This is a genomic window from Leptospira ilyithenensis, from assembly GCF_004771005.1.
GTDB lineage: Bacteria > Spirochaetota > Leptospiria > Leptospirales > Leptospiraceae > Leptospira_A > Leptospira_A ilyithenensis.
Genome location: NZ_RQHV01000032.1, coordinates 57672 through 114197, shown reverse-complemented (window position 1 = coordinate 114197; position 56526 = coordinate 57672). Strand labels below are relative to the sequence as shown.

Genomic DNA, 56526 nt, shown 5'->3' with positions numbered 1-56526 from the left:
GGAGAAAAAGCAATCAAATTGATTCAATCCGGACAAGAGGTTGATTTGATTTTAATGGATATGGATTTGGGCGCCGGATTGGATGGAACGGAAACTTCCCGGGAGATTCTGAAAATGGTAGAAGTTCCCATCGTCTTTCTTACATCGCATGCAGAAAAAGAGATGGTGGAAAAAGTAAGAGGCATCACGAGATACGGTTATGTGATCAAAAACTCCGGCAATTTTGTATTACAATCTTCTATTGATATGGCGTTCGATCTTTTTTATGCAAATCAGAAAGTCAAAAAGAAAGAAGAAAGTCTTCGTGTTACTCTGAACTCCATCGGAGATGCTGTGATTGCTTCCGACAACCAAGGAAGAATCACAAGAATGAATCCTGTCGCAGAGAAATTGACTGGCTGGCTCGCATACGAAGCAATCGGTGCTCCTGTTAGAAATGTATTTCATATCGTAAATGCAAAAACCAGAGTGCCTGCCAAAAACCCGATTGATGAGGTTTTAAAAACAGGACAGATCGTCGGCCTTGCCAATCATACCGCCTTACTTGCCAAAAATGGAGTAGAGTATCAAATTGCGGACAGCGGAGCACCGATTCAAAACGAAAAAGGCGATGTTTTGGGAGTCGTACTTGTTTTTCGGGATGTAACGGCAGACTATAAAATGCAGGAAGAATTGCGGGGATCAGAAGAAAGATTCGCGGCTATTTTTAAGGCAAGTCCCATGGGAATGGCTGTTACGCGTTATACGGACGGAGTCTATGTAAGCGTAAATAAAGCATTCTGCCAGTTGTTTGAATATAGAAGAGATGAAATTATCGGAAAAAGTACAAAGCAAACGCAGCACTGGTGGATTTCCGAAGAAAGAGATCGTCTTCTTGAAATTTTAAGAGATACAGGCAGGATCGAAGGCGAAGAGATGAAGATTCGCAAAAAATCGGGAGATGTCGCCGATATACTGGTGTTCGTCGAGCAGATTGTCATCTCCGGTGAAAAGTACCTACTCAGCATCAATCATGACATCACTGCGAAAAAACATGTGGAAGCGGAACTCCAAAAATCTTTGGATGAGAAAGAAATCCTTCTTAAAGAATTGCAACATAGAGTTAAAAACAGTTTGAATGTTGTTTCCAACTTACTTGGTTTTGAATTGAACCATATAAAAGACGAAGATACAAAACGTATCTTTCTAAATGCACAGTCTCGTATACATTCCATGTCTAAAATCTATGAAAGATTGTACCGATCGTCCGCGATAGATAGGTTGGATTTGCATTTGTACATTAAGGATTTAATCGATTCCTTTTCGGAAATGTATGCGATCAATTCAAAAAAGATTCAATTTTCGGTTAAACTGGAAAAGATTCAATTGGATTTGAAACGTGCCTTGCCAGTGGGATTGATCTTAAACGAATTAATCACAAATGCCTTGAAATACGCTTATCCCAATGATCATAAAGGAGAAATTCGCGTTCATTTGAATCAAGTCAGTGATCATGTGAATTTGGTTGTATCTGATGACGGTTGCGGGCTTTCCAAAACCACAAATCCGAGCGAAGCTAATACGCTCGGATTTATGTTAGTAAAGAATCTGACGGAGCAGATTGATGGTGTAGTCAGTACGATTTCAAATCCAAACGAAGGTTTAACGGTCATCCTTAGTTTGAAGTTGTAATTTATTTTCTGCCGTATTTTGCGTTCAGTTTTCCTTCTGCCAGTTTTAGGCTATTGATATAAAATCCTACCAAGGCGCCCGGAGCGTCCGCGTCCAAAGGAATTTTGTCTTTTAAAGCGTACACTTTGAAGATGTAACGGTGAGGTTTGTCTCCCGCAGGAGGACAAGCTCCGCCAAATCCTGGTTTGCCGAAATCGGTTCTGCTTTGGATGGAGCCTTGTGGAAGAGTTCCTTTTTCGTTTCCTGCTTTGGAAGCAAGCCCTGTCGCATCGGCGGGAATATTAAAAACAACCCAGTGCCAGAATCCGCTCCCGGTAGGAGCATCAGGATCATATACAGTGACTGCAAATGCCTTTGTTTCTTTCGGAACTCCCGTCCAATTCAGATCGGGAGAAATGTTTTCTCCACTGCAACCGAATCCGTTGAAAACTTGCGCATTTGTAAGAACAGAACCTTCTTTGATGGCGTTACTGGTGAGTTTGATATCGGCCGCGGATAAGCCACTCACGATAGAAATGGTTGTAAGTAAAAGATTGGTTTTTAAAAAAGAAAATCGCATAACAAACCTCCGAGTTCAAATGCTAAGATAAGATTAATTTCTCTTTTGAAAAACTGCATCTCTAATTTTAAAAAAACTCCGACTTCATTTTCTTTCGGTCGGAAAGAGACGGTAAGTTGCCTGTGCCGGCTGTCATATTTTCTTTAAGGTGCCCCAGTTTGTTTGTCGCAGGTATTACAAATTGAATTTTTTCGGAAGCCAGAATGAATTTCAGAAAATATTCCGCCCAACTGCTGATTCCTATTTCTTTTGCCCAGCCAGGTAAATCTTTACCTTTGGTGCTGGAAAACAATCGACCACGGGCAAACGGTTCGTTTGCGATAACACTCACTCCGTGATCAAACGCAGCGGGAATCAATCTTTCATCTCCGGTTGTTTCCGCGATGGAATAGGGGATTTGCAAAAAATCTATTTGTTCCGATCGAATGATCTTTTCCAACTCGGGAAAAGCGCTCGTCGTATAATGTGTGATTCCTATATAACGAATGATTCCTTTTTCTTTCCAATCCTTAAGAGTTATTAAATGAGTCTTCCAATCTACAAGGTTATGGATTTGCATCAATTCCAGATGTTTTCGTTTCATTTTGGAGAGAGAGGATAACATTTGTTTTTCGCCGGCTTCTTTTCCGCTGATCCATACCTTGGTGGCAAAAAACAACTTTTCATTCAAATTTGTTTTCAAAGAAACGTCTCCGACAACTTCTTCGGAAGTTCCGTACATAGGAGAAGAATCGATCATACTTCCGCCCGAGGAGTAAAAGTATTCCAATAATAGGGACAGTTCTTTTTGTTTTGACGAATCTTTCCCTACGTCAAATGTCTGATAGGTGCCAAGTCCGACCCGTGGAAGAAACTCTCCGCTGGATAGAATCTTAGCTTTTAGAACTTTTGTATTTTTCAAAGATGGATTTGATTGTGCTTCCATGGAAGGATTCCTCGAATTCGGTTCGGATTTTAATTTTTTCAGAGAGGATGTTATCAACAAACTGCCAAGGATGAATTTTTTTCTACTAAACATACTTTCTTCCTAAAGATGATCTTTTTTTAGACTGGATCTTTGTTCGATTTTTAAAACCAATTCCTTTTCTTTTTTGCCCAACCAAATACCATTCCACAACCAAAGCAGGGAAGCTCCTATTCCTAACATGGAAATCTGGATCGGGTTCATACCTACGAATGAGAAAAAAGCGTGAATCCATGCTCCGGATTGATCACCTAATCTATAGACTGCGGTATCCATGAAATTTTTAGCTTTGAATTTATCTTCTTTGGAAACGAGCGTGAATAAAACTTCTCTCGTGGGTTTTGCCAGTGCAAATTGTCCCACTCTTCTTGTGATCTGAATGATCAAAACAAGTGTTATGGAAGGAAAAACACTCAAAAATCCAAAACCTAAAATTCCAATAATAGGAAGCATTGCCAAAGCTCCGCTCACTCCTAGAAATCGAATGATCCTGCTTGTAAATAAAATTTGAATGATCAATGTGGAAACATTCACGGCCAAATCCATTTTTGCCAATAGGGAAGTCCTTTCTCCCGCAGAAGAAAATCCGGTTTCAAAGATATGAACCTGTTGGAAGTAGATTAAAGAAGAAGTCGCTGTATAAATGAATACGTAAAGTGCCGCATTAGCAAGATAAGGTGAATGGAACATGCCCAATAGTCCCCAGAAGAGAGAGCTGTTTTCTACGATGGGCCTGGTCGAATCGATTTCTTTCTTTTGCAACTTTGCACGAACAGTGTACATTCGCATTCCTGCTTGGGCTGCAAGTTCCAGAAGGATCGCCGATACGATGAGCAGATTTGTTTTGGAAGTATGTTCTACAAGGCTTGCTGTAAAAAGAGACCCTGCAATCGCTCCTATGGAACCTCCCGCAGATATGATTCCGAAAAGTCGTTTTCCTTCTTCTTCCTGAAAAAGATCTACAATTAACACCCAGAATACGGAGACAACGAAAAGATTGAATACTGAGACCCAAACAAAGAAAATACGACCGATCCAGATATTATGAGGATTGGTTGAAAAGAGAAATGCAAAGATTAACAACTGTAAAAGAAAGAAACGGAATAGGAAATTGAGTAAGTGCTTTCGATTGAGTTTATGAGTGAGCCAGGCAAAAGGGAAATTGAGTAAAATGATGGAAATCAAAGTGGCGGAAAAAAGCCAGGGAAGTGCTTTGGTCCCTGTTTCGATCCCCAATTCGTCACGGATAGGGCGAAGTATATAATAGGAAGATAGAATGCAAAAAAAACATAAACTTGAATAAATGAGAATGGGAATTTCGTGAGGCTGAACTTTCAAAACCAGATTGATCCTAATAAAAAAGGTCTTTAATCGTTTGTCCATATCTGCCCTTCATTCACAATTTAAATTCCATTCGATTCTTTCCAAGTAAAACTGAAACCGGATACTTTACCTTTGAATTAATTATTCTCGACTGATTTTCATTCCTCTTCACCCTGAGGCATAGGTAAAATATATGGACTTGATCTTTGGATGGAAAAATCGTTTGAGGTTGGGTTCCGGCCTTGTTCTTTTTACCTATGTTTTCACACATCTTCTCAATCATAGCTTGGGAATTTTTTCTTTGGATTTATTAGAATCCTCACGAAAACTTTTCATCGGGTTTTGGCGTTTTCCCGTCATTCACCCCGTTCTTTTCTTTGCTACATCCATTCACATCATCCTCACGCTGAGCAGCATCTTATCCAGAAAGACTCTGAAAATGTCAAAAGGAGAATTTCTGCAATTTTTCAGCGGACTGGTGATTCCTCAGCTTTTGATCGGCCATATCGCAGTCACTCTAGGCATGAATGAACTGTTAGGTGTTGAGGACAGTTACACTCATCTGTTTTTAGTATACGGATCCTTTTTCACTGCCATTGACATCACTTTGCTCTTGGTTGTATGGGCGCATGGTTGTTTCGGACTTTATTTTTGGTTGAGATACAAACCTTGGTTTGTAAGTTATTCCAACTTGTTTTTAGTGATCGTATCGATCTTTCCCGTTCTTTCGATCATGGGAATCATCAGTGCACAGAAAGAAGTGTTTTTACTTTCCCAAGATCCTGAATGGTTGGAAGATTTTTTTTTGAATCTACCTGAGAAAGCGGAATGGATCAAAGAGTATTCCTTGCAAGTCGGTACTCTCGCCAATTTGGCATTTAATTTTGTTATTTTTTCATTGTTTGTTTTCCGGCTGTTTTTTCTAAGATCACAAAACAAGAAAAAGACGATCAAAGTGCATTATCCGAACGGAAAGATTTCCATCGTATCTCCCGGCACGACTATCCTTGAGGCAAGCAAACTGGCAAAGCTGCCTCATGCAAATGTATGCGGAGGAAGAGGGCGCTGTTCTACTTGCAGAGTTCATATTGAATCCGGCTTGGAGGAACTGGACTCTCCTTCGGAAGAAGAGATAGTCGTACTCGCAAGAATCTCCGCTCCCAAGTCCGTTCGGCTAGCTTGTCAAACCATTCCTAAATCGGATATTTATATTGAACCGCTTTTACCTACAAATGCCACGGCAATTGATGCGATCCGTCAAAGCAGATATATTTACGGAACGGAAAAGGAAATAGTGATTCTATTTGCAGATTTGCGGGGATTCACAACTTTCACCGAACAGTTATTACCCTATGACGTGGTTTTTATTTTGAATTCCTATTTTCAGCAAGTAGGCTCTGAAATCGAAAAAGCTGGCGGCAAAATTGATAAACTGATGGGCGACGGCTTAATGGCAATCTTCGGATTGGATTCCAACCTAACAGAAGCTAGTAACCAAGCCGTCCTTGCCATACAGAACATGAGCGAACAACTGGTCCATCTGAACGAACGTTTGCAAAAAGAGCTTCCCCAACCATTGCGGATGGGAATTGGAATTCATAGTGGTGTAGTCATTCTCGGAACTTTTGGAAATTCTACCACACCCACAGCGATTGGAGACGCAGTGAATACTGCAAGTCGTTTGGAATCCGCTACAAAAGAATATTCCTGCGAGGTAATCATTTCCGAAGATGTCGCAAAACATTCATTAATCGATTTTTCCAAGTTTGAGAAACATACCATTTCCGTCCGAGGCAAAACGGAATCTGTCAATGTCTACTTGATTCCTTTCGGAAGGGATTTGAAGATCTCGAAGGTTGAAACTGCATTAAATTAATGTTAGGGCGCCTCCCTCTCCGAGGGATCCGGCTTTCCGCTCCAATCCGTGGCGGGTAGAATATGGATGTGACATAGTTTTATTTGGGGATCGATCGAGCCCCCTCCCTTTTTAGGGTTGGGGGGTGAGGGTCGTGGGCTTGCCGGAAACCACCTAACATAAAAACACCGATCTGCCTATCGCTTTCACAAAACCTTAAAAAATTTTAAAACTAAGTTCGCCTTTTCTACTACTCAGTTCCGGTTTTTTGATACATCTACATCAAGCTTTCCTCGACGAAGGGAACGAAAGTATGAATCGTTCCTATTTAAATATGAAGTGTTGAGATGTATTTTATTATTTAAATTCCAACTGAGTTCTGTAATTACAAAATAGTAAATAAATTATTTCTAACCTAATAAAATCACCGAAACACTTACAATTCTTCGTCTACTCATGGTATGATTTTTAAATTTCTTTTAATTCTTTTAATGATAGTTTTTAATTTTTGTAGTGCACCTAACAAAGATGAAAATGCAAATAATCTCTTAGTAATGGCAATTGTAGGAACTCCCGGACTAAGTTCGCCTACAAATCTAGCAGTAAGCTCAACATCTGCACGTTCTGCAACTCTCACTTGGGATAAGATACCAAATGCGATTGTTTACAGAGTATATTATACCTCCTCAATCTCCACACCCTCAATTGATTCATCTGGCAATTTGACTCAGATTTTATCGGCAACCGATCCTTCGGTAGTTCCTGAGTCGACATCGGAGATTACACGTTTAAATAATGTCGATACTCCTTTGGTTCTTTCAAATTTAAAATTGGGGATTCCCTATAAATTTATAGTAACAGCCGTTTCAGGAACCGGTGAGTCCCTTGCATCTTCTATTGTTTCCATAGCAGAAGTGATACCAACCCAAGTTCAGAGACAAAGAGGGATATGGACTGTCGGAGGATTGCAGGATAGTTACACTTCTGCTGTTTCTGCCGTGGATTTATATGACCCTGATACGAGTACTTGGTTTTCCGGACTTACTAGCTTGCCCACACCTGTAAGTTTTGCAGGAATCGCCGGTGTGAGAAATTCTCTCATAATAGCCGGAGGATTTACCTCAAGTGGTTCTGTATCCGGTTTAACGCAAGTTTATGATGTTCTTGCAGATAAATGGAGTAATAAACTTCAGGGACCGGCGAGCTTACGAGCTAATATGTCGGCCTCTGCGGTAAATGGTAAAGTATTCTTTCTCGGTGGTACAACGACTTCTAACACTTCCGCTTGGGCCGGATCTACTGCCACTGATATTTATGACGTTGCGAATAACACTTGGAGTACCGGACTTGCATTTGGTGCGACTGGATCCGGAAGGGCAAGTACGATAGTCGGGAATGTTGTCTATAATAATGGTGGTCGAACTGCTGCTGCGGTTGTTGGAACGACTCATGATGGTTATATGATAGCATCAAATGCTCTCACTACTGGAAATATAGAAGTAGTCCTTAGCACAGGTCGAACCGGGCACTCTCTTGTTTCTTATACAAATTCAGTATTATCCGAAATGTGGTCAATAGGTGGTGTAACTGCAATTACCGGTGTCTTGAGCTCTGGCATTGCCTCCGGAACCATTACTGCTTATACGCCTACTACTCTTGTCCAAGCACTTTCAAACCCGTTTTCTGCAGGAGCAACTTGGACAACAAATCCACCACAATTAACATCTGCTATGGGATTTGGATCGGCAGTTGTAGATCCTAGAAATGGAAACGTATATTATTCCGGAGGGAATTCTAATTCCGCCTTACCAACATCTCCGGCAGGAAATACTATGTTTATAAAATCAAACTTTGTCACAAAGGAACCTTGGGTAAGTCTTACAAACCTGCCGACCAAACGATGGGGTCATCAGATTCTAATATTACAGTAAAAAATCGTCAGGTTTCATATATTCATTCGCTTGCTTAACTATTATTCTTCGTAGATAAAGATAAGCAGGCTCCAGTTCCTAAATATTATTTCCTATTCTCCACAAAACTCCCGAAGGATCGGCTACTATAAAATCCACCATTCTCCAGGGTTGCGTTTCCGGATTGGTAATTCTTATCTTGTATTTTTCCGCCAAACCTTTGTTTGTTAATTCTTGAAACCAGGCATTTGCATCTTCTACCAACAAATGAATCATCAAGTTTTCCGCAAGTTCCTGATTGTAAAAATCTTGCAAAAGAAAACTTGTATTTCCTACTTGAAGGTATGCGACTCCGCCTCCATCCGACTTTAGATTGAATCCCATATCTTGGTAAAATTGTTTGGACAGTTCAAAGTCCTTTGCAGGCACAAACGCTTTAATTTCTACTACACCCAATCGACTCATACCTTCTCTCCTATCGTTTCCATTGAAATCCGCTTGTTTCAAAAAAATATTCTTCTTCGGGCCCACTTTAAAAGGGATAGAAGTTTATTTTTTTCCCAAACTCATCATTAAAAAACCACTGAATGCCGCATTGGAGGGAGAAAGCGAAGAATCTGCATGGGTTTTCATTTTATTGATCCAAGTTCTGTATTTTTTATAAAATTCATAACTGGGTGTCGGTTTGTATTCCAGATCCGGAATTTGGAAATAAGCTAATATATCTTTGGTGGTAGTCGGTTTTACAAAAATCTCTTTTTTCGGACGAAAGTATGTCGGGCAAACTGTCATGATCGACCATTTCGCCAATTTGCCTTTGTGCAAAACATCCAGTTGCAGATTGAATCCCAGTTCTTCTTTTCCGTAAAAAAATTCATACAAACCGTTCGAAAGAGTTTCTTTGTCTTTTTTGGAAAGTGATTCCACATAATCTCTTAACTTAGGTTTTTCAAATAGGGAAATCAAAGGAGAGCGAGTGATTATTTTCACCATTGCTTTTACGAGTTCCGAAGGTTCCTCGAACTTTTCTTTGGTAAAAGATTCTTCGGCGAGAAGAAACATTTGTTCCGATTTCATTTTTTTTCCAATCTCTTTCAACTGAGGATGTTGGAATCCATCGGGATAAATGGAGAGAAAAGAAGACTCGAGCTGTTTCAGTTTTTTAATATCTAAGTCCATTTATAAAGTATCCAATCCTTTCGAGATAAGTTTCCTCCAACGATGTTGTCTCCATCTATAGAATATATTTCCAAAGATCCAAATCAACGGAGTCAGTAAGCCCGCTTTGATTTCAATTCGATCCGTATATGAAATTAAGTTTTCATTTTTTGTTCTGCGGACAAAAATCCAATGATCCCATTTTCGAATCAATTCACCATGACCATTATCTCTTAATATAAATTCATCCGTAGTATCGTGAAACCTTTGGATTCCAATGTATTGTTTTCCGAAAGGAATGATTCCGAATAATTTCATACTTACCAAGTATTCTCCGTCCTTCCAGATCATCGGGAAATAATTCGGATCTAAGGGAGTGAATTTGATCAATGGAGTAGTTACGTAAATAAGCAATTTCGGTAAGAGCACGGACCGTTTTACCGTTTCAAAATCGGATTTTAATTCAGTGGATACATTTACGATCATGTCGTTTTTTCCTAATGAGATGCATTCAGTTCTTTGATGGTTATTACTTGGTTCAATTTATAATTTTTCGTAAGTCTTCTTTTTTAATTGTCATTGTGTCTTCCTCGGAGCAAACTTCCATTCGTAGCCAAATTGAATCATTCTTAAATTTTGTCAGCAGTTAACAGAATATATCTTATAGCTATGAATCGTACTTGCTTTGTCTTTTGTAAAGTATAGTATTGAATCATTCATAAGCGTCATGTATAAAGAATGGATTCCCGGAAATGAGCTTCAATCTTTTATAGATTGTGTATGGATGCAAAAAAAGGAGAAAGGAAATCTTATCTCCGGTGGTTTGCTCATACTTCCCGATGGTTCCATTGATCTGGTTTTTGATTTGAAAAAAAATCGGATCTACTTTGTAGGAACGATGTCCCGAAGCCAACTCATCAGCCCCGAAGATATTGAACATTCTTACGGAATTCGATTTGTTCCCGGCTTCGCCGGAATCTTTCTAAATCTACCTGCCAATGAAATTACGAACCAAAGGATGGATGTGACAATTCCGGATTTCCAAAACTCTGATCTTTTGGAAAAACTTTCTTCAGTTTCAAGCCCCGACCAGGGAGCTAGTTTGCTATTTCTTTGGATCAAAGAAAAAACAAAATCCAGTTTTGGAAATCCGATTGTTTTGGAGTTCGTAAAACAAATTCGGAGAAATCCTTTTGCCGTTCAAATCGAAGAAATGGCAAACACACTTGGAATCACACGCCAGCATCTCTCCCGTTTATCCCGACAGTATATCGGTTTGGATGCGAAAACGTTTTATCGAACCCAACGATTACAGTCTATGATTTGTTTGGTGAAAAAAAATGAAGTTGTCTCCGGGAACTGGGCCGCTCTTGCTTTGGAATTCGGTTATTTCGATCAATCTCATTTCATTCACGACTTTAAAGATCTGGTTGGCATTACTCCCAAAAAATATTTTTCCAAAGATGTTCCATTTTTACAATACTAGAATTTTCAATTCCTGTATCATAAAACAATGAATCAAAAAGGAAAACTAAAAGAAAGAATTTCCATCATTACAATCGGTGTGAAAAATCTACAAAATATCAGAAATTTCTACGAAGAGAAATTCGGTTGGATTCCCGTTGCCGCAAACAAAGACATTATTTTCTTTCGACTGAACGGATTACTTTTGTCCTTTTATCCTTCAAAGGATTTGGCTTCAGGTGCTGGCAAAGAAAATAATTCATCCGACTTCAAACATTTCACTTTGGCTTATAATGTGGATTCCAAAGAAGAAGTAGATGTTTTGTACAATCACCTGAAGAAAGCCGAAGTTTCGATTACCAAATCTCCCGAGGAAACATTCTTCGGTGCTTATATTTTTTATTTTGAAGATATAGAAAGCAACCTTTGGGAAATCGCTTACAATCCGATGATTGAGCTTGACCCTTCGGGAAATGTGGTCAGTCACCAGGATATTTTGCATCTGGAACAAAGCTGAATCTAGGAAGTTCTTTTCTCCTCTCGGTGTTTTTGCGTTGAGATAAAATTCTTTTTACCTTATCCCCTAACAATAGATCTACGCTTGCCTTTGCTTCTGCCTCTGAGAATGCCTACAAAGATGAGTCGAAGTTGTTTTACGGTTTTGATCTTCAATTTTTTTTCACTGAGCGAATCTTTGGGATCTGAATCTAAAAATTCTCCAGCGATATGAAATGCATTGAATACGATCATTTCTGATACGAATTCAATATCCGAAAAAGGAACGGATTTTGGGAGTCGCATATCAGATGCTAACTCAGAAGTAATGAAAGCCATTTCATTGCGAATGGCCGCGCGGATTCTTTTGTTTCCTCCCGTTCTTTCGCGGGAGATAAAGCGGAATAATAATCTGTTTTCTTTCACATAATCGAAAAAGAGGGCGATGGATTCCTGGAGGGCGGTCTTATAAGCACCTTTTTTACGAGCTTCACGTAAGATTGTCCGGAGTTTGATACTCATATCATCCACAAGAGCAAGCCCCAGCTCTTCCATATTCTTAAAATGCCTGTAAAAAGCGGCAGGAACAATCCCTGCTTCTCCCGCTACCTCGCGTAGACTCAATTCCCCCAGACTCTTTTCCTCTCCCATAAGTTTCAAGGCGGCTTGGATCAAGGTGCTACGGGTGCGTAGTTTCTGTTGGTAACGAAGGTTTAGCTTCATAAATGAATCTTTGTAAACGATTGTTCACTTTTTTTTTCGATCAAGGAAAAAATAAGCAAATTCAGGGTTGACATATTTAACACTGTAAGTTATCTCTGTGAACAGTCGTTCACCAAAAAAGAGGCGAAAATATGAAAGTGCTCCCGTTTATCTACAACAGTCCTAAGGAATATTGGAATTATTTCCAGCCGACCAATTGGTTAGAGTTCGTTTTAGGCGAAATTAACCCATTGTATTCGGTTTCTACGGCAAAAGCAAAGGTAGTTGCCATTCGTTCCGAATCTACAGATACGAAAACAATCGTTCTCCAAACAAATCGTCATTGGAAGGGATTTCGGGCGGGACAGCACGTTCCGGTCACTGTAGAGATCGCAGGACGGCGAGTGACCCGTTACTATTCCTTATCCTCCTCTCCGTCGGCAAAAAATCCGACCATCACTGTGAAACGTCAGAAAGGGGGACTTGTTTCCAATTTTCTCAATGACAGATTGCAAGTGGGAGACGTTCTCGAATTAGGTCCGGCAAGCGGGGAATTTACCGCAGATCCGGCTGCACTTCCCGACAAACTTCTGTTTATCGCCGGTGGCAGCGGGATTACACCCATTCATTCCATTCTTGAAACTCTGGCTGAATCGAATTACAAAGGTCAGGCGAAGTTGCTTTATTTTTCACGATTCAAAGAAGACATTATCTTTTTTCAATCCTTTGCGGAATTGGAAGCAAATAACCCATGGTTGGAAATCAAACATGTTTTGACTGATGTTCCGGCTCCAGGCTATGATTCAGGATTTTTAACTACCGAGCTTATGGACAAGTTTGTTCCCGATCTGAAAGAAAGATTGGTTTATCTTTGCGGACCTGCTCCTTTGCAAACTTCTGCAAAAGAATTTTTAAAAGACAATCATGTGATCTCGGAACTGTTTTTATTACCAAATCAGATTCAAACCAATTACCAAAGCAACGGTCCCGTAGAAGTTGTACTTTTACAATCCCATAAGACGGTTCTTTTGAAAGGTGAAAAATCCATCTTGGAAGAACTCGAAGACCAGGGAATCTATCCACCTAGCGGCTGTCGAATGGGAATTTGTCATACTTGCACTTGTAGAAAAACAAGCGGGTCCGTCACAAACATCAAAGACGAAACCATGTCGGACAGTGGAGAAGGAAATATCCAACTCTGTCTTTCCCGTGTGGATGAAAAACTGGAATTGGATTTATAAAAGAGTATTTTTTAGCTAACAAACATTAAGGAAATAGACAAATCATATGAAAACAATAAGTAAAAAACTTTCAAAAGCGGAAACAGAAGCTTTCGGTGCAGAGCTGGAAGAAATAAGAAAAGATGTGATGGCAAAGGTTGGGACGGAAGACGCAAATCATATCAAACGAGTCTACAAAGCATATCGTTATACTGAAATTTTGGGAAGAGGATTGATTCATTTCAGCTTTGAGCCGATTACATTCGGAATCGGAACGTTGTTGCTCGCAGGTTCCAAAATTCTAAACAATATGGAAATCGGGCATAACGTAATGCACGGTCAATATGACTGGATGAATGATCCCAGGTTCAACTCCCGTACATTCGAATGGGATATCGTATCCGATTCAAAACAATGGAAGTTCTATCATAATTATATGCACCATACATTTACAAATGTATTGGGTAAAGACCATGATTACGGTTATAATTTCACAAGACTGACTGACGATCAAAAATGGAAACCGGTTCACTTGACACAAATGTTTTCCAATTTGTTTTTGATGTTTCACTTTCAATGGGGAGTCGGCGCCCACGGGTATCGTGTGGAATATATGGAGATTCCTAAAAAACTCAGAAAGAAAAGAACTCTGAAAGAATACAGAGACGTATTTTTCAAAAAGATCGAATTGCAATTGGTAAAGGATTATCTTTTCTTTCCGATTTTGGCGGGACTTAATTTTCCAAAAGTTGTTTTGGGAAATCTTCTCGCAAATATGATCAGAAATGTTTGGACTTACTCGATTATCTTTTGCGGTCATTTCACAGAGAATGCGGAAACTTTTACTCCCGAAGAAATCAAAAATGAAACAAGAGCGGAATGGTACATTCGTCAGTTGAAAGGGTCTTCCGATATTAGCGGAAGCAAGTTCCTTTATCTGATGAGCGGCCATCTCAGTCACCAAATCGAACACCATATGTATCCTGATGTCCCTTCCAGGCGTTATCAAGAGATCGCTCCGAGACTCGAAGCTGTTTGCAAAAAGTACGGACAAAACTATAATACCGGAAGTTTTGCAAAACAATTTGCTGCCGTATGGAAACGTATCTTTGTATATTCCTTCCCGAATAAGATTGCGAAAAAACTTATGGGAAATGTGAAAGAAATACAACTGATGCCGGAACCGCAAATCATTATGGTTGATACGACTTCCGAAGAATTGGTGCCAGTGTAAATAAGGCGCAGGCTTTTAAAGTATAGATTTGAATTTAGGAACCAGAGGATATGATCCTCTGGTTTTTTTATTGTAGTATGAGTTTCTAAGTTTCAGTAGGATCTATTTTTTATTTATCAACTTTGATGTTACTTTTTTGGTTACCGGATTCATCATAACATTTTGGCCCGGTGCATGAACCTGAATTTCCTGTCGTTGCACCGCAATCCGAACCATTTACTTTTTTACAGACTTCACCTGCTTTTTTGCGATCTGCAAACGAATCTCCATTGACGCAAACTTTTATATCCGTAACACTTGGCGGAAAGGTTGGTTGTAGCCAGCATGATTGCCATTAACAAACCTGCATATACACTGATTTTTTTCATTAAAATCTCCTTACAATAAGTTTGAATAAGGTAAGGTAAAATTTTCGTTTTCCAATTAAAAAATAAATTTGGAAAACGAAAAATGAATCCTGTCGTAAAATTATTTTTGTTTAAAGTCTAAATCGCATTCTGAATTCGGATCAAATTCCCTGTAAGAATGGCCAAAGAATCGACGTGAAATCCTTGGCACCAGATTTTTCTTAAATCCTTTCTGCTTTTCGACTTTGCTTTCGCTCTTTCCATCAGTATTCCTACCACCAAACGGGCACTAGACTCTACTACTTCAAAAGCGAATTTTTCACGCAAAGTTGTATCTGTGATCTTTTTCCAAGATTCTACGATCTCTTCGAAAACTTTTCTCGTTTCCGATAGGTTTTTTTCGAAACTCAGACCTTGAGATCTTTGGTCCAGGTATTGACGGAAGACTCCCGTTTGGGACATTCCGGATGTGATCCCTCCGATGGCAGCGTTGACTTGTATTTGAGTGGTTCCGTCATAGATATTTGTGATACGGGCATCTCTATAAAGCCTGGACAAATCGTAGTCTTCAGTGTATCCTGCTCCACCAAATACTTGCAAGGCGTCATATACCAAATCATTACACATTTCCGAATTATAGTATTTGGAAATGGGGGTGAGTGTGTTTGCCACTTTCTCCCAAAGTTTTGCGTCTTTTGCTTTTGCGCTCAAAGGATCCAGGTCTTTCGCATCTTCCGTCCAATAGTATTTATCAACGGAATATGCCGCCTCTACCATAAGACAACGCATTCCTGCAATCTCTCTTTCCATTCGGTCCAACATTTTTTTGACTGCCGGGATCGTAATGATCGGTTTGTGAAATTGGATACGTTCTTCCGCGTATTTTTTCGCCTCTTCGTAAGCGGTAGTGGCTATTCCAGTACCTTGGGAAGAAACACTGAGTCTTGCTCCGTTTAACATTCCCATCACGTACTTTACGAGTCCGTATCCTTCTTTTCCTACCAAATAACCTTTGCTATTCTCGAAAACGACTTCGCATGTTGCGGAGGCTTTTATGCCCAGTTTTTTTTCGATACCCGAGACTTCGTAGTCTTTGTTTTCCACGATAAAAAAGGAAAGGCCGCGTGCTCCGCTTTCTTGCGTTCCCGTTCTCGCAAGAGTCAAAGTCATTCCTGGCTCTCCGTTCAGTCCGCAGGCCACTGTTTGGAACCGCTTAGTACCTGTTAAATACCAATCGTCTCCTTTTTTTACTGCTTTCGTTGTAATGTTGGGAAGGTCGGATCCGAAATCAGGTTCCGAAAGTCCCATGGTTACGGTATAATGATTCGAAATCAGTTTTGGAATCCATTCTTCTTTCATTTCATCCGAAGCACATCGTTCCAGGATGCTTGCAAGTCCCATACTTCCTACTGCAATTGTGATGGAACTGTCGGAACGGTACATAAGTTCGGCAATCATCGCCTTTACTATGTTAGGAACACCTAGTCCGCCGTATTTGCGTTTGAACCCTGCGGGACCGAGTCCTGCTTCGTGGTATTTATGTATAACGTCAACCATTGCTTGCGGATGAGTCACTACGCCATTTGCATACTTCAAACCTTCATGATCCACATCTTGCGCTACTTGGGAAACATATTCACCCGAAATTTCTCCGCAGGAATTTAGAACCTCTTCGTAGTAAGCAATCGCTTCCCCAACGTTAGTCGGTGCCATTTCAAGCCGATGGTTTTTCGTTTTTTCGTATTCCTTTGCGTCTGCAAATCCGTGTTCATAGATATTTACGATTTCATCCCAGTCGACTAGGTCGTAAAAGTGTTCTTTGAAATCTTCATTGGTTTGGAAATAATTGCCCTTGATCATAATATGCCTCGGTGTTCTCGTTAAGCTTAGCATTCGCTGTAAGATTAAGCGATAAAATTTTGTTCTTTAGGGGAAGTTTATTGAATGAAAAATCAACAGTAGACTGACCAGTATACTCGAGATTTCGATTTTTGAGCGGATTTTCCAATATAAGGGTTCATCCCGGTTTGCCAAAAAACTTTGGAACGGTACTTTTAAAAAATACTTATAGAAAAAGAATGATAAGAGCGGACTAATTGCTAAAATTCGGGTTTTAATGGGGAGAAGTCCGGATTTTGGAGGATTTATGTTCAAACGAATTATATTCATTTCATGCCTTGCGGCGCTAGGATTTTGCTCTACAACACCTTCTTCGGAACAGCCGGTAAAGGCAAGTGTCGAAGGAAAAGCCGTAGAATACAAGTTAGATGGTAATACTTACGAAGGATTTTTGGCTGTGGACAAGTCCATTACCGGAAAACGTCCCGGGATTTTAGTGATCCATGAGTGGTGGGGACTTTCCGGTTACACAAAACAAAGAGCGAAACAGCTTGCCGATTTGGGTTATGTGGCGTTCGCAATGGATGTTTACGGAAAGGGAGTTGTTACTGAAGATCATAATGAGGCAGGAAAACTTTCCGCAGCAAACAGAGATTCGAAAGCGTTCCTAAAAAAGATATATAAAGCTTTGGAAATTCTGAAAGCGGATCCGAATGTGGACCCGAATCAGATCGGTGCGATCGGTTATTGTTTCGGAGGAAAAGGTGTTCTAGAACTTGCGTTTGACGGTGCCAACTTGAAAGGCGGAGTCGTATCCTTTCATGGAATGTTGCCACGTCCCAACTTGGGAAAAGGATCAAAACCCGTTAAGTCTAAAATTTTAGTTCACCATGGCGGAGATGATCCTTTCATTTCGAAAGAAGTGGTAGCTGAATTTGCCAAAAAGTTAACAGATGCTAAAGTTCCATTTACTTTCGTATCTCACCAGGGCGCGGTTCACGGGTTCACAAGACCTGGTTCAGAAAAACACGGAATTTCGGGGATTGCGTACAATGCGAAAGCAGACTATGCATCTTTTGAAAGCATGAAAACTTTCTTTGCAGAAAATTTCAAATAGACAATCGATAAAATAAAGAGTGAAAATATTTGCTGCTACCATTTCTAATTTTTGAAATTAGGAATGGTCTTGGCTATGGCAAAAATACGATCCGCCATCTCGGGAATGCAAACCGGAGAGACATGACTTGCATCCACATATACGTCGCATTCCAAAGGATTTTGCACAAAAGAAAGAGTGCGGATGTTTTCGGAAGTTTCGGAAATGTATTTTCCTTTCAGTTCTTGGAAATGATTTCCCCCGGTAATCTTTTTTCTTTCGGCAAGAAAATAAGGATGTACCGTCGGCTCCCAGATAACAGTTGGTATGTTGTTCTTTTCCAAATAATCAATAGTCGCATGAAATGCGCCTTCTTCATTGGGAGAGTAGGAATAATTTCTCAAGATATCGTTTTTGACAAGTTGGTTCGTATAATCAATGATCCTTGCCTGGTAATCCTGTGGTGAAAAAGAATTCAACGGAAACCCTACATTTTTCGGATCGAAAGGTTGTTTTTCATTCATCAGGGCGATCATTTCCACAAAGAGGGTTTCTTCCTCTACCTTTTTACCTTTGGAAATATTGGAAGCTGCAAGTAGCGGCTGGAAATGATAATTATAAGAAGGGAAAAGAATTTTGAACAGTACGTTCCTTCTTCCTTCTCCTTCCAAATAAGGGAGAATGGAAACAAGTTCATCCGAATTCAGAATCAGTTCTTCGGATTTACTTTTGAAAGTGAAGGGGCTTTTTTCATTCAACATTTCTTCCGAAAATTCGAGCACTACCAAATTCGGTTTGTAACCTAACTTGCCCATGGAACGGATCAGCAGGTAATTGAGTAAAAAATCGGAAGCTTTGACAACGGATCTGGTTTCTATTGCAATCGGTTTGGAAAAGTAATTTTCTTTGAGAGGGATTTCCTTCCATTCATGAAACAAATAGGATCTGGAAGAACCAAACATAGATACGGTGGTAGATCCTGCCGATTGTTTGGCTTTATCTGCGTTCCAAACAGGATTGATTCCCAAAAGAATGTTCTGGCCCGCTTTGTAATGTCTTCTTCCGCTTTCGAGTAAAACGGGTATGCAGGCAATCTTATCTGCTAAAAAAACAATTAGAAAGATGAATAACGGATAATAGTATATTTTTTTCATAATGATTACTTATATTTTTAAAATTGAAAATAGATAAATGTTTCTACTTGGGTTTCCATTTTGACCAAAGCAAAATAGACGATGATACAGGTTGTAGGCACCAACCACTTTCCCATATTTGCAAACTTGGGTGAAAAATAATTTCTGAATTCTATAAACTGAATCGAATAACAGGCGAAAACCAATACCCAAAAGTCAGGTTTGTAAATAATATTTCCCTTAAGATTGATAATGTTGCTCCATAGTAGAATCAATTTTTGAAAATTTTCCGCACGAAAAAAAGAAGCTCCGATCAGCCAGAATATTGTTACTATGATAAAGCCGAAGATCTTTTTTTGTAAGTTCAGATTTTTCCGGTCGATCTTACCGAATAACGAGCGTTCTATCCCGAGCAGAATTCCATGAAGCAGTCCCCAGAAAAAGAAAGTATATGTATTTCCATGCCAAAGTCCGCCGAGTGACATGACAAGTATCGTATTGAATTTGAAACGGGTTTCGGAAACCTTATTCCCCCCGAGAGGGATATAGAGATAATCTCTGATCCAAGTGGAAAGAGTGATATGCCACCTTGTCCAAAGTTCCGTGAAACTGACGGAGAAGTAGGGAGCCTTGAAGTTTTCGGGAATTTCATATCCTAAAAGAAATGCGGACCCGCGTGCAAAGTCGGTGTATCCTGAAAAATCACAGAACACTTGAACGGAAAATCCAAGCACCGCAAGGAAAACGGAAAATCCGTCGTAACCCGCCGGATCATTCCAAACCGGGTTGATCAGCTTGGCGATTTGGTCGGCGATCAAAACCTTTTTGATGATTCCGGAAATCAGATGATAAAACCCCCTCTGCACATAATCCCAGTTAAGTTGTGCCTTCTCGATCTGATTGTAAAAATCATCATGGCGCATGATGGGACCTGCGATCAGCTGTGGGAAAAATAGGATGAACAATACGAAGTCCAGGAAAGGTGACTCCGTGAATTTTCCTCTCCAGGCATCAATGATGTATGCGATCATCTGAAATGTATAAAAGCTGATAGCAAGTGGCAGGGCAATGGAAGTAATGGAATCGCTAAAAGGGAATCGAACAGAGTCTTCTTTGATGATGTACTGTAAGTATGTTAGAATGTACTTAAAAAAGATGAGATTTGCCAGATTGACGACAATTCCCATGATCAAAAATATTTTCTTTTTTGTTTTGAGGATACCTAAAATGGCAAAATGACTGAGAACGATAAATGCAAAGAAGTGGAATAAAAACGCCTTGCTCCAATACGCATAAAAGATAAGCGAAAATACAATCAGTATGTATTTGCGGAAATTTCTCGGGGACGACCAGTATATGATGTAACAGGAAATAAAAAATATCAGGTAGTCCAAAGAGTTAAATAACATTAGCTCCAAGATTCAGTGGAAAGAAATTTGTGCCACTTCTTTTATGCAAAGAGGCTTGCTTCCAAATCACAATTTCACTATTTTGCATACCATGGCTTTATCCCGAAAACTTTGGACGGCTTCCGGTCCGGAAACTTTACTTACAAAATTTAGAATCAAAATAGAAAAAGAAGAGAGGGTCTCCCTTCCTGATTACGATTCCTTTCATCATTGGTCGATTTCTAACTTGGAATCCTTTTGGTCTCATTGGGCTAAAGAATCAGGATTTATTTTTCATAAAGAGCCCGATCATGTTTTGAAAAGGTCCGAAAAATTTTGGGAATCAAAATGGTTCGAAGGTGCCGAGCTTAATTTTGCGGAGAATCTTTTGGAAAAAGGAAAACAGGAAGATATCGCAATTCTTTACTTAGGCGAAGACGGAAAAAAGGAAACACTCACCTACTATCGGTTAAAGACAGAAGTTTTAAAACTTGCTTCTTATTTTAAAACTTTGGGTGTTTCAAAAGGTGATCGGGTTTGCGGCTTGGTTCCCAATGCGCCGGTTTCCACCATCGGGATGCTCGCTGCCACTTCTTTGGGAGCTATTTGGTCCAGCGCCTCTCCGGATTTCGGTGCAAAGGGAATTTTGGATCGGTTCGAACAGATTCAGCCTAAAGTATTGCTTGCAGTCGACGGTTATTTCTTCAAAGGAAAAAAGATTTCTATTTTGGATAAAGTAGGTGAGGTATCGGAAAAACTCGCTTCGTTTACGGATTATAAGGCGACTGTTCTTTTTCCCTTTACAAGCAGCTCATTTTTGTTAGATGGAGTAGCAAAGCCCATTCGCTACGACGATTTGCCCGAAGAAAAAAACGCAAAGCTGAAATACGAATCCATCTCCTTTCAAGATCCGGTTTATATTATGTTTTCTTCCGGTACGACAGGTCTTCCCAAATGCATCGTGCAAGGCGCAGGTGTCTTACTCAATCATACAAAAGAACTAGCTCTACATGCGAACCTGCATGCAGGAGAAAAATTATTCTATTATACAACCTGCGGTTGGATGATGTGGAATTGGTCACAAAGCATTTTGGCGTTAGGCGCCACTTTATGCCAATATGATGGAAATCCGTTCCATCCCGATTGGAAAACTCTTTGGCATTTTGCGGAGGAGGAAGGGATTCATGTTTTCGGAACCAGTGCCAAATACCTGTCTGTTATGGAACAGGATGGTGTCGAACCAATGAATGAATTTTCTTTGGCAAAACTCAGAACCATTCTTTCTACAGGCAGTCCTTTGTACCCGTCCGGATTTCGTTATGTATATTCCAAGATTAAAAAGGATGTACAACTTGCTTCCATTTCTGGAGGAACGGACTTGAACGGCTGTTTTGCGCTTGGAAATCCAGACCTTCCCGTTTTTGAAGGAGAGATTCAGTCCAGAGGACTCGGGATGGATGTAAAAGTTTTTGATGAAGACGGAAAGCCTGTGGAAAAAGAAAAAGGCGAACTTGTTTGTGAGTCTCCTTTTCCTTCGATGCCTCTCTTCTTTTGGAATGATAAGGACGGTTCGAAATACCAGGCAGCTTATTTTTCGCGGTTTGAAAATATCTGGTGCCACGGGGATTTTGCGGAGCTGACTGAAAACAAAGGAATGATCATTTACGGAAGATCCGACGCTACTTTGAATCCGGGAGGAGTTCGTATCGGAACTGCGGATATTTATTCCGTAGTAGAGACTTTTCCGGAAGTGCAGGATTCGGTGATCATCGGACAGGAATACAAGGAAGATGTACGAATTGTACTCTTTTTAAAAATGAAAGAAGGCCGGAACTTGGAAGAAGGATTGAAATCCCGCTTGAAAGATGCAATTCGTTCCGAAACTTCTCCCCGCCATGTTCCCGCTTTGATTTTGGAAGTGAAAGATATTCCTTATACTGTAAATGGTAAAAAAGTAGAAATCGCGGTAAGGCAGACTGTCCAGGGTGAAACGGTGAAAAACAGCAATGCACTCGCAAATCCCGAATCTCTTTTATATTTTAAAGATATTCCAGAATTGAGATAATAATCGTTAGTCGATTTTGATTAGAAAATAAAATTCGGAACCGACACTCATTTCCGTTTTCAGTTTGAGATCGGAATCCATCAGGTTGAGTAGGCTTTTGGAAATGGAAAGACCGAGCCCTGTTCCGCCAAACTGTTTGTAAATGGAGTAATTGGCTTGTTTGAATTCTGCAAATAAAGATTCGATTTCTTCAGCTTTGATTCCTAGCCCTGAGTCCGTTACTGAAAAACGTATCCGATCGTTTTCTTTGGAAACGGAAAGAATTACTTTTCCGGAATTGGTAAATTTAATCGCATTGGAGATCAGATTTGTTAAAACCTGATGGATACGAAGAGAATCTCCCCAAATTGATTTCGGTAGATCGTCGGTAAAGAGCACTTCCAGGTTAAGATCTTTTTGTTTTGCAATCGGTCTTTGTTCCAGAGTTATATCATCGATTAATGTTTGTAAGGAAAAGGACTCTTTTTGAATTTCAACCTTTCCCGCTTCCAGTCTGCTCTGTTCCAATATGTTTGAAACCAATGCGACGACATGTTCGGCGGATTTTTGAACCAATTTCAATTCCACCTGATTCTCGTTATTGTTTTCCTTTTCAGTCAATAATTCCAAATAGGCCAACATGGAATGAATGGGACTTCTGATTTCGTGGCTTAAATAAGCAAGTATCTCCGACTTTGATTTTGCGAGTTTTAATGCGGTATTTCTTTCCGTAGCGGTTGTAAGTGCGTATTGTTCGATCATCTTGTACTGACTGCTTGTCGCCAAAGCAAAAAACAATACTTGGATGAACTGCGAGATTTTTACAATATGAAGGGTGAGAAAAGAATTGGGTATCAGAGTGTAATTTCGCATTGTCGCAATGATGATCGAGACTATTACGACTACGATTCCCCTGCGTATCCATTTTTCGGAATAGTTTAGGTTTCTTCTTGTTAATACTATTAAAAGGAAAATAACAATGATTAGGCTAAAAAAAGGAAGAACCCTGGATATATAAGAATAAGGAACTAAAAAAGTAAGCGGAGTGATCGATCCCGCCAAAACCAAAAACGAATATACTGTATAACGATATATTTTGTTTTCTTTCATAAAAGGAAAAAAGGAATATATGAAATAAATGCCGCATACAATCGAAAGAGAACTACTGACATGATTCACGTAATTGCTAATTCCTGCTATCTCCGGATAAAAGAATTCCTGTAAGTGCCCGCTCTGCGAAGCGAGAAATACCGAAAGAGTGAATCCGAAGAAAGAATAAGTTAAGAAAGTAATGTTTCTTGAGTAAAAATAACTTAACAATTGATAGATGGAAATGAACAATATACTTCCGTAAAATAATCCGTAGGCTATTTCCGTTCGGGCAGCATTTGCGATGATGACATCTCCTCTGCAAACCTCCACAGGAAAACGGATCGAACCTTCTGACTTGACTCTTAAATAAATCCCCTTCTGATACGCTCCTTCCGTCATACGCAGGGAAAAAGGTCGGATGGGAATGATTCTATTTGTAAACGGCCTATCATCCCCCATATATCTTTCCACCCAAGTTCCTTGCTCTTCTACTTGGTAAAAATCCAGATTGTCGATCAAGGGATTGTCTATTACCAGCCAATACCTTACATTCTGATGAGTGAAATTCGGTTTCCAATAAAACCAAAAGGCGGATTTGGAATATCCTATATTATGATTTGGTCTCGTTTTTTGCCTGAAATCACCTAATTCTTGCTTGTTGATAATTTCGTCAAAACTTACATTTGCCGATTTGTCCTCCCAATATACCATTTCTTTCGAATGATCTTTGCATGGAGAATTTGTTTCAGCGAAACGGGAAAGCAAAGCCAAAGGCACGATAATAAGGAAGACAATAATTAGGATTCGTACCAGTAAATATCGCATATTGATGAGACTTTGTATAGAATCTCCGGTGAATTTGTGTTAGTCAAATTGCTTTTAAGGGACGAAGGGGTTTGTATGCAATAAATTTCGGAGCAGAAATATATGCATTCTGCCCCATCTGGGTTAAGACTGATTTTTATTAAAGGAACCTTGTTTTTTTTTCTAAATTAGCCCTTTCGTTTTTAGGAATTCATCATTATAGATTTTGGATTGGTAACGGGCACCTCCATCACATAGAATGGTCACGATCGTATGACCCGGTCCTAAGGTTTTTGCTGTCTGGTATGCCGCCGCAACATTGATCCCGACCGATCCGCCCATAAAAAGACCGTCTTTTTTGAGAAGGATGTTTAAAATCCGCAAACATTCTTTGTCGTCGATTCGAAGAGCATCGTCAACAGGCATCCCTTCCATATTCTTTGTTATGCGACCTTGTCCGATCCCTTCCGTAATCGAACTTCCTTCAATGGAAATCGTCCCGGTTTTGATAAAGGAATAAATCCCGGAACCATAAGGATCTGCTACAATACATTTGATCTTAGGATTTTTTTCTTTGAAATACAATGCAGTCCCCGAATAGGTTCCGCCGGTTCCCAAAGAGGCAATCCATACATCCAACTTTCCATCCGTTTGTTTCCAAATTTCCGGCCCGGTAGTTTCAAAGTGAGCTTTTCTGTTTGCCAAGTTGTCAAATTGATTTGCCCAAATGGCATTTGGAATTTCTTTCGCAATTCGTTCGGAAACACGTACATAGTTGTCCGGATTTGCATACGGAACTGCGGGAACCAATCTTACATCAGCACCTAATGTGCGCAAGGTTTCTATTTTTTCCTGGGATTGGGTTTCGGGAATGATGATCACTGCTTTATAACCTTTCGCATTGCAGATATGTGTGATTCCTATTCCCGTATTTCCTGCTGTACCTTCCACGACGGTTCCGCCCGGCTTTAACAATCCGTTTTTTTCCGCTTCGGCGATGATGTAATGAGCGGCTCTGTCTTTTACAGAACCTCCTGGGTTCATAAATTCCGCTTTGCCTAAAATTTCGCAACCCGTCTCGTCACTCAATGAGTTGATACGGATGAGTGGGGTATTTCCCACAGATTCAATGAAACCTTTTTTGATATCCATAGATATTAGATTGGGCTTGACTCCTCTTAGCATTACTTCAAATTTCCAGGACAATGTTGCAAGCCATTCTGAATTGGTTCCGTCCTGCCAGTCCCATCTCTCTCAAACCGATACAAGAAATCAAAGAAGCTTACCCAAGATACCGTTGGCGTATCTTGGAATCCACCTTTCTCGGTTACACTACCTTTTATCTGGTTCGTAACAATTTTTCCCCTGTTTCGAAGGAAATTGGCGAAGCGTTAAGCTATTCTAGACAAGATATTGGAGATATATTAGCGGTAACGGCAATTACATACGGACTTGGCAAATTCATTATGGGAGCCTTGTCCGATCGTTCCAATCCTGGAAAATTCATGACGGTGGGTTTGGTCCTCACCGCAATTTTGAATTTTTCTTTCGGATTTACGAATCATTATTGGGTTCATTTGGTACTCTGGGGGTTGAACGGTCTTGTACAAGGTATGGGATGGCCACCTTGCGGTCGTTCGCTTGGACATTGGTATTCCGTGAGTGAAAGGGGGAAAACATTCGCTTTTTGGAATATTGCTCATAACATAGGTGGCGGTCTTGTAGGAGTCATTGCTTCTTATTCCGCATCCTATTTCGGATGGCAGTACGCATTTTTTATTCCAGGGGTCATTGCACTTATCGGTGCAGCTTATCTTTACCTTCGTTTGGTGGATACACCTCAGTCCGTCGGCCTTCCCCCCATCGAAGAATTCAACCAAGACCATCCTCCCGAAGAAAAGAAAAACGAAGATCATGAAAAAGAGCTGAGCACGAAAGAACTGATCTTACACAATGTTCTACTCAATAAATATATCTGGTTATTTTCCATTGCGAATTTTTTCGTTTATATCATTCGCTACAGTTTGATTGATTGGGGACCAACTTACTTAAAAGAGGTGAAAGGTGCCAATCTGGAAAGCGGAGGAATTTCCACTCTTGTACTCGAGTTTGGCGGAATCGGTTCTACTTTGTTAATGGGCTGGATCTCCGACAAAGCGGGAGGAAGAAGAGGGATGGTGAGTTTGCTTTGTATCATTCCTATCTTTTTTGCATTTCTGGGAATCATCTACAATCCTCCCGGAAATATAATGATCGATTTTATTTTGTTCGGAATCATCGGATTGTTTATTTATCCCCCTGTGATGTTACTCGGAGTCGCGGGATTGGATTTCACTTCCAAAAAAGCGGTGGGAACTGCCGCAGGATTTATCGGTTTATTCGGCGCTTTGGGTAGAACGGCGCAAGGCAAGGGTCTAGGTTGGCTTGTGGATCATTATTCGTGGAACGAAGCTTTAGCGGCAATTGTAGTCGCTACCGTCTTTGCGATTCTATTGCTTTCCTTTACTTGGCGATTGAAACCAAGAGGGTGATGATAGCATAACATCGCTTTGTTTTGAAATTTGAAAAGTCGTATTCTTTTTTCATTTATCTTGCTTGTTCTTTAAAAACTCCCGAATTACATTTTCTCTTACGAATCTGCTGCTTTCCGTATTTTTTACAACCCTCTCCAAAACTTCCTTAGGCGCAATTCTGGGGTGGCCTGTTAAAAGAGGAGGTTTGGGATCATACTCTAACCAGAGTTCGATTTCCTTTGCTCTTTCTTCTCCTTCTATGATTTTTACCAAGTCCAGTGCAAAGTCGATTCCGGAAGTAATTCCTCCTCCTGTGATTCTGTTTCCATCCCAAACCACTCTATCGGGATTCGGTGTGGCGCCGAAGTAGGAGAGCAAATCCAAAGAACGCCAGTGACTGGTTGCTTGGTATCCTTGCAAAAGACCCGCGGCTCCTAAAGCCAAAGAACCTGTACAAACGGAGGTAACATAATTTGCCGAACTGCCAAGCCGTTCTAATTCTTTCAGGAAGTCGGGATTTAAAATCACTTCGTTCACCCCGTATCCGCCGGGAACAAATAAAATGTCTACGGATTCGATTTCGGATATATCGTATTCCGCTTCTATCTTTAAACTTCCGTTACAAGTGATTTTTTTTCCACCGAGGCCGATGATTTTGATTTCCCAGTCTTTGATTTTTGTAAATACCTCGTAAGGACCGACAAAATCCAAAATGGTTACTTCTTCGAATAATATCATTCCTATGATCAGTTTCATGGAATCTTGCCTCCGGTGGTCCTTTAGTAGGATGGTCGATTGTTTTATTATATCGCATAAATATTGTTAACTTTTCAACTCGTTTTTATCCTTCTCTTGAAGGATATTTTGTCCAGGTTGAATTGAAAACCTAATGATAAAAAATCATTGCCAATGAAGATTCCAATCCGCAACCATTTGATATAACAAATCTAGCCATTCAATGAAACAAAAAACAACCGCAAAAACCAATATCTACTGGAGACTTTACCAAGACGAACCGGTTTTGAAACCTTCTTTTCCCTTTCCTGTTTTATCCGATCCAAGCTTTTTATTCCCGGAAGACAGTCTCGACCACCAGTGGCATTTATTCGCGCATACTATCTTCGGAATTGTTCATTATAAATCTGAAAACGGAATCGAATGGTCAAAACCCGAACGAATTCTATCAAACGCTATGCGGCCGTTCATTTATACGGAAAATGCGACTTATTATCTTTATTATGAAAAGTACAAACCATTCTCTTTCCTGCTTTCCCTGTTGAAAGGCCGCAAATGGAAATCGAAGATTCAAGTACGAACCAGTTTGGATTTGAAAACATGGTCGGAACCTAAAACCATTCTCAGTCCTACAAAAGATTGGCAATCCGATCCGGAACGGGGAGATTCGGTCAGTAATCCTTGTTTGGTGAAAGTAGGAAACCGTTATCGTCTCTATTTTTCATCTTCCCTGGTCTATGTTCCCGACTGCGGATTTTGCAAACCATTGCATATCGGAGTTGCGGACTCTGCATCACCTTTGGGTCCTTTTGCCTTGTTCAGCAAACCGATATTATCCGCAAATACAATGGACCCTTATTCCAATCTAAGTGCAGGTTCCATCAAAGTTGTTCGTTGGAAAGATCGTTTATTCGGATTTCAGAATGGAATTTTTTGGAATCCGAAAACCAAAGAATCCGGTTCTGCGATTTTATTTTTGCAATCCGAAGACGGAATCCATTGGGATCGTATCAACGATACACCTATTCTCGGGCCTACAGGACAAGGCTGGAAGGCAAGCCATGTATCTTCCTGCGATGTAAAATTTTCAGAATCCGAAAAAGTATTTATCATCTATTTCAATGCCAGAAACAAATCCCATTGGTCTAAAGGAAAAGAGGCAATCGGACTCTTTGTAGGGAAAGTGGAAGAAGAGAGTATCTCCAAACCCGATTCTAAAAAGAATTCCAAAAAGAGAGTGATTTCCAAAAAGGCAAAATCTAAAAAGAAAAGATGAAGTTTTTCAAAGGCCACGAAAAAGATTTAGGTGATCATTTCACAGTAAAAAGACTCCTTCCTTCAATGGAAAAAAGAGCGATCGGACCTTTTGTTTTTTTAGATCACTTCGGTCCTGTGCCCGTTGTCACCGGAAAAGAATTGGTCGTTCGCGCCCATCCTCATATAGGCCTTTCTACAATTACTTTTTTATACAGCGGAGTCATTGAACATAGGGATAGTTTGGGTATATTCCAACCGATTCGTCCTTATGAAACCAATTGGATGACTGCCGGTTCCGGAATCACACATAGCGAACGTTCGGTTCTGGATGACCAGTATACATCTTTTGAAGGATTACAAACCTGGGTGGCGCTTCCTAAGGAAAAAGAAGAGATGGAGCCGGGCTTTCAACATCTTTCCCAGGAAGAAATTCCAGTCTATGAACGGAACGGTATAATATTGCGTTTATTAGGTGGTGAGTTTCTGGGATTAGTCTCGACTGCACATGTTCATTCTCCTTTATTTTATGCGGATGTTGAAGTGAAACCGGATGCCGGTAGGATTCAATGGAATGTCAAACCCAAAGAAGAAGCCGGGATTTATGTGGCCCGTGGTAAAATCAAAGTCGCAGACGCGGAGTTTGGTGTCGGAAACATGATTAGTTATGATCTGGGTGCTTCCGTGGAATTTGAAGCTTTGGAAGAAAGTCGTTTGATGTTACTCGGAGGAGAACCTCTTCCTGAAAAAAGGTATCTCTGGTGGAACTTCGTTTCTACTTCTCAGGAATTGATTGATAAGGCGAAAGAAAGTTATCAAAATGATACTTTCCCTCTCGTGTGCCGGGGGAAGTCGAAAGGATACCTCTACCGTCCTTGTAAATACTCCGACATTCCTTCCCGGAGACCTTCCGGCCATTCAACCAGACTAAGGCTCGACAATGCGGCAAACCCAAATAGAAATTCTGTCGTACAACGACGCTCTTGGTCGCAGAAAGCAGTGACGTTGACCAAGACATTTTTTTCTCTTAACCGTTTTACATTCAAAACAAATTGCAATTGGTCGCCGAGAAAGGAAGGTTTGAAGAATTTCGCAATGATCCGCATAGCAGGGATTCCTTGGTGTTCTTTGATTACAATTTTGGAAAAACCATAACCAAGATGAGCAAACCAATCTTCCACCACTTCCATGAATAGATTGAAATACTGAGGTGTGAATACAACCCCCGCAGGGTCACAGTGTTGGAACCTGACGGCTTTCATTGTTTCGTAGGTTTTCATGATTTTTGTTCTTTTGATACTAAGTCGTAGTGGTCAATTCGGTTTAGAACGACTCGATCGTTTGGCGGAATCCTTCTTTTGCACCGGTAGGTTTCCATCCTAATTGTTTTTTTGCCTTTTCCGCAGAAGGAATCGCTTGCCATTGCAAAAAATGCAATTGTCCTTTCGGTAGTAGAGGAGGGTGTCCTGTCAACCAAGCAAATCCTTCGACGATCGTAGAAAATATCTTTGCTATTGCTAATGGCATCACGTTAGGCATTTTTGGAATGGGTCTGATTTCGTTTACTAAAACGGCAAAATCTTTTAAAGAGAGATAACTTTCACTTAATATAAACCGATCACCAACTTTTCCATGTTTTGCGGCAAGTATATGTCCGATCGCACAATCTTTTGCAAAAACGACTGGGAATCCTCCGGGCAAAAGCATGGGAACCTTTCCTCGGATCAGATCTTTCATAAGTCCGTTGGGTCCGGGAGAGCTGATCGGTCCCAGTCCGTAAACACCGGACGGATGTAAAAATACAATGTCCATTCCTTCGTTTAAATATCCGACTGCGATCCGATCCGCTTCCTGTTTGGAACGTTCGTAGTAAGTTCCTTTCGGATTCGGATCCAATACGGATTCATCGTAAGTTTGGTCTTTGAATCCTTGGAATGCGTCGATCGTGCTCGTATATACAACTCGTTTTACTTTTGCATTTTTGGCCGCTTCCAATACATTCCGTGTTCCATCTACGTTTGTTTTTGTAAATAGAGAAGGATCACGAAACCACTGTTCGGGTAAACCGGCGGAGTGATATATCATGTCCTGGCCGGAAACGGCCGTTTTCAAACTTTCTTTGTCGGTAATATCACCTAACATGATTTTTACGTTCTTTGGGAATAGCTTTTCCGCTTTTTCTTTGGAGCGGGCCAATATGGAAACCGTATCGTTGCCCGATTTTAATAATTCATTTACGATGTTTGCGCCGATCATTCCGGTTGCGCCGGTTACTAAAATTTTCATATTACCAATTCACCCAATCCGTACCTGCACTCATAAACGCAACCTTCGTATCGGGTGCAACGGAAAGCCGGACTCCCATATGAAATGCGTCAGCAGTCAGAAAGAAACAATCTCCTTTTTTAAAACTAAGTCTTTCGTTCGGATAGAAGACTTCTCCTTGGATCACGTATGCGATTCCAAAACTGACGGGATCTGACAAAGGAAACAGCGAGAGAAACTGTCCTTGTGAAAACACCCATGTCTCCAATCTGAATTTATCATTGGAAGTGCACAGATAACGGAGAAAAGGCGAATGAGAAATCAAAGATAGGCCTTGTTTTTCAGAGCCGTCCGATTTTTGAAATTTCAAAACGGCAAGTGCTTTTTCCAAATGTAAGTCTCTCGGTTTGCCGTCGTCTCCGAGTCGACCATAATCATACACGCGATAGGTGGAATCGGAAGATTGTTGTACCTCAAGCAAAACCACACCTGCGCCTATGGCATGGATCGTACCCGGATTCAAAAGAAATACGTCTCCCGGTTTCACTTCCCATTTTCTTAAAACTTCTTCCGCATGATTCTTTTTTACAAGCTCGGCGTATGTTTGTTTGTCCGTGTCTTTTTCAAAACCGACTACCAATTCGGCTCCAGGTTCGGCAGCAAGAACGAGCCAACATTCTTTTTTACCCGAAGATACCGGATCGTATTTTTCCGCATAAGCATCATCCGGATGAACTTGTACGGATAGTTTTTCCCTTGCATCGATAATTTTGACAAGCAAAGGAAAGGATTGATTTGAAAAAGACGGACCTAGGACTTCTTTTGTATTTGACTGATAGATTTCTCTAAAGGATTTTGTCGGATAATTAACGTTAGATGTAATGGAGACATCCTTTCCGTAATCGGAAACTTCCCAAGACTCACCGATATTTCCTTCCGGAGTTTGTCTTCCGAAAACAGATTTTAACTTTTTTCCGCCCCAGATTTTATCCTTATAGATCGGGGTAAATTGTAGAATCGGTGGGACTGAACTCATACCTACTTACCTACTGGCCCAGCTTCAAAGGGCAAGGGGATTTTTCTTTCAATCTGCAACTTTACCCGCAAAAGTTTCTTTTTGAAATGGGTAAATGAATCCGGCCTGAACTTGGAAAGATCGAACTCGAACAATCGATTGTTTTGGAGTGTGCTCGGGGGAAATTCCACTTTCAGGTTTCTCGAACTTTTATAACTACCTGCACCGCCACATGAGGAGCAATGGGGGTCTCCTCCCATACAATCCCTACATACGATCCGAACCGTAAGAGGAATGAGTGCAATCACTCTGCGTATCGCCTCTTTTTCTTTGATATGGACCACTATATCATAATTGATACCGGTTACTTTCCTTCGATCCTTGGTACGAAAGCCTTTTCGCATTAATCCACGTTTGGCGAGATCCAGAATGCCTGTTGAAAAAGTAACCCGGGAAGGAGGTAAAACGATGGGAGCGGATAGGCTGACTTGTTTTTGTAAAAAACGGGCAGCTTGGTATTTTTTATAAATCTCGTCATATTTGGTTCTCACTTGAGAACTCAATGTCCGGTAGGCAGTGAAGATCTTGATGAAGGCTTCTTCCGAGCCTGTCAGGGGAATGTCGGGATGGAAGTATTTGGCTAACCTGCGGAAGTTCGTTCGTATTGCTTCCGCAGTCGCGCCATAAGGGAGTTCTAAGGTTTCATAATAATCAGGAAAGGGTGGATTATTTTTTTTCGTTCCACCCATGATCTAAATTACGGTTCCTGGAAATCTCCGCCGATGCTGATTTCAAGAATGGAATCTTTGACTTCTTTGGCTTCAAGAAAACCTTTGCCGCTGATATAACGGTCTATTGTTCTAAGAACATCTGTTAAGCGATTTCTGTAGGCTATTGCAAGTTGGATTCTTTCCCAGGGAGACTGGATTTTTTCCAATTCGTAAACGCTTGTGCTATCGTCTGCGTTTGTTACAGTTCGAATGGACAAAGTCAAACCTTTGATTCCTCCACCGGAAGCGGAGTTTTTAAGATCACGGTAGATCGTAAGAGGTTCTTTTCCTTTTGAGATAAGCGATTTTCTTGACCAGAAACTGATTTCATCCAGTGCAAATCCGCCGCCTTCTGCGCCGCCGCCGCCTTTCAGTTTCATTACATATCGACTGTGCTGAACATAACTTGGTTCATAAGGCAATTTGATTTCACGAGCGGAACTTACTTGTCCGTAACGGGAATCTTTAATTTTTTTCTCAAAGTTAAGAAATTTTAACTTCTCATTGATTTGTCCATGGATTTCATCCACTTCTTTTGCAATAGAATCAATGCGCTGTTGCTGTTTAACGTTATAAGGAATCAGTCCGATGCTTCCATCCGGATTTAACCTTGTTCTATCTGACTGGTTAATTTCCTTTTTTGCATCATCAGCGGCAAAAATTGCAACTGAACCTAGTAATAAAATGATTAATGCGAATCGAATGTGCATACGAACTCCCGAAATGTTTCTCTCTATATATATTTTCGACTTTTGAAATGAAATCATTAATTTGTCTAAAAATAAGGTTGAATAAAAATCAATAACCAAAACCCTGTGGGGAGGACCCCTACATGGAAATCAGTTTAAAAAAGAGCGCGGACGCGCATATTATAAGTATCTCGGGAAGTCTTGATATTTATACGTCCCTCGATTTTAAAAACTTTATCGAGGCAAATATCCCTCAAGTTCAGTCAGGGGATTTGCATGTTGTGGTTAATTTGGAAAAACTCAACTACATCGACTCTTCCGGGATTGGAATGCTGATCAAGCAGCTGAATTATGTCCAAGAGTTGAAAGGCAAGTTCTCTATTGCCAATATGAGACCTGCGATTGAAAAAGTTTTCAAAGTGGCAGGGCTTACCAGCTATTTCCAAACCATCGGCGAAGAAGAATACCGCGAAAAATTTGCGGTCTAATTTTTTTCTAGCGGATTCTCCAGAATAAACGCATCCCAAACTCCCCAAAATCTGCCTGATTCGCTTGTGCTAGGAAATAACTCTACGTAGATCTTTCCGTCAGGAAATTCATTCGGTTCAATCTGAATTTCTACAGGATTCGTAAAACTTTTTCCCCTACTGGTATAGATTTCTTTTTTCTTCCTGCGATTGATGTAAATATCCAATTTTCTGGATTTGAAAATTGCCTTTTTCTGGGGGAGGTAGCGGGTCATATCCAAGTATAGGTAAACTGTGGATCGGTTTTTCGGTGATTTTTCCAAAAGGAAACGAAGCCCTGTTTCAGGAACCATACGACATAGATAATCTTGAATTCCCATTGTCGGATTATCCGGTTCCAATTCGTAAAATTGATACAAAGCCCAGGTCTTAAGTTCGGGGAAACTGGCAATATCCTCGGGAATGAGCCCCTCTTCCGCCGCAAAGGTTTGAACGGGAACACGGGGTAGCTCATCCGCCCGGGTGTTCTTGAAAGTAGAGAATGAGAAAAAGATTGCCGTGAGAAGAAAGAACTTTAGTTTCAATTGCAACACCTAGTTTTTTCTATCGGAAGACAGATCATCCTATCTTGAAAATAATAAAATCCATAACATCGATTGATTCCGCATTTGCGAAAGGTTCTTCCCTTACTTTGGGAAATTTCGACGGGATTCATTTGGGCCACCAAACACTTTTAAATCGCACGGTTCAGGTGGCTAAAGAAAGAAATATACCTTCCGTAGTAGTTACTTATTCCCCCCATCCGTCTGTGGTACTCGGCAAAAATCCGAATTTCAAATATCTTACTACCGAACCGGAAAAGGAAGAACTGATTCGATCATTTAATATCGATTATTTGGTGGTTTTGGATTTTACCATCGAGCTTTCCAGGATGAGTGCGGAAGATTTTTTGGAAAAAATCATCATACAAAAGTTAAATGCCAAATACATTGTTATCGGATATAATCATTTTTTCGGACAAGGAAGAAGAGGAGATTTTCATCTTTTACAGGAAAATGCAAACCGTTATGGTTATGAAGTGGAGCTAAGAGACGCCGTTACCCAAGGGGAGCAGAAAATTTCCAGTTCGGTCATTCGTAACTTTTTAGATATAGGCGATATGAAAGGAGCAAGCTTCATTCTAGGACGCAATTATTCTTTGACAGGCAAAGTGAAAGAAGGTGCCAAACGAGGTAGAACGATCGGGTTTCCTACGGCCAATTTGGAACTTCCCGAAGAACGAATCCTTCCCGGAATTGGTGTTTATGCTTGTTATACGATTGTAGGCGCTGTAAAATACAAGGCGATGGTCAATATAGGAAAAAATCCCACCTTTGACGGGGAACAGATGCATGTTGAAGTGAATATACTGGATTTTGCCCGAGACATTTACGGAGAAACCATAGAAGTGCAGCTTGTGCAAAAGATCCGAGACGAAGTCAAGTTCAGCGGCATCGAAGCTTTAAAAAAACAATTGGAAGCCGATAGGGAAACCAGTTTAAAGATTTTAGTCGGATGATCCGTCGTTCTGCAGGGAAGAAAGATACACTGATTCCGATACCTTCGTGATCGTAACCGAACGGATGGAAGACTCAAAAGATTCCAGCGAGCGGAGAGGTTTGATCAAATAATCTAACAACAATAATATGATTCTGCTATTGGCGGAACCTTCGATAACATTTCCTGACAGGTCCCATTTTTTTCTAATATCCTTGTCCAAAGTCCGGTAGAACAATCTGTTCGCCCGAATGGAAAATGATTCCAAGATAGCAATTACCGCTTCCTTGTTTTTAGAAAAATCCACATCCACGCGAATTACCGCCCATTGAAATTGGGAAATGTTTTCGTCTTGATAAATGGAAATCCAGTCTGTGACGGAGAAGGGAATATTTTTTAAATCGAATCCGAATTTAAGATAACGAATCCATTCGACAATCAATACCAACGGAAAAAAAAGAACGAGACCTAAAACATAAATATTTTCCAATAGATCCGGCTCAATCATACAGGTGATATAAACCGTAGGAACAACTAACATCAATACAATGGCAAGAACCGTGTAATTGAGAATCCATAAATCCGTAAATAAAAACCGGACATAACCCGAAATGGATTTGCCGAAAGATGATTTTGAGATAAAACGATAAAAGGAATAATATGATGTTGTGAGACGGTTCCGTCCGGATTTGAATTCTTTCTTTCTCTTTCGCAAGTTTTCTTCCGATATCAAAAGATCATCTCTTTGTTTTAAAATTCGTTTGATCGGGTTCATCGTTATACTTCTTTGGCTTCGACTTTTTCCCCGATTTCAGACAACAAGTCTATCTGGAGTTTTTGTATCCGATCATTTTCGGCACACATCCTATCTGTTCTGACTCATCATAATCCAGGCCGTTAGAAGAGTAATCTTTGTTGCAGACTGCACATTTTTTTAAATTCATATTCGCATCTCTTAGTCCACTCTGAGTAAGTGATAATAGATTCCCTTTCTTCTGATTTTACCGATGACTTTTTCGTTGGATTTTTCTTTTTTCAAAATCAAATCGATCGATTGTTTTGAAATCGCCCAATCTTCTTCAAGTTTATCAAAATAATATCCTTCTTCCTTTTCTTTGCTGTTTTTGATCAGGATAATATTTTTTTTGAGGACCGGTTTTGCATCGTCTAACAAGATGAAGCCTGGTCCGGGAAAAAGAGGAACAATTGTTTTTTTGATGGAGAGTTTGGATTTGAATGCCGGAATGTTTTTTAAAATGCGGTAGGAAGTTTTGGGAACTAAAAAATGAACCCCTTCCACTTCGAAAGCAAGAAATCTGATTTTGCCTGCCAGATCAATTTCTTTTTTCTTTTGTCCGATGATCTGGGCTTCACCGAGTTTGGCCGCAACTTTTGTAATTCGATTGCGAAGAGCCGAATCTAAAAATTCGATTTTGTCTTCGTTTACAATCTTACCAAGATGATGATAAAAAGAATCAAAATCATCTTTGGTATAACCTTTTTTTCTTTGCAGATTAAAATACAAAGTTTGGAGTTTTTTTACCCTTTTTAAAAAATAATAAGAATGGTTCTCTTCCGCAATCGAGTGCATCTGTGCCAGAGAATTTTCCATGCTTGTTAGGTGGTCATTCGCTTCCAGGATTTTTTTTTCAAAATCCATCAGATCCTTTTCCAGACGAACTTTTTCTGTGAAAAAGTTATCAGTGGAAAGTTTCTTTTTGGAAGCGGCAGCCATTAGTTTGCAAATTTACGTTTTTTGATGGATAAGATGATTCCCACTGCCGTCATCGCCATTAACAAATGCGATCCTCCGTAACTCATAAAGGTAAGAGGAATCCCGGTTACAGGAAGCAATCCGATCACAATTCCTACGTTGATCGCTATATGGAAAAAAATCATTGCTACTATCCCTGCCGCAAGCAAGGAACCGAATCTGTCCTTACTTTCAAAACTGATTTGTAACCCTCTGAGTGGAATCGAAAGTAAAAAGAATAAAAGCAAAATACTTCCGATAAATCCCGTTTGTTCCGCCCAGGAAGCAAAGATAAAATCCGTTCCCGCTTCCGGTACATGAGGGATTCTTCCTTCCGTCATCTCTCCGTGAAAAAGCCCTTTCCCGAATAATTTACCGGAACCGACTGCCGGTTTGGAAGCGCGAAGTTGGTAACCGGCGCCTTGTTTGAATTGGTCGGGATTAATAAATGCTGTTAGGCGGATGACCTGGTTTTCCCGGAAAGGGATGGATTTGTGAACGGCAAACGCGGCTAAGATGGAAATTCCTATGATTCCGATGGGGATATAGTATTGGCGGATTGTTTTGGAACCGCGGGCAATTCGGAAGAATATCATTCCTAAGCTGATCATCGCTAAAAATCCTCCTAACCCGACCATAAATGCTTCGTTGGAAAGGATTTTAAATCCAAGGCTTCCGAATTCATCTTTGACCGCATCGGCGGCTTCCCTGATTGCCTGGATATTTTTCGGATTTTGAAATCCGGGGATTTCCACTCCGCTGATTTTTTTCCCGTCTAAAATAGGCCAGATCTTCCCTTGTACTTGCGATACCAAAGAAACAAGTTCAAGTTTGTTTTCTTTTCTCAATAGGTCGATTAATGGTTGAACTAGTGTTAGTTTGGAGTAGGCAAGATACATCGGTACGATCAGTGAAATTCCACCGAAAGTAAGTAGAGATCCTATATGCAGAATATCGGCGCCGCCGAGAAACAACATTGTGAATAACATTGGTAAAAAAGAGACGGCTGTTCCGAAGTCCGGTTGCAAAAGAATGAATAACATCGGCACCAAACAGATGATAAATGGTACAATTAGCACAGTGATCTTGTGCATTTCTTTTTCTTTCAAAACCAAATACTGACCGAGTAGAATCACCGTGGCCAGTTTGGAAAATTCCGATGCCTGAAGTGTGATCGGTCCCAGTTTCAACCAGGAACGAGCACCCCTTGCAGATGGCAAGTACCCGATGCCCGGAATCAAAGTGAGTATCAGGAGTACAAGTGAAAACAGATAAATGAACAATGCATAGGAACCTATCAGTTGATAGTTGATCCGGGACATGAACCACATGGCGGCGAGTCCTACGAATAAAAACAGGAATTGTTTGTACCATCTTCCCAGTCCGTCCGCAGTGTTTGCTTCTTGGGTATAGAGAGTCAGAACTCCCGCAAGTGCTACGATGATTACGGAAAATATTAAAAAATAATCCAGTTTTTCTGTGTTACGTTCTGCCATGTTAAAATGCTTCTCCTTCTACGGGAGCTTCCTCTTCCATCGGTTTGACTCTGGTTCTATCCTGTCTCGGATAAGATCCCGGGGGAAATGCCGCTTTGAAAATTTCTCTTGCAGCCGGTGCTGCGGATGCCGCACCACCTACGCCATATTCTACGAAAACGGCTACCAGGATTTGTTTCTCGGGAGGCGCATTGAACGGCGCGTAACCAATAAACCAAGCATGGTTGGAGGAAGACGCCCCTCTTCTTCTTGTTTGCGCCGTTCCCGTTTTACCGGCAATCTCGGGCAGGTTCGGTGAGTTCAATACCCCGGAAGCAGTTCCGGAATAACCTACCAGGTAGAGTCCTTCCTTCACTGCTTCCACTGTTGATCTTTTGAGAGGAATGTCTCTCAAGATGGTTGGTTCTGTTTTTTGAATGATTGAATTGTCCAAAGGACTTCTGATTTCGGAAATCACAAAAGGTTTGTAAATTTTTCCGTTGTTGATGATTGCCATATAAAATAGCGCCATCTCCAAAGGAGTGACGGAAAGAAATCCCTGGCCGATAGACAGGTTGACCGTATCTCCATCAAACCATTTGTTTCCGTATGTTCTTTTTTTCCATTCGGAACTGGGAATAAAGCCTGTCACTTCGCCGGGTAAATCAATCCCTGTTTTTTTATCCAGACCGAATAACCTAGAATAGGCGAGAATCGGCTCAGCACCCAATTTGTATCCCAATTGATAAAAGTATACTGAGTTTGATTTTTCAATCGCTTGTGCTAAGTTCAATTCCCCATGATTCTTTTTATCCCAGTTATAAAATACCTGATCAGGAACTCCCTTGAAAGTGGATTTCAAAGTGAAATTGGCAGGACAGGAAAATGTTTGTTTCGGATCAAAATTGATTTTGTGTTCGCTTTCCATTGCCGCCAAAGCAACTAACACTTTGTATGTGGAAGCGGGAGGAAACTTGGATTGAATGGCCAGGTTTAAAAAAGCACCGTTATTCGTAACGCGTGCGAAATGATTGGCACGGTCCTGTTTGTTTTTTCCGGAAAGAATATTCGGATCATACGACGGGTTTGATGCCATCGCGAGTATTTCTCCCGTTGTGGGCCGAAGAGCAAAGACGGTTCCACGTACACCTTTGAGAGCTTTGTAAGCGGCGATTTGCATGTCCCGATCGATGGTTAAAATCAGGTTATTTCCGGGAACGGAATGTTCGATGACTCTTTCTTCTTCTATGTTTCCTTCCGTATTTCTTTTTTGAATTCGAAATCCGTCCTGTCCGCGAAGTATCGTATCATAAAGAGATTCGATCCCGCCTTTTCCCACCAGTTGATAGGATTTGATTTCTTTTTCCTGGATATCATTTGTTGTAGGTTTTCCCACATAACCGGAAACATGCGCAAGTGCCGGTCCCATATGATAAACTCGGGCAGGCGAGGAAACCAAATATACATATCGATTGATATTATCCAAGACCAGGATTCTTTCCTGTTGATCACGGGAGATCCCTTCCAAAAGTACGAACGGTTCTCTGGTTCTGATTTTTTTGATCAGTCGGTTTTCCTGTAGATCTTTTTCATAATAAGCGAGCGGAATGGAAAGGGATTCGCAGAATCTGTAGATAAATTCTTTGATTCGTTTCGGATCGTTTTTGAATAAGCTTGTGTTTAAGATCACATCCAAGGAAGCGGAATTGGATACAAGAGGTTGGGAAGTTTCGGGAGTGAGAAAATTCCGGTCAAAGATGTGGCCTCTGTCCGCCGGGATGGATTCGCTTCTTCTTACAAATCTTTCCGCTTTGAGAGAGTTTTCACTTCCTTGGATGATTTGAAGATTGAATAACTGAAGTATGTACGAAGTGAGAGTGAATACAATCAATCCTGTAAAGAAGTACAATCTTTTCCGAAAGGAGGTTTCTAATTTGAATTCGGATGCGGATTGACTCATTGTCTTACCTCATCCGCTTCCAGTCGGAAAATCCAAGTCAGTAGGAAAAAAATCGCAGGCCCGATGAACGCATTATAAAGCGAAACATAAACAAACGAATAACTATGATTGGAATAAAAGAACATCCAAAATAGAAAATAAGTAATTACTCTGGACAAAAATGTAAATCCCATCACGTAGATAGTGATTGAAATATAATTTTCAGTATATGCATTGCGGGTAACTTTGCCGATGACGTAACCTACGATCGCATAGGACAAAGAATGAAGTCCGATTTTATAATAAACCGCATTGTCCGCACCGATCTCTCCACCTAGCGAAGTATCGGTGAGAAGTCCTCCGAAAAAACCGAGCCAGAGTCCGTACATTGCACCTTTTCGGAATGCAAAGAAGATCACGATGATGATCATAAAGTCGGGACGAATTGCATTTCCCAGTTCAAATATGTTCGACCCGTTTAGGAAGTGGGCGAGTAACATAGCTAGAAAGATAAATACTTTATCCAAAATCATGGTGCGCCCTCCGCTCCTGTTTCCGTATCCGGAGGATTTGTGATAACAGGAGTTGAAGAATCATTACGGGTGTTTTGCGGTTTTTGTACAGTGCCTTGCCCTTGTGGAAGATTTGGTTTGCGGGTGTTGGTTTGGCTTTTCCCCGAACTGTCTTTTTCTCTCGGAAAATCAATCTCTCCGAAATAAGGACCTTCGATTTGAATGGTTTTTTCCGCCGGCCATTCTTCTTTCCATTTTTCAGGAAGTTTTTTGATTACGATTACGTTTAATAATTTATCGAATTCGACAAAGGGTCTCACATAAGCCGTCTTAAACGATCCATTGCGCGGTCCTTCTTCGATGATGATTCCGACTGGCATACCTTGCGGGAAAACTCCCGATCCCCCGGAACTATAAACGGCTTTTCCTATTTTACTGAATCCTTCCGTAAAAAAAGCACTACCGGGAGTTGCCTGTACGGGTCCGATAGGGAAAGAACCGATTGCTTTCGGGTCGATTACGATTCCGGAATCAATATAGTCCAACAAAACATCTGTTCCGCGACCACTGTTTCCGTTCAGGGAAGCCCAAAGATTGGTTCCGGGAACTGCCACTCCCATGGAAAAATTGGAATTGATCAGAGGTTGAACGACCGAAGAGCCTTTGGAAACAGCGATGATTTTTCCGACAAGTGCTTCTGCGAATTTTCCTTTTTCGTCTAATGCGCGTGCTACGACCGGCATATACGGTTTGATACCGGACTCGCTTCCTTTGTTGATGATGATGGTTCTATAAATTGCATTGAGACGAACGCTTAAAACCTCCGCCCGCACGGAAGGGTAATCGTTTCTGAGAGGGAAATTCAATTCCTGTCTTAGGATTGCATTTTCAGCCTTGAGACGCTCTACGTCTTTGGAAAGTTGTCTGTATTCTTCCATTACGTTCAAACAAGAGTCTCTCTCTTCTCTGACTCTTTCGAAGGATTCCAGTTTATTATAGGAGCTTTTGATCAAACTTCCGAAGGAGTCAAAGGACCCTGAGAAAAAGTCACCTACTCCTTGAAAGCTGGCGATCCCTCTGACCATGAAATTTCCATTCCAGATCAGGGAGGTGAAGGAGAATAAAATGATAAAACCCACAGATAGGGCCTCTCCGTTGCGGCTAAATCGGTTCCAAATCATCTGGTATTATACTATGTCACATGAAATAGAAGGGAAGGAATATTTCAAGTAGGTTATCTTTCGGGACGGTCTTTGGAGGGAAAATAGAAAAGCCCAAAAAACCGCTAGGTTAGGGTGGTACCTCCTGCGGCTACTGATGGGAACCGGGTTTTTCCCGGATGGAAGGAATTATTGCAACGAACAGAAGTTAAGTAGAGAGAAATACGCTGGAAATTTATTTCACTAAAAATTTACCTACTTTACTGGAGAACTTTCGTCTGTATTCTCTAGGGAGAAGGCAAAATCAATAGGCATGCATACTGCGATTAATTGGCTCGAATCCATATTTAGCTCAATTCCCTTACCGTTTTTGGAGGTCTGGGGCAGATTTGGATACATTTTAGGAATTTTCATTATGGTTGCTGCCTTTGGCGGTTTCACTTTTCGTCCCGGAGGGAGATGGGGGTTCGGCAGGGAAAGGCAAGCCTGGGATGAAAGGGCAGTCCTCAGCATCGTTTTTACCTTTATCCTGATCTTCGTCACAGGATTTCTCGGGTCCTTTATCGTTCTCGTTCCGGGAGCGCAAACCTTCGAGTCTCTCAAGGATCTGTCTGTTTTTCTTTGCATTGTCCTATTCGGATATCCCGCATTGATTGCCGTGCCGTTTGCCTACGGACTTTCCGATCTGATCGAGGGAGTTCCGCCTGAGTTTTTGGGAGATTGGGTTTTAGGTTATTTCATCAATCCTTCCTGTTTTTGGTTGGCTTATCAGGCAATCGGGAGAGATCCTGATTTTCGAAAAATCAATACCTGGAGAAAGTATCTTCTTTTTGTTTTGGTTTTTCTTGCGATTGAGCCCGTGCTTTGGGGCTATCTTTGTTCCGAACAATTTACGTCGGAAATTTCCTATCGCAACATAACGCCTGCTTTGTTATTTACGACCGGTATCACTTGGATGATAGCACCATTTGCGATGTTAGTTGCCTTTCCCCTGGCAAAAAGATACGGGATGTTTTGGGCGGAGATTCCCGGCCACGTAAAAGAATTATTGATCAGTTATAAGGAATGGGTTTGGGAAAGCGGCAAGGGCGAGGTGTTAAAAGATGTAAACCGGAATGAGCAGGGAAGAATGCCCATCAGGATTTTTCTTGTTACGCCTTTCATTGTTTTGGTTTTGGTGATGGTCGCAACCACGGCTTATCTGACTTTGACAAGTTCGCAAAATGCGGCGGACAAACTTGCCTGCCGTCTTCATGAAGAAATTTCAGAACACATTCGTCTTCGTTTGGATAATTATTTAGACAGACCGGAACGGAAAAATGAAATTCCAAATCAGAATGATATCAACCGTTTGCTTTGGAAAACAAGTATCACCGAACATGGGCGTGCTTTTATTATCAACCGGTCGGGTATGTTGGTCGCTTCTTCGCAAGAAATAATTCAAAATACGGAACAACCATTTCCTGCGGCAAATAGCGGAGATTTGGTCATTCGGAATGCAGTCCGGAATTTAAATCATAATTTCGGAAATTTGATTCTGTTGGAAAATATCAATCAATTTCGATTCGATATAGTTACGGCAAAACCGCTTTCCAGAGAAACATGGCTCACTCAAGTATCACCTTACAAAGATTCAAGCAAGAATGTTGATTGGCTTCTTGTCACTGCAATGCCTGCCGCCTATTATTTGGAAGGAGTCAGAGCGGGTAACAGCCAGTCGGCGATGGTATTTGCGATTGCTTTGACTTTGTCCTTGCTTGTCGCAGTCATTCTTGCGGGAATTGTGGCGACACCGATCCAAAGGATTTCAAGTGCGAGTCAGGCGATGGCTTCGGGAGATCTGAGCCAAAGGGTTCCTCCCAGTCGTCTGGAAGAGCTAGGTGCTCTTTCCTCTTCTTTCAACCACATGGCGGAACAACTTCAGGAATCCTTTCATAGAACCAAAACGAGTGAAGAAAGATTCCGTAAATTTGCAGAGAATGTCCAGGAAGTTTTTTGGATCACCACTATCGATAAAAAACAGTTATTGTACATCAACCAGGCCTATGAAAAAGTTTGGGGACGAACTTGTGAAAGCCTGTATGCGGATCCTCATACCTGGTTGGATGCAATTCACCCGGAAGACAGAGAGGGAGCTAAAGAGGCAAGCGCATCACAAGGGATCGGAGTTTATGATCAGGAATACCGAATCCTTAGACCTAACGGAGAGATCCGTTGGATTCAAGACAAGGGTTTTGCCATTCAGAATGAAGATGGTCTTTTTGACAAAGTCATCGGTGTTGCCCGTGATATTACGGAACAAAAAGAATCGGAAGAGGCTCTTCTCGCAAGCCAAAGAAAATTTCGTGATTTGGTAGATACAACACCCGGAATCGTTTGGGAAGCCGATGCGGTTACTTTTACTTTTACATTTGTAAGCCAGCAAGTGGAAAACTTGTTAGGTTATCGAGTTGAAGAATGGAAAGAGCCCGGATTTTGGGCAAACCATTTGCATCCTGATGATAAGGAAAAAGCAGTGGAATACTGTGTTTCTTGCACAGGTCGTTTGGAAGCGCATGATTTCGAATACAGATTTATTTGCAAAGACGGTCGGGTTGTTTGGCTTCATGATTTGGTGAAGGTGATTTCATCCGATGGAAAACCCGAGTGGCTTCGGGGAGTTATGGTGGATGTTACCGAGAGGAAACATATTGAAGAAGCCATTCTGGACTTGAATGCCAATCTGGAACGAAAGATTGAAGTTAGAACGGAAGAACTTAAAAAATCAAATGAAGATTTGGTACTTTCGATTCAGGATCAGAAAAGAGTGATGAAAGAATTGGAAGAAACCCAAGGCCAGCTTTTATTATCGGAAAAACTGGCTGCCTTAGGTCAGTTAGCTGCCGGGATGACCCATGAATTGAATACTCCTTTGGGAGCCATCGTTTCTTCCAATCGGGCAATACTTGGAATTTTAAATAATGAGCTGAAAGAGATCCCCGATTTTCTATCGGGCTTGAATGAAGACGATTCCAGAAGATTTAAAATAATTCTTTCGGAGAGTTTAACGGACGCCACTATTTCGGAAAGTTTACCCAATCGGGTTGTTAAGAAACAATTCATCCAATCTTTCAAGTTCGCAGGCATCAAAAATTACGATAACCTTGCGGATACGGTAATGGATCTGGGTGTGCATCGTTTGGGTGAAGAATTGACGGAGCTTTTGAATACGGAAAAGAATCTGGAAATTTTAAAAGCGGTTTCTTCTCTGTCCACAATTGTTCGTTTAAGCAATGTTATCTCTGTTGCGACCGGAAAAGCATCGCATGTGGTGGAAGCACTGAAAAACTATTTGAATCCCGACGATAATGCGAAAGAGGAAGAGATTACTTCGGTAGATATTATCAGCGAGATTGAATCGATCCTGACTCTTTATCACGGTAAAATCAAATACGGAGTGGAAGTGATCAAAAATTTTCTAGCAACTGATCGATGTATGGGCAATGGAAATAAATTGAATCAAGTGTGGATTAATTTATTAAATAATGGTTTGCAGTCCATGAATTACGAAGGTAAATTGGAAATTCGTATTGAAAAACAGGATTCCTGGATTGTAACTTCCTTTATTGATTCGGGAAGCGGCATTGCGGATGATATCAAGGATAAAATCTTTGAACCTTTTTTTACTACCAAAAAACACGGAGAAGGAATCGGACTCGGATTGGATATTTCCAAGAAGATTGTAGAAAAACTGGATGGGAAAATCGAATTTGAAAGTTCTCCCGGCAGAACAAAATTCAGCGTTTTTCTGAGATCCGCCTCGTCATCTATTTAAAAGGATTTTTATTGATGGATACTACTTTGGAACAAAGCGCGATTCTATGTGTTGATGATGAACCTATCATTCTGATTGCGCTGAAACAAGAGTTAAAGAAACAATTCGGAAATGAGTTTCAATACGAAGTGGCGCTTAATGCAGGCGAAGCTTTGGTCGTCATAGATGAGTTAGTTGGCACAGGTGTAAATGTGATTTTGATTTTATCCGATTGGCTTATGCCGGGTATCAAAGGGGATGAATTTTTGATTTCCATTCATAAAAAGTATCCTAAGATCCAATCCATTATGATCACAGGTCATATTGATGAAGCTGCGGTGGCTCGTGTGAAAAAAGAAGCGGGAACGTATGCGGTGTTGCCAAAACCTTGGGACCCGGCTCAGTTGATGGAAGCAGTGAGAGTTTGCTGTAATAAGTAAGTCTTATGTTTTTTTGCGTATGGGTTTACAGTTCCATTTATCCTTTGCTTTGATTTGTTTTGCAAAAATCATTTTGTTTTTTGCACTTATAAATTGTTCTTCCTTTCGTATCATCTCACCTGGAGTTTCTTCCGACGATGAAATTAAAAATCCGTTTATTGAAGATGAGAAACAAAGTCTTATCTTAAGAAATCGTTGCCAGCTTTATCGGATTGTTTCGGAGAAACAACTCGATCTCATCCTCCAGGATCCGAAAAATCAAATGGATTCCGTTCGCGTAATGCGATTCAATCGGGATTTTTCAAAACATATTTTTTTCCTCGTAGTTGAATCCGAAAATCCGTATACCAAAAATTTATTTGAACTAGAGGAAGTTTATTTGAATCATTTTGCGGGAAAGATACTTGTTTTTTATAATTACGATGATTCGCAGGAGAACGGAAAAAACAAAAAGAATGAAACTCTCCCGGTTGGAAAGTCAATGCAATATGAGTATTTCAATCTCACACCCAAACAGCCTGCATTCGAAAAAAATCGGAGAAAAACGAGAAGGTATATTGTACAATTCGATGAAAATAAAATGTTAGATCGGCTTAACTATCTAGACTTGAAACTGGCAAAAGACAAAATCAGATTCCCATTTTAATCTGTTTACTAAATGATTAAGAAGATTATGAAAACCAAACTGAAACTGATTCCTTTCTTGTGTTTGGCGGGACAAACGGCCCGAACATAGAGAGTGTTGTTAAGTAAGAGGAATCCGAATCGGAACCGTTTTCCAAAATTGTGAAAAAGTTTCAAATCGGGCGGTATGAAGACTATTATAATTTATATTTCTTAAAACAAGACATTAAAAAACTGAGTTTTCCGTTGAAGGATAGAGAACCGCATTGTTCGGATGTTGCCGAAGGTTTCACATCCGAAATCGTATCGATAAAAAGAATTTTAAAATCTATCACTATGATCGGATTCCCAAATGCGAATACCGCGATAGTGAGGGCATATAACTGAGTTAGTCGAAGAATCGACTTTGTTTTCTGTGATAGAATTTCAGAAAGACGGTTCCTTTCTATTGATTAAGAATTATAAGGATAGGGGCATTCCCAAAGAATACAAAACAATTTGGTTCGGTAAAGGGCTGGAAAGTTTGGAACTGTATTTAAAATAATTTGAATATTGTTTTCCCGGTTTTGGGCAGTTAGGATTCTGATTCGGCAATTCCTGTGACCGCTCAAATGGTTAAACTACCTGATAAAAGTCATCCTTTTTCCGGGAATTTAGCTCCAAACAATCCAATATTTAAAATTTATTATAAATCAAATAAAAAGCCATTTGCATTTATGGAAAAAGCGAAGGTAATTTGCTATAGATACTCAGTCTAATCAGATTATAGATGAAGATTTTGCAAGTGATACATAAAGGATGAAAGATTGGCCAAAAATAACTATTCGTTTGAAAAACGTCAGAAAGATATAGCTAAGAAGAAGAAACAGGAAGAAAAGCGCCAGAAAAAGTTAAGTAAACCTGCGACTCCAGGGGAAGAAAATCCGGAAACAACTTCGGAAGTTTCTGAAAATCCAGGAACCGAAGAAAAAACAACGGAAGAAACTCCTTAATTGCTCTCTATTTGTTTTCTGCACCCGGGCGTTCCCTGGTAAAATACGCCAGGGGGCTGTTGTCGTGCGGTGCACTGATTCTCTAAAACTATCAACTTTCTTTTCCCAAATATCCGTTAGGGATTCCGAGCGAGCTATATATTTCCGGCGTTGCCCCGTCAAACTTATATAATGGGTGTTTGAATGCCGCAGGTTTGTTTCTTTTGATCAGAATCATAGTAAAGATACCAAACATAAATATACTGTAAACTGCCACAGGTAGTGCAAGTTCATAAGGTCTCAAAAGAGAAAGTGCGAAGAAGACTGCGAGTGTTCCATTATGAATTCCCCGTTCCATAGAAATTGCGAACATTTCTTTGTCCCTTACTTTGGCATCTTCCGCATAACAAACATTTATCAATAAAAATTTCTCCTTCGTTTTCTTTCTGGAAAGAGGAAGTTTCCGGGATATTAAATTTGCAACCTCTTGGAAATTTGGCAAAAGCTTATCAAGTCAAGCAGGTTAGAAACGTATTGACAAAGTAAAATTTTTTAGAGAAAATCGAAGAATTATTAAATCGCAAGAAGAGATGCTTCGGAATATTCAAATTTTGATTCATGATTGGATAGAAACTGCTACGCAATTAGGAAGACAAATCCCGAAGCCCAAAGGCAAATTTTTATTCGCATAAAAGGAAATGACCAACTTACTTGAAATACGTGCCATTATAGAAGCCCTTGCGAATGAGTCTTCAGTAGATGAAGGAGTTTTGCAAAGGGGATTGGAACTATTTAACAAAGGAGCCGTTGAAGATTTACAAGAGTTGGATCAAGGATTCTATACGGCTGAAGTTCAAGGAAACACAAGTAGTTATAAAGTTTCCGTTTATACTACGAAATCGAAAACAAAACCTTCCGTTATCTGCACTTGCCCTTATCAACAAGATGTTTACTGCAAACACGGAGTTGCCGTTTTGCTTGCGATCGATAAAAAAATGAGACAATCAATAGAGGATAGAATTCAAAACCTGACAATAGAAGAGCTTAGAAAGATTGTACTGGAAAAATTCTTATCGGATCGTTCAGTTCCTGACATTGCGAAACCCCAACGGACTAAAGATGTTTTTGTTAGTTTAAAATTCGCTTATAAAAAGGAAATAAACAACATCGTTCGTTCCCATAAGGATAGGCACGGATTTATTGACTATCGTTCCAGTTTTTCTTTGGAAAGGGAAATGAATTTGCTTTTGATGAAAGGTAGAACATTGATTCCTTTCCAACCGGAAGAAACTTTGATTACCGCCGGATCGATCCTGAATATTTTGCCCGAGCTTATACAAAACATGGATGATTCCAATGGAAGTATTCTTTCTTTTTTGTCGGAAGCCGTCTCCTTATTCAGAGACGTTGCAGGAAAATGGCCTGAACGGAAAGAAGCCGTTGTCCAGGAATCCATTTCATTTTATAAAAGTTATACGTCCTCTTCTTCTGATTTTTGGGAATATTTTATCGATCTGGCTTTGGAGTTGGGGTCTTCTTCCAATCAGGCAAACGAGATCCTGCTTACATTGCAAAACGAAATAGCGAAATATGATTCGGATTCTTATAGGGTTTCCTATTCGGTTATTAGAATATTTAAAATTTATGATATTTTAAATAAACAAAATGAAGGTTTTGAGTTTCTTAAAGGATATATGAAAATCCCTGAGGTAAGAAAAATATTTATAAATAAAAAAATCAATGAGGGAGCATTTTCGGAGGCAGAAAAACTGATTCAGGAAGGCATTGCACTCGCTCCGAAACACCATTGGGAGTAGTCGCAAATTGGAAAGACACTCTTCTTTCTTTGAAGGAGAAACAAGGTGACAAACAAGCTGCATTTGCTATTGCAAAAGAATCTTTCCGACCGGATTATAAAAGTTTGACTTCCCTGTAGATTAACATTATACCAATTAGTTGGTATGGCAAATTATTTATAGCTGTCTTTTCTCAAGTCTACATCGATAAAGATAACAATTAATTCTTTATCTTTAATTATATAAAATAGCCTAAATTTACCAATTCGATATCTATAGATTCCCTCAAAATTTCCTTTTAGTTTCTTAATATTTGATCCGAAGTAAGGATTGATAAATTTATGCTTTTTTTAAAGAATTGATTTTTCAAACTTCCGCTGTCATTGTTAAATCGGGTAAATTTGCGGATGATTACAACAAAAACAATTTTACTCAAGAAAAATTCAAAGTATTGGAAGGGATCGCCAATACTTTCTCGACATTGAAACACTAATTAACTTATGAAAAACCAAAAACTCATCATATTGACAGATTCGATTTCAGCGTTAATCGCCGGTCTCTTTACATTAGCGTTATCCTCAAAGATTTCCGATTGGTATCAGTGGCCCGATGAGCTTACTTTGTTTATGGGTTTTATTAATATTATGTACGGATGTTATTCGGGATTCATTAGTATTCGACTGCTATCGGGGAATTTCATACTAAAAGAAAATGTGATTATTTTAATTCTGGCCAACTGTCTTTGGGCCGGACATTGTTTCACTCAAATCTGGTATCTGCAAAATATTTCTTCTATCTATGGTCTCTCTCAGCTTGGTTTTGAAGGGATTTATGTTATCGGCTTGGCTTATTTGGAAGCGAAATTTCTACTTCCCTACCTCAAGTAATGGAAATGGCTTGGTTATCATATATCATACGATCGGATGAGTCTAACCGGATGTCATTTCCTGTCTTATACTTTCCATTTGTCTCAAACTCGAAGCATCTCTGGCAGGTGGGGCGCCAAAGAACCTGGAATACTCTCGATTAAATTGCGATACACTTTCGTAGCCAACTTCAAAAGCTGCATGTAACACGGAATAACCGCTGAAAACCAAAAGCTTTCTCGCTTCAAGTAACCTCAATTGCTTTTGAAACTGAACGGGACTTAAGCCGGTTATCTGTTTGAATTGGCGGTGAAACGTAGTAACACTAATGGCGGACTTTGCAGCCATTCTTTTTATTTCCATCGGCTTGGTGTAATTTTTCTGAATCCACTGAATCGCCTGATTTATACTCGGACCTTTCTTTACCAGGCAGAGCTGTTTTAAGCGCCACCCTTGCGGACCAAGAAGGACTCTATAAAGTATTCAAGTTCCATAACACCTCCGGGATATTCCGCTTATGGATCATTAAAGGCCGCGTTGTCGACTTGGAGTCGTTATTTGGCCAAAGAACTTGCTCCTCTCGGCAAATTCGGGTGAATGCAGTTTCTCCCGGGCCTGTTCACAGTAATTTTGGTGATGGGGCATTTGATAAACATCCTGAATACATTAAACCTTTGGCTGAACAGACTGCACTTGGCAGAATTGCCAAGCCAGAGGATATCGCTAAAGTCATTGTACATTTGTTATCTGATGACTTTGCTTGGGTTACTGCTCAAGATATCGAGATTTCCGGAGGTTTTATGCTTTGAGATCGTGCTCATTGCATTTGAGATTCATTTATATCCCGTGGTATTCTAGATTCACATAACTACGATTATTCGTTTCTATGCGGGATATGTTTGGAAAAGAAATTGTCAGTGGCAGTATTCCGTTGCCAATTGCGTTTGAGTTAATAAACAAATGAAGCGTCAATCAGTCCTTGTTTGATAAGAGCCGATACGAAGGTTCCGCCGCCGTACGCAATGATATCTTTTCCATCTTGTTTTTTTAGTTTGGTGATTTCTTCGGTAAGGTCACCTTTTGCCCGAACGGTATTGTCCCATTCGGAAGTTTCAAGTGTTTTGGTAAAAACAACTTTTGCCGTTTGATTCATTTTGTCGGCGCCTTCTTCTTTCGGATTGGAAGCCCAATGTGGGATGAAACCTTGCGCAAGTGTTCGTCCGAGAACTATGCAGTCGACAGGTTCCGTTATTCCTGTTACATATGCTTTCAGTTCATCGTCCCAATCCCATACCATCCAGTCCATTTCTCCGTTCGGTCCTGCAATGTATCCGTCAACGCTCATTTGTAATTGTAGCTTTAGTTTTCTCACTTTAATATCCCTTGTTAATATTATTTTAGTTAAAATAATACAAGTTGCTCTTCATGTCATATATCAACAGAACCTTACATATCTGCCGATATTGTTGATAAGTTTACTTTTTTTTAACAAATGCAACAAGCTGGTCAAGAACGGTGCCCCATCCTTCGTGGAAGCCCATCTCTTCATGTTTTTTTCGACTTTCCTCATCACTATGCATGACCGTTGCATTGTATTTACATCCGTTTGCGTGTGGCTCTAACGTAATGCTTGCCGTAACAAAGAAAGGATGATCATTTATGCTGTTCGAAGAAGGGCGGAAGCCCGGTGAAAGTCTGTCTGTCCAAGTTAGCCTTTCGTTTTGAATGACTTCCAGATAACAACCTGTATTCGGATAATCCTGTCCTTCCGGAGATCGCATAACGGTGAAAAACATTCCACCCGGACGTAGATCGATTTTACAATCCACAGTCTGCCATGGCACAGGGGTAAACCATTGTTTGATATGTTCCGGTGTGGTCCACGCAGCCCATACCAATTCTCTTGGAACGTCGACAATTCTTTCCAAGACAAGATCAAGTTTTGGATTTAACTGTATCTGATTCATTTTTCTTTCTCCTTTAGTTTCAATAAATAATTATCAAGTTGGTTCAGCCGCTTTTCCCAGATCGAACGTTGTTCTATCATCCAGTGTTCCGCCAGTTTGAGCTGTTTGGGTACAAGATGGTAGATTCTGACTCTTCCGGTTTTATGGGATCGCACCAACATACATTCTTCCATGACCGATAGATGTTGCATGAAAGATGGTAACGCCATATTAAACGACTTTGCCAGTTCTCCTACCGCTGCCGGCCCTTCACTGAGCCGTTCTATTACGGCACGGCGAGTAGGGTCAGCCAGAGTATGAAAAACTGCGTTAATGGCAGTAGAATTGTTAGGCATCTACCTAAGTATTTTCAGATCGAATTTTTTGTCAATTTTAATTGCAGCCGATCGTTTTTTGCAAAGACTCTTTTGTTTCCGAAGCGGTGGAATACCGAATATTCCAAAGGTTTCCGCGAAAAATTAATCCTCATTCTCTACAAACGATTTTAATCTGAGAAGGGTCTTGTCCCATTGTTGGGAGACTTGGTTCAGGTATCCTTTGATTTCCTCTATCGGGTTAGCGTCAAATTCAAACAGACTTTCTCTGCCGTTACGTACGCTTTTTACGATTCCCGCATTTTCTAATACTAATAAATGTTTGGTGATTGCTTGTCTCGAAAGTTTTGTGCCTTCCGTGAGTTGAGAAATGGAACGCGGCCTACCTAAACAAAGTTTTGCGATTAAGGTTAATCGTGTTTCATCTCCGAGTGCTGCAAAAACAGGTGCATGCGTTTTCCGTTTTGAGGAAGTTTTTTTACGGGTTACGCGCGACATGAGTTTCTATGTTTTTCATTTGTTCTTCCCAACCGCCTTCATTCATACGGAATGCATCGAACCTGCGATCACTTGGTACTTTGTCAAAGCCGGATTCGGTAAGAGATAGCAATGTACCACCGGGAATTTCCTTCAATCTGAATTCCACCGTTGTAGGTATTTCTTTCGAATAATCGACTTTCGGATCGATTGCATAAGGGTGCCAAGTAAAGGAAAAGAATCGTTCTGGTTCCATTTTTTGAATTGTAACCTGCCATTCGAGATGTTCGTAGCCTGGGTAAGTGATATGTCCCCGTGAAATCCGGCCGGGCACAAACGGGCCATCCAGTTTCACCCGAAACCATTCGCCGAACTCACGATGATCTGTTAACGCGCGCCAAACCCGGGAAATCGGTGCTTTCAGTTCTATGCTTTTTTCAATACGATCTTTCATATCATGCAACCTTTTGATTGCATGATATCCGGTAAGTCAAAAAAGGCAACCTTTTTGTTGCGTATTTTTCCTGATTTAAATAAAATTTATTTTTGTAGGAATTTCGGGAACCTTTTGCCCTCGGATGGGTTCTTTTATATGTATTTGATTTCAATCTTTTGAATCGAACGGGAGAATTGATGAAAGCGGTATTAGGAACAACTCAATTGATGGTCGTTATGTTTTTGAGTTTTGCAGTCTTTGCTTGGGAAGGGAAAGAAGGTAAAAACGGAGAAAGGGAGGGGCGTGAACCTAGAGGAAAATTAACGGAAGAACAAAAGAAATGTTTGGATGAAAGTCTCGGAAAACCGACGCAAGGGACGAAAAGAGACCCGGAACTGGCAAAGGCTGCATTTGAGAAATGCGGAATCAAACCACCGGAAAAAAAATCAGACGGAACTTAAATCGATCAGGAGATTATAGAAAATGAATACTTATCAAATGGTTTTCGCCACTTGATAAGTATTCCATCAAATAAGATTTGTTTATTTAAAAAATGAGCAGCTATTTTTTTGAATATAGAATTATTCGGACGAAGATTGAAACCATTCGGGCAAATCCGGCATCTTATCTTCCGTCCATTCCCAGTCACCTAATACGGTCGTAACAGGGAAGTTCCCTTGCAAGGCAAGCTTAAGTCCGCGTCCTAAATCATCTCTACTTGTATGTCGATAGGGAATATTCGGAAATTTTTCTTGGAAGGCTTTCTTTTCGTGCATCCAAGCATAATCCAAAAAGAAGTCTTGGAATTTTTTACCGGATTTTTCCCATTCTTCTTTCAATAGGTTCATTTCCGGATGATCCGTTTTTTTAATGGATCGTTGCAAAATTAAAGAGATTCCTCGAACGCTTTTTGAGAAAAAAGTTCCGGCACGAATGATTCTTCTGTTAGTCGGGGAAGCGAACGCCCATTCATCCATTTTCTTTTTTACATATCCCATCGAACCGTAAAAGGAATATGTATGCGGTAGCCAATAGAATGCAGAGTAAGCAACAGTGAGTCTTGGTTTGAATTCGGTTTCGAGAAGGATCATCGGATCGTAAGAAATACTCAAAGCGCCAGACAGTGCTTTTTTTGTGGTAGTCCGGATCGGAAATCCCACTTCCCCTAAGGCAGGCGTATAAATGATAGCTTCCCATTCCGAAGAGAGATGGTTTGTTTTTAATTGTTCCTTTACACTAGTCACTATATTCTGATCTGCGAAAATTCGCTTTAAGGTAATATCCGCACCTTCCACATTTGATTCGCTAGTTGTAGATGCAATGAGAACGGCATCCGGCGCAATATTACGTAAGGTTTGAAGGGCAGATTGTCCGGCTTCCCCGGAACCACCAACGATAAGATATTGATTCTTGGACATAAATGATTCAGGTGATTTGTTTTTTCCAGATTGTCAAGTGGCTAAAAATGAAAATTGGATTGCTTGTTTTTAAAAAACGATCTTTTCTATAAGTACCTATTTTGACATGAAAGCAGTTCTTACTTGCACTCATTGCCGTGCGCAGCATCACATTTCAGAAGCTAAGATCCTTGGAAAAAAAGGAAAATTTTTCTGTAAGTTTTGTCGTTTTGAAAATAGTTTTAATTTTAAAAGTACCAATGCCCAAATCGGTTCAGCGTTTTCTTATAATCTAAACTTCTCAGGTGATTTGCCTACAAATCCTGTCATCGGTTGGTTTGAAGGGAAAAAATACGAAGAATTAAGTTTTTGTTGGATCGAGGATAAATTGGAAATTATTCCTTCTTCCGCCGGAAATTTGAAAAAGGACTTATCTATTTCTATTCTTGGTTTGTCATATCCTAGAAAAATCAAAGGTTTCCGATTTGATGTGATTCCCGGGGATCCGGGCAGCCCTCAAAGGCAGATTTTAGGACTTAGAAATTTTTCCACTAACTCCAGTTATAGACTTTCTATAACCGTAATTGAAGAAACGGAATCCGCAGTCACAGGACTTATCTATCTGGCACTTCCCGATCCGGATAAAACGTATTTGTACGGGCGTTATAAAGCGGAAAAGATGCATATCATCAACTTTCTGGAAAACGGTAGCTATGATAAGAATCTTCCGAGTTATCTGTCTAACTTTGTTTCTGCAAAAGCCTATTCGTTGGCAGGAAGCATTTTATATCTTCAGGAATGTTTCACTCGACTTACGGAAGAAGAGAAATTACAATTACTCGAACTTTTGATTGAATCCTGGGTAGTTGATTCTTCTTCGGATTCTCATAAGTTCAGTTTCTCTGCTGAAAATGTGGTATTCAACTTTATTTTATCGGAAAAGAAGATGATGGAATCTCTTGTCTTTTTTCTTGCCAATCATGTATTGCCGTCTAACTCTATATGGGCGATCATTGAAGGTAAAATAAAAAATCATCCTTCTCTCGAGTTTGCGTTTTTACAGG

56 protein-coding genes and 4 pseudogenes (2 of these 60 running past the window's edge) are annotated in these 56526 nt (G+C 40.4%); 25 read left to right on the top strand and 35 right to left on the bottom strand.

Annotation, left to right across the window (positions count from 1 at the left end; genetic code table 11):
* Nucleotides 1-1671, top strand: the 3' portion of a protein-coding gene (locus tag EHS11_RS04750; protein ID WP_135763260.1) for a PAS domain S-box protein. Its footprint begins 123 nt before the window's first position; only the last 1671 of its 1794 coding nucleotides appear in the window; the start codon falls outside the window, past its left edge; its stop codon occupies nt 1669-1671.
* A gap of 1 nt (nt 1672) precedes the next feature.
* Here EHS11_RS04750 and EHS11_RS04745 read toward each other — a convergent pair whose 3' ends face one another.
* The 3 genes from EHS11_RS04745 to EHS11_RS04735 form a co-directional block, all read right to left on the bottom strand.
* Nucleotides 1673-2230, bottom strand: coding sequence for a YbhB/YbcL family Raf kinase inhibitor-like protein (locus tag EHS11_RS04745; protein ID WP_135763259.1), 558 nt, complete (start codon nt 2228-2230; stop codon nt 1673-1675).
* Nucleotides 2231-2297: 67 nt separating this feature from the next.
* Entirely contained in the window at nt 2298-3248 is a 951-nt protein-coding gene (locus EHS11_RS04740; protein ID WP_210413629.1) for an aldo/keto reductase, read from the bottom strand.
* 9 nt (nt 3249-3257) lie between these two features.
* Nucleotides 3258-4577: an NTP/NDP exchange transporter gene (locus EHS11_RS04735; protein WP_135763258.1), complete on the bottom strand. Its 1320-nt coding sequence runs from the start codon at nt 4575-4577 to the stop codon at nt 3258-3260.
* Between the two features lie 133 nt (nt 4578-4710).
* On the opposite strand from EHS11_RS04735, the gene EHS11_RS04730 reads away from it, so the two are divergent.
* Complete coding sequence (locus EHS11_RS04730) at nt 4711-6393, top strand: adenylate/guanylate cyclase domain-containing protein (RefSeq protein WP_135763257.1); 1683 nt, start codon at nt 4711-4713, stop codon at nt 6391-6393.
* A gap of 533 nt (nt 6394-6926) precedes the next feature.
* The gene (locus EHS11_RS04725) at nt 6927-8303 is read left to right on the top strand and encodes a fibronectin type III domain-containing protein (RefSeq protein WP_135763256.1); all 1377 of its coding nucleotides are present in this window, start codon (nt 6927-6929) and stop codon (nt 8301-8303) included.
* Between the two features lie 78 nt (nt 8304-8381).
* On the opposite strand, the gene EHS11_RS04720 is transcribed toward EHS11_RS04725, so the two are convergent.
* The 3 genes from EHS11_RS04720 to EHS11_RS04710 are packed head-to-tail and all read right to left on the bottom strand — an operon-like array spanning nt 8382 to nt 9926.
* On the bottom strand, nt 8382-8789 hold the full coding sequence (locus EHS11_RS04720; RefSeq protein WP_210413628.1) for a VOC family protein: 408 nt from the start codon (nt 8787-8789) through the stop codon (nt 8382-8384).
* 42 nt (nt 8790-8831) lie between these two features.
* Nucleotides 8832-9461, bottom strand: coding sequence for a hypothetical protein (locus EHS11_RS04715; protein WP_135763255.1), 630 nt, complete (start codon nt 9459-9461; stop codon nt 8832-8834).
* On the bottom strand, nt 9462-9926 hold the full coding sequence (locus EHS11_RS04710) for a hypothetical protein (RefSeq protein ID WP_135763254.1): 465 nt from the start codon (nt 9924-9926) through the stop codon (nt 9462-9464).
* Nucleotides 9927-10167: 241 nt separating this feature from the next.
* Here EHS11_RS04710 and EHS11_RS04705 point away from each other — a divergent pair, with 241 nt between their 5' ends.
* The gene (locus EHS11_RS04705; protein ID WP_135763253.1) at nt 10168-10926 is read left to right on the top strand and encodes a DUF6597 domain-containing transcriptional factor; all 759 of its coding nucleotides are present in this window, start codon (nt 10168-10170) and stop codon (nt 10924-10926) included.
* A 27-nt stretch (nt 10927-10953) separates the two neighbouring features.
* Entirely contained in the window at nt 10954-11421 is a 468-nt protein-coding gene (locus EHS11_RS04700; RefSeq protein WP_135763252.1) for a VOC family protein, read from the top strand.
* Between the two features lie 59 nt (nt 11422-11480).
* On the opposite strand, the gene fabR is transcribed toward EHS11_RS04700, so the two are convergent.
* Complete coding sequence (gene fabR / locus EHS11_RS04695; protein WP_135763251.1) at nt 11481-12122, bottom strand: HTH-type transcriptional repressor FabR; 642 nt, start codon at nt 12120-12122, stop codon at nt 11481-11483.
* Nucleotides 12123-12253: 131 nt separating this feature from the next.
* Here fabR and EHS11_RS04690 point away from each other — a divergent pair, with 131 nt between their 5' ends.
* Nucleotides 12254-13342 carry a ferredoxin reductase gene (locus EHS11_RS04690; protein ID WP_135763250.1) on the top strand — a complete coding sequence of 363 codons (1089 nt, stop codon included), beginning with the start codon at nt 12254-12256 and terminating at the stop codon, nt 13340-13342.
* Nucleotides 13343-13388: 46 nt separating this feature from the next.
* Nucleotides 13389-14555 (top strand): fatty acid desaturase family protein, encoded by a 1167-nt coding sequence (locus tag EHS11_RS04685; protein WP_135763249.1) that lies wholly within the window; start codon nt 13389-13391, stop codon nt 14553-14555.
* Between the two features lie 233 nt (nt 14556-14788).
* Here EHS11_RS04685 and EHS11_RS20300 read toward each other — a convergent pair whose 3' ends face one another.
* Both EHS11_RS20300 and EHS11_RS04680 read right to left on the bottom strand, forming a co-directional pair.
* Nucleotides 14789-14923 (bottom strand): hypothetical protein, encoded by a 135-nt coding sequence (locus tag EHS11_RS20300; protein ID WP_281282556.1) that lies wholly within the window; start codon nt 14921-14923, stop codon nt 14789-14791.
* A 117-nt stretch (nt 14924-15040) separates the two neighbouring features.
* On the bottom strand, nt 15041-16762 hold the full coding sequence (locus EHS11_RS04680) for an acyl-CoA dehydrogenase family protein (RefSeq protein ID WP_135763248.1): 1722 nt from the start codon (nt 16760-16762) through the stop codon (nt 15041-15043).
* A gap of 286 nt (nt 16763-17048) precedes the next feature.
* On the opposite strand from EHS11_RS04680, the gene EHS11_RS04675 reads away from it, so the two are divergent.
* Nucleotides 17049-17858 (top strand): dienelactone hydrolase family protein, encoded by an 810-nt coding sequence (locus EHS11_RS04675; RefSeq protein ID WP_135763247.1) that lies wholly within the window; start codon nt 17049-17051, stop codon nt 17856-17858.
* A gap of 44 nt (nt 17859-17902) precedes the next feature.
* On the opposite strand, the gene EHS11_RS04670 is transcribed toward EHS11_RS04675, so the two are convergent.
* Both EHS11_RS04670 and EHS11_RS04665 read right to left on the bottom strand, forming a co-directional pair.
* A complete protein-coding gene (locus EHS11_RS04670) occupies nt 17903-18991 on the bottom strand; it encodes a DUF1574 family protein (protein ID WP_135763246.1) in 1089 nt (362 codons plus the stop codon).
* Nucleotides 18992-19008: 17 nt separating this feature from the next.
* On the bottom strand, nt 19009-20379 hold the full coding sequence (locus tag EHS11_RS04665; protein ID WP_135763245.1) for an MBOAT family O-acyltransferase: 1371 nt from the start codon (nt 20377-20379) through the stop codon (nt 19009-19011).
* A gap of 91 nt (nt 20380-20470) precedes the next feature.
* Here EHS11_RS04665 and EHS11_RS04660 point away from each other — a divergent pair, with 91 nt between their 5' ends.
* Nucleotides 20471-22423 carry an acetoacetate--CoA ligase gene (locus EHS11_RS04660; RefSeq protein WP_135763275.1) on the top strand — a complete coding sequence of 651 codons (1953 nt, stop codon included), beginning with the start codon at nt 20471-20473 and terminating at the stop codon, nt 22421-22423.
* A gap of 6 nt (nt 22424-22429) precedes the next feature.
* On the opposite strand, the gene EHS11_RS04655 is transcribed toward EHS11_RS04660, so the two are convergent.
* Together EHS11_RS04655 and EHS11_RS04650 are read right to left on the bottom strand one after the other, a co-directional pair.
* Entirely contained in the window at nt 22430-24205 is a 1776-nt protein-coding gene (locus tag EHS11_RS04655) for a sensor histidine kinase (protein WP_167884352.1), read from the bottom strand.
* A 276-nt stretch (nt 24206-24481) separates the two neighbouring features.
* Entirely contained in the window at nt 24482-25450 is a 969-nt protein-coding gene (locus EHS11_RS04650; protein WP_167884351.1) for a cysteine synthase A, read from the bottom strand.
* A 53-nt stretch (nt 25451-25503) separates the two neighbouring features.
* On the opposite strand from EHS11_RS04650, the gene EHS11_RS04645 reads away from it, so the two are divergent.
* On the top strand, nt 25504-26829 hold the full coding sequence (locus tag EHS11_RS04645; protein ID WP_135763243.1) for an MFS transporter: 1326 nt from the start codon (nt 25504-25506) through the stop codon (nt 26827-26829).
* 51 nt (nt 26830-26880) lie between these two features.
* Here EHS11_RS04645 and EHS11_RS04640 read toward each other — a convergent pair whose 3' ends face one another.
* Nucleotides 26881-27567: a DJ-1/PfpI family protein gene (locus tag EHS11_RS04640; RefSeq protein ID WP_135763242.1), complete on the bottom strand. Its 687-nt coding sequence runs from the start codon at nt 27565-27567 to the stop codon at nt 26881-26883.
* 202 nt (nt 27568-27769) lie between these two features.
* Between EHS11_RS04640 and EHS11_RS04635 the strand changes: the two genes are divergently transcribed.
* Nucleotides 27770-28822, top strand: a complete 1053-nt coding sequence (locus EHS11_RS04635) for a glycoside hydrolase family protein (protein ID WP_135763241.1) — start codon at nt 27770-27772, stop codon at nt 28820-28822.
* Nucleotides 28819-29681 (top strand): annotated as a pseudogene (locus EHS11_RS04630) (pirin family protein). The gene EHS11_RS04635 and the pseudogene EHS11_RS04630 overlap by 4 nt, the downstream one beginning before the upstream one ends.
* Here EHS11_RS04630 and EHS11_RS04625 read toward each other — a convergent pair.
* From EHS11_RS04625 to EHS11_RS04605, 5 genes are all read right to left on the bottom strand, one after another.
* Complete coding sequence (locus tag EHS11_RS04625) at nt 29667-30062, bottom strand: acyl-CoA thioesterase (RefSeq protein ID WP_246047600.1); 396 nt, start codon at nt 30060-30062, stop codon at nt 29667-29669. The pseudogene EHS11_RS04630 and the gene EHS11_RS04625 sit on opposite strands and share 15 nt — an antisense overlap.
* Nucleotides 30063-30123: 61 nt before the next feature.
* Nucleotides 30124-31086: an NAD-dependent epimerase/dehydratase family protein gene (locus EHS11_RS04620; RefSeq protein ID WP_135763239.1), complete on the bottom strand. Its 963-nt coding sequence runs from the start codon at nt 31084-31086 to the stop codon at nt 30124-30126.
* Nucleotide 31087: 1 nt separating this feature from the next.
* Entirely contained in the window at nt 31088-32101 is a 1014-nt protein-coding gene (locus tag EHS11_RS04615; protein WP_135763238.1) for a type I phosphomannose isomerase catalytic subunit, read from the bottom strand.
* Between the two features lie 2 nt (nt 32102-32103).
* On the bottom strand, nt 32104-32829 hold the full coding sequence (locus EHS11_RS04610; protein ID WP_135763237.1) for a J domain-containing protein: 726 nt from the start codon (nt 32827-32829) through the stop codon (nt 32104-32106).
* A gap of 8 nt (nt 32830-32837) precedes the next feature.
* On the bottom strand, nt 32838-33560 hold the full coding sequence (locus EHS11_RS04605) for an LIC_12936 family protein (RefSeq protein WP_135763236.1): 723 nt from the start codon (nt 33558-33560) through the stop codon (nt 32838-32840).
* Nucleotides 33561-33682: 122 nt separating this feature from the next.
* On the opposite strand from EHS11_RS04605, the gene EHS11_RS04600 reads away from it, so the two are divergent.
* Nucleotides 33683-34027, top strand: a complete 345-nt coding sequence (locus EHS11_RS04600) for an STAS domain-containing protein (protein ID WP_135763235.1) — start codon at nt 33683-33685, stop codon at nt 34025-34027.
* On the opposite strand, the gene EHS11_RS04595 is transcribed toward EHS11_RS04600, so the two are convergent.
* A complete protein-coding gene (locus EHS11_RS04595; protein ID WP_246047594.1) occupies nt 34024-34599 on the bottom strand; it encodes an LIC10729 family protein in 576 nt (191 codons plus the stop codon). The genes EHS11_RS04600 and EHS11_RS04595 overlap by 4 nt on opposite strands.
* 35 nt (nt 34600-34634) lie before the next feature.
* Here EHS11_RS04595 and EHS11_RS04590 point away from each other — a divergent pair, with 35 nt between their 5' ends.
* Nucleotides 34635-35564 carry a bifunctional riboflavin kinase/FAD synthetase gene (locus tag EHS11_RS04590; RefSeq protein WP_135763233.1) on the top strand — a complete coding sequence of 310 codons (930 nt, stop codon included), beginning with the start codon at nt 34635-34637 and terminating at the stop codon, nt 35562-35564.
* Here the strand turns inward: EHS11_RS04590 and EHS11_RS04585 are convergent.
* The 6 genes from EHS11_RS04585 to mreC all read right to left on the bottom strand — a co-directional run bounded on the left by EHS11_RS04585 (nt 35553) and on the right by mreC (nt 42402).
* Complete coding sequence (locus EHS11_RS04585; protein ID WP_135763232.1) at nt 35553-36317, bottom strand: hypothetical protein; 765 nt, start codon at nt 36315-36317, stop codon at nt 35553-35555. The genes EHS11_RS04590 and EHS11_RS04585 overlap by 12 nt on opposite strands.
* Before the next feature lie 180 nt (nt 36318-36497).
* Complete coding sequence (locus EHS11_RS04580) at nt 36498-37277, bottom strand: hypothetical protein (protein ID WP_135763231.1); 780 nt, start codon at nt 37275-37277, stop codon at nt 36498-36500.
* Nucleotides 37277-38791, bottom strand: a complete 1515-nt coding sequence (gene rodA / locus EHS11_RS04575; protein WP_135763230.1) for a rod shape-determining protein RodA — start codon at nt 38789-38791, stop codon at nt 37277-37279. The genes EHS11_RS04580 and rodA overlap by 1 nt, the downstream gene beginning before the upstream one ends.
* A gap of 1 nt (nt 38792) precedes the next feature.
* Nucleotides 38793-40730: a penicillin-binding protein 2 gene (gene mrdA, locus EHS11_RS04570; RefSeq protein WP_135763229.1), complete on the bottom strand. Its 1938-nt coding sequence runs from the start codon at nt 40728-40730 to the stop codon at nt 38793-38795.
* Complete coding sequence (gene mreD, locus EHS11_RS04565) at nt 40727-41242, bottom strand: rod shape-determining protein MreD (protein WP_135763228.1); 516 nt, start codon at nt 41240-41242, stop codon at nt 40727-40729. The genes mrdA and mreD overlap by 4 nt, the downstream gene beginning before the upstream one ends.
* Complete coding sequence (gene mreC, locus EHS11_RS04560; protein ID WP_135763227.1) at nt 41239-42402, bottom strand: rod shape-determining protein MreC; 1164 nt, start codon at nt 42400-42402, stop codon at nt 41239-41241. The genes mreD and mreC overlap by 4 nt, the downstream gene beginning before the upstream one ends.
* A gap of 292 nt (nt 42403-42694) precedes the next feature.
* Between mreC and EHS11_RS04555 the strand changes: the two genes are divergently transcribed.
* From EHS11_RS04555 to EHS11_RS04540, 5 genes are all read left to right on the top strand, one after another.
* A complete protein-coding gene (locus tag EHS11_RS04555; protein WP_135763226.1) occupies nt 42695-46195 on the top strand; it encodes a PAS domain-containing protein in 3501 nt (1166 codons plus the stop codon).
* A gap of 14 nt (nt 46196-46209) precedes the next feature.
* Nucleotides 46210-46614, top strand: a complete 405-nt coding sequence (locus EHS11_RS04550) for a response regulator (RefSeq protein ID WP_135763225.1) — start codon at nt 46210-46212, stop codon at nt 46612-46614.
* 19 nt (nt 46615-46633) lie between these two features.
* Nucleotides 46634-47260 (top strand): hypothetical protein, encoded by a 627-nt coding sequence (locus EHS11_RS04545; RefSeq protein ID WP_135763224.1) that lies wholly within the window; start codon nt 46634-46636, stop codon nt 47258-47260.
* Between the two features lie 393 nt (nt 47261-47653).
* Entirely contained in the window at nt 47654-47782 is a 129-nt protein-coding gene (locus EHS11_RS20295) for a hypothetical protein (RefSeq protein ID WP_281282555.1), read from the top strand.
* A gap of 262 nt (nt 47783-48044) precedes the next feature.
* The gene (locus EHS11_RS04540) at nt 48045-48230 is read left to right on the top strand and encodes a hypothetical protein (RefSeq protein WP_135763223.1); all 186 of its coding nucleotides are present in this window, start codon (nt 48045-48047) and stop codon (nt 48228-48230) included.
* Between the two features lie 91 nt (nt 48231-48321).
* Here EHS11_RS04540 and EHS11_RS04535 read toward each other — a convergent pair whose 3' ends face one another.
* Entirely contained in the window at nt 48322-48630 is a 309-nt protein-coding gene (locus EHS11_RS04535) for a DUF962 domain-containing protein (protein WP_135763222.1), read from the bottom strand.
* A gap of 277 nt (nt 48631-48907) precedes the next feature.
* Here EHS11_RS04535 and EHS11_RS04530 point away from each other — a divergent pair, with 277 nt between their 5' ends.
* The gene (locus EHS11_RS04530) at nt 48908-50026 is read left to right on the top strand and encodes an SWIM zinc finger family protein (RefSeq protein WP_135763221.1); all 1119 of its coding nucleotides are present in this window, start codon (nt 48908-48910) and stop codon (nt 50024-50026) included.
* A complete protein-coding gene (locus EHS11_RS20290; protein ID WP_281282554.1) occupies nt 50017-50145 on the top strand; it encodes a hypothetical protein in 129 nt (42 codons plus the stop codon). The genes EHS11_RS04530 and EHS11_RS20290 overlap by 10 nt, the downstream gene beginning before the upstream one ends.
* Nucleotides 50146-50178: 33 nt before the next feature.
* Here the strand turns inward: EHS11_RS20290 and EHS11_RS20085 are convergent.
* Nucleotides 50179-50337 (bottom strand): annotated as a pseudogene (locus EHS11_RS20085) (type II toxin-antitoxin system RelE family toxin); the annotation flags it as partial.
* 168 nt (nt 50338-50505) lie between these two features.
* Here EHS11_RS20085 and EHS11_RS04520 point away from each other — a divergent pair.
* The gene (locus EHS11_RS04520; RefSeq protein WP_135763220.1) at nt 50506-50892 is read left to right on the top strand and encodes a hypothetical protein; all 387 of its coding nucleotides are present in this window, start codon (nt 50506-50508) and stop codon (nt 50890-50892) included.
* Nucleotides 50893-50934: 42 nt separating this feature from the next.
* Here the strand turns inward: EHS11_RS04520 and EHS11_RS04515 are convergent.
* Nucleotides 50935-51354: pseudogene (locus EHS11_RS04515) on the bottom strand (helix-turn-helix domain-containing protein); the annotation flags it as partial.
* Here EHS11_RS04515 and EHS11_RS04510 point away from each other — a divergent pair.
* A pseudogene (locus EHS11_RS04510) lies at nt 51355-51680 on the top strand (SDR family NAD(P)-dependent oxidoreductase); the annotation flags it as partial. It lies immediately after the preceding pseudogene.
* Nucleotides 51681-51820: 140 nt separating this feature from the next.
* On the opposite strand, the gene EHS11_RS04505 reads toward EHS11_RS04510, so the two are convergent.
* The 5 genes from EHS11_RS04505 to EHS11_RS04485 form a co-directional block, all read right to left on the bottom strand.
* The gene (locus EHS11_RS04505; RefSeq protein ID WP_210413627.1) at nt 51821-52243 is read right to left on the bottom strand and encodes a dihydrofolate reductase family protein; all 423 of its coding nucleotides are present in this window, start codon (nt 52241-52243) and stop codon (nt 51821-51823) included.
* 103 nt (nt 52244-52346) lie between these two features.
* A complete protein-coding gene (locus EHS11_RS04500; protein WP_135763218.1) occupies nt 52347-52838 on the bottom strand; it encodes an SRPBCC family protein in 492 nt (163 codons plus the stop codon).
* Nucleotides 52835-53173, bottom strand: a complete 339-nt coding sequence (locus EHS11_RS04495; RefSeq protein WP_135763217.1) for an ArsR/SmtB family transcription factor — start codon at nt 53171-53173, stop codon at nt 52835-52837. Before EHS11_RS04495 ends, EHS11_RS04500 begins: the two co-directional genes overlap by 4 nt.
* Nucleotides 53174-53296: 123 nt before the next feature.
* The gene (locus EHS11_RS04490; protein ID WP_135763216.1) at nt 53297-53650 is read right to left on the bottom strand and encodes an ArsR/SmtB family transcription factor; all 354 of its coding nucleotides are present in this window, start codon (nt 53648-53650) and stop codon (nt 53297-53299) included.
* Nucleotides 53631-54083: an SRPBCC family protein gene (locus EHS11_RS04485; protein ID WP_135763215.1), complete on the bottom strand. Its 453-nt coding sequence runs from the start codon at nt 54081-54083 to the stop codon at nt 53631-53633. The genes EHS11_RS04490 and EHS11_RS04485 overlap by 20 nt, the downstream gene beginning before the upstream one ends.
* Nucleotides 54084-54262: 179 nt before the next feature.
* Between EHS11_RS04485 and EHS11_RS04480 the strand changes: the two genes are divergently transcribed.
* Nucleotides 54263-54526 (top strand): hypothetical protein, encoded by a 264-nt coding sequence (locus tag EHS11_RS04480; protein ID WP_135763214.1) that lies wholly within the window; start codon nt 54263-54265, stop codon nt 54524-54526.
* A gap of 120 nt (nt 54527-54646) precedes the next feature.
* Here the strand turns inward: EHS11_RS04480 and EHS11_RS04475 are convergent, their stop codons facing one another.
* Nucleotides 54647-55483, bottom strand: a complete 837-nt coding sequence (locus EHS11_RS04475; protein WP_135763213.1) for a hypothetical protein — start codon at nt 55481-55483, stop codon at nt 54647-54649.
* Between the two features lie 289 nt (nt 55484-55772).
* On the opposite strand from EHS11_RS04475, the gene EHS11_RS04470 reads away from it, so the two are divergent.
* Nucleotides 55773-56526, top strand: partial view of an ankyrin repeat domain-containing protein gene (locus tag EHS11_RS04470; protein ID WP_167884349.1) — the 5' portion only. Its footprint extends 722 nt past the window's final position; the window shows 754 of its 1476 coding nt (coding positions 1-754); it begins with the start codon at nt 55773-55775; its stop codon lies beyond the right edge, outside the window.

Excerpts from the sequence above, each read along its gene's own strand:
- EHS11_RS04715 (WP_135763255.1), bottom strand. The coding sequence starts at position 9,461 with ATGGACTTAGATATTAAAAAACTGAAACAGCTCGAGTCTTCTTTTCTC.
- EHS11_RS04710 (WP_135763254.1), bottom strand. The coding sequence starts at position 9,926 with ATGATCGTAAATGTATCCACTGAATTAAAATCCGATTTTGAAACGGTA.
- EHS11_RS04685 (WP_135763249.1), top strand. The coding sequence starts at position 13,389 with ATGAAAACAATAAGTAAAAAACTTTCAAAAGCGGAAACAGAAGCTTTC.
- EHS11_RS04660 (WP_135763275.1), top strand. The coding sequence starts at position 20,471 with ATGGCTTTATCCCGAAAACTTTGGACGGCTTCCGGTCCGGAAACTTTA.
- EHS11_RS04700 (WP_135763252.1), top strand. The coding sequence starts at position 10,954 with ATGAATCAAAAAGGAAAACTAAAAGAAAGAATTTCCATCATTACAATC.
- EHS11_RS04690 (WP_135763250.1), top strand. The coding sequence starts at position 12,254 with ATGAAAGTGCTCCCGTTTATCTACAACAGTCCTAAGGAATATTGGAAT.
- EHS11_RS04520 (WP_135763220.1), top strand. The coding sequence starts at position 50,506 with ATGAAAAACCAAAAACTCATCATATTGACAGATTCGATTTCAGCGTTA.
- EHS11_RS04625 (WP_246047600.1), bottom strand. The coding sequence starts at position 30,062 with ATGAAAGCCGTCAGGTTCCAACACTGTGACCCTGCGGGGGTTGTATTC.
- EHS11_RS04665 (WP_135763245.1), bottom strand. The coding sequence starts at position 20,379 with ATGTTATTTAACTCTTTGGACTACCTGATATTTTTTATTTCCTGTTAC.
- mreD (WP_135763228.1), bottom strand. The coding sequence starts at position 41,242 with ATGATTTTGGATAAAGTATTTATCTTTCTAGCTATGTTACTCGCCCAC.
- EHS11_RS04550 (WP_135763225.1), top strand. The coding sequence starts at position 46,210 with ATGGATACTACTTTGGAACAAAGCGCGATTCTATGTGTTGATGATGAA.
- EHS11_RS04680 (WP_135763248.1), bottom strand. The coding sequence starts at position 16,762 with ATGATCAAGGGCAATTATTTCCAAACCAATGAAGATTTCAAAGAACAC.
- EHS11_RS04490 (WP_135763216.1), bottom strand. The coding sequence starts at position 53,650 with ATGTCGCGCGTAACCCGTAAAAAAACTTCCTCAAAACGGAAAACGCAT.
- EHS11_RS04530 (WP_135763221.1), top strand. The coding sequence starts at position 48,908 with ATGACCAACTTACTTGAAATACGTGCCATTATAGAAGCCCTTGCGAAT.
- EHS11_RS04615 (WP_135763238.1), bottom strand. The coding sequence starts at position 32,101 with ATGAGTTCAGTCCCACCGATTCTACAATTTACCCCGATCTATAAGGAT.
- EHS11_RS04610 (WP_135763237.1), bottom strand. The coding sequence starts at position 32,829 with ATGGGTGGAACGAAAAAAAATAATCCACCCTTTCCTGATTATTATGAA.
- EHS11_RS04670 (WP_135763246.1), bottom strand. The coding sequence starts at position 18,991 with ATGAAAAAAATATACTATTATCCGTTATTCATCTTTCTAATTGTTTTT.
- EHS11_RS04545 (WP_135763224.1), top strand. The coding sequence starts at position 46,634 with ATGGGTTTACAGTTCCATTTATCCTTTGCTTTGATTTGTTTTGCAAAA.
- EHS11_RS04500 (WP_135763218.1), bottom strand. The coding sequence starts at position 52,838 with ATGAATCAGATACAGTTAAATCCAAAACTTGATCTTGTCTTGGAAAGA.
- EHS11_RS20300 (WP_281282556.1), bottom strand. The coding sequence starts at position 14,923 with ATGAAAAAAATCAGTGTATATGCAGGTTTGTTAATGGCAATCATGCTG.
- EHS11_RS04735 (WP_135763258.1), bottom strand. The coding sequence starts at position 4,577 with ATGGACAAACGATTAAAGACCTTTTTTATTAGGATCAATCTGGTTTTG.
- EHS11_RS04675 (WP_135763247.1), top strand. The coding sequence starts at position 17,049 with ATGTTCAAACGAATTATATTCATTTCATGCCTTGCGGCGCTAGGATTT.
- EHS11_RS04655 (WP_167884352.1), bottom strand. The coding sequence starts at position 24,205 with ATGGTATATTGGGAGGACAAATCGGCAAATGTAAGTTTTGACGAAATT.
- EHS11_RS04480 (WP_135763214.1), top strand. The coding sequence starts at position 54,263 with ATGAAAGCGGTATTAGGAACAACTCAATTGATGGTCGTTATGTTTTTG.
- EHS11_RS04635 (WP_135763241.1), top strand. The coding sequence starts at position 27,770 with ATGAAACAAAAAACAACCGCAAAAACCAATATCTACTGGAGACTTTAC.
- EHS11_RS04605 (WP_135763236.1), bottom strand. The coding sequence starts at position 33,560 with ATGCACATTCGATTCGCATTAATCATTTTATTACTAGGTTCAGTTGCA.
- EHS11_RS04705 (WP_135763253.1), top strand. The coding sequence starts at position 10,168 with ATGTATAAAGAATGGATTCCCGGAAATGAGCTTCAATCTTTTATAGAT.
- mrdA (WP_135763229.1), bottom strand. The coding sequence starts at position 40,730 with ATGAGTCAATCCGCATCCGAATTCAAATTAGAAACCTCCTTTCGGAAA.
- EHS11_RS04585 (WP_135763232.1), bottom strand. The coding sequence starts at position 36,317 with ATGAACCCGATCAAACGAATTTTAAAACAAAGAGATGATCTTTTGATA.
- EHS11_RS04485 (WP_135763215.1), bottom strand. The coding sequence starts at position 54,083 with ATGAAAGATCGTATTGAAAAAAGCATAGAACTGAAAGCACCGATTTCC.
- EHS11_RS04740 (WP_210413629.1), bottom strand. The coding sequence starts at position 3,248 with ATGTTTAGTAGAAAAAAATTCATCCTTGGCAGTTTGTTGATAACATCC.
- EHS11_RS04475 (WP_135763213.1), bottom strand. The coding sequence starts at position 55,483 with ATGTCCAAGAATCAATATCTTATCGTTGGTGGTTCCGGGGAAGCCGGA.
- EHS11_RS04620 (WP_135763239.1), bottom strand. The coding sequence starts at position 31,086 with ATGAAAATTTTAGTAACCGGCGCAACCGGAATGATCGGCGCAAACATC.
- EHS11_RS04600 (WP_135763235.1), top strand. The coding sequence starts at position 33,683 with ATGGAAATCAGTTTAAAAAAGAGCGCGGACGCGCATATTATAAGTATC.
- rodA (WP_135763230.1), bottom strand. The coding sequence starts at position 38,791 with ATGGCAGAACGTAACACAGAAAAACTGGATTATTTTTTAATATTTTCC.
- EHS11_RS04725 (WP_135763256.1), top strand. The coding sequence starts at position 6,927 with ATGGCAATTGTAGGAACTCCCGGACTAAGTTCGCCTACAAATCTAGCA.
- EHS11_RS04640 (WP_135763242.1), bottom strand. The coding sequence starts at position 27,567 with ATGAAACTGATCATAGGAATGATATTATTCGAAGAAGTAACCATTTTG.
- fabR (WP_135763251.1), bottom strand. The coding sequence starts at position 12,122 with ATGAAGCTAAACCTTCGTTACCAACAGAAACTACGCACCCGTAGCACC.
- EHS11_RS04730 (WP_135763257.1), top strand. The coding sequence starts at position 4,711 with ATGGACTTGATCTTTGGATGGAAAAATCGTTTGAGGTTGGGTTCCGGC.
- EHS11_RS04495 (WP_135763217.1), bottom strand. The coding sequence starts at position 53,173 with ATGCCTAACAATTCTACTGCCATTAACGCAGTTTTTCATACTCTGGCT.
- EHS11_RS04580 (WP_135763231.1), bottom strand. The coding sequence starts at position 37,277 with ATGGCTGCCGCTTCCAAAAAGAAACTTTCCACTGATAACTTTTTCACA.
- mreC (WP_135763227.1), bottom strand. The coding sequence starts at position 42,402 with ATGATTTGGAACCGATTTAGCCGCAACGGAGAGGCCCTATCTGTGGGT.
- EHS11_RS04555 (WP_135763226.1), top strand. The coding sequence starts at position 42,695 with ATGCATACTGCGATTAATTGGCTCGAATCCATATTTAGCTCAATTCCC.
- EHS11_RS04745 (WP_135763259.1), bottom strand. The coding sequence starts at position 2,230 with ATGCGATTTTCTTTTTTAAAAACCAATCTTTTACTTACAACCATTTCT.
- EHS11_RS04650 (WP_167884351.1), bottom strand. The coding sequence starts at position 25,450 with ATGGATATCAAAAAAGGTTTCATTGAATCTGTGGGAAATACCCCACTC.
- EHS11_RS04645 (WP_135763243.1), top strand. The coding sequence starts at position 25,504 with ATGTTGCAAGCCATTCTGAATTGGTTCCGTCCTGCCAGTCCCATCTCT.